At 54.9% G+C, this 56,626-nt stretch carries 52 protein-coding genes and 1 pseudogene (2 of these 53 only partly in view); 26 read left to right on the top strand and 27 right to left on the bottom strand.

From position 1 onward, the window contains the following. The 6 genes from ACG1VR_RS00700 to ACG1VR_RS00725 all read left to right on the top strand — a co-directional run. On the top strand, window positions 1–337 hold the 3' end of the coding sequence (locus ACG1VR_RS00700; protein ID WP_016538645.1) for a PTS mannitol transporter subunit IICBA. 1,583 nt of this gene lie to the left of the window's left edge; the window shows 337 of its 1,920 coding nt (coding positions 1,584–1,920); the start codon falls outside the window, past its left edge; it ends in the stop codon at window positions 335–337. 165 nt (window positions 338–502) lie between these two features. Then, window positions 503–1,651: a mannitol-1-phosphate 5-dehydrogenase gene (mtlD, locus tag ACG1VR_RS00705; RefSeq protein ID WP_395489938.1), complete on the top strand. Its 1,149-nt coding sequence runs from the start codon at window positions 503–505 to the stop codon at window positions 1,649–1,651. A gap of 45 nt (window positions 1,652–1,696) precedes the next feature. After that, window positions 1,697–2,236 (top strand): mannitol operon repressor MtlR, encoded by a 540-nt coding sequence (gene mtlR / locus ACG1VR_RS00710; protein WP_016538643.1) that lies wholly within the window; start codon window positions 1,697–1,699, stop codon window positions 2,234–2,236. A gap of 82 nt (window positions 2,237–2,318) precedes the next feature. After that, the gene (locus tag ACG1VR_RS00715) at window positions 2,319–2,681 is read left to right on the top strand and encodes a YibL family ribosome-associated protein (protein ID WP_016538642.1); all 363 of its coding nucleotides are present in this window, start codon (window positions 2,319–2,321) and stop codon (window positions 2,679–2,681) included. A gap of 221 nt (window positions 2,682–2,902) precedes the next feature. Next, on the top strand, window positions 2,903–5,947 hold the full coding sequence (locus tag ACG1VR_RS00720; protein ID WP_395489939.1) for an autotransporter outer membrane beta-barrel domain-containing protein: 3,045 nt from the start codon (window positions 2,903–2,905) through the stop codon (window positions 5,945–5,947). A gap of 194 nt (window positions 5,948–6,141) precedes the next feature. Then, window positions 6,142–6,387, top strand: a complete 246-nt coding sequence (locus tag ACG1VR_RS00725; RefSeq protein WP_016538640.1) for a DUF1471 domain-containing protein — start codon at window positions 6,142–6,144, stop codon at window positions 6,385–6,387. A gap of 49 nt (window positions 6,388–6,436) precedes the next feature. Here the strand turns inward: ACG1VR_RS00725 and ACG1VR_RS00730 are convergent, their stop codons facing one another. Continuing rightward, window positions 6,437–6,961, bottom strand: a complete 525-nt coding sequence (locus ACG1VR_RS00730) for a GNAT family N-acetyltransferase (protein WP_016538639.1) — start codon at window positions 6,959–6,961, stop codon at window positions 6,437–6,439. Window positions 6,962–7,048: 87 nt separating this feature from the next. After that, window positions 7,049–7,222 (bottom strand): DUF1127 domain-containing protein, encoded by a 174-nt coding sequence (locus ACG1VR_RS00735; RefSeq protein WP_016538638.1) that lies wholly within the window; start codon window positions 7,220–7,222, stop codon window positions 7,049–7,051. A 177-nt stretch (window positions 7,223–7,399) separates the two neighbouring features. Here ACG1VR_RS00735 and ACG1VR_RS00740 point away from each other — a divergent pair, with 177 nt between their 5' ends. After that, window positions 7,400–8,818: a PLP-dependent aminotransferase family protein gene (locus ACG1VR_RS00740; RefSeq protein ID WP_016538637.1), complete on the top strand. Its 1,419-nt coding sequence runs from the start codon at window positions 7,400–7,402 to the stop codon at window positions 8,816–8,818. A 172-nt stretch (window positions 8,819–8,990) separates the two neighbouring features. After that, window positions 8,991–10,628, top strand: coding sequence for an STY4199 family HEPN domain-containing protein (locus ACG1VR_RS00745; protein WP_395489940.1), 1,638 nt, complete (start codon window positions 8,991–8,993; stop codon window positions 10,626–10,628). 134 nt (window positions 10,629–10,762) lie between these two features. On the opposite strand, the gene ACG1VR_RS00750 is transcribed toward ACG1VR_RS00745, so the two are convergent. After that, window positions 10,763–11,695: an omptin family outer membrane protease gene (locus ACG1VR_RS00750; RefSeq protein WP_016538633.1), complete on the bottom strand. Its 933-nt coding sequence runs from the start codon at window positions 11,693–11,695 to the stop codon at window positions 10,763–10,765. An 848-nt stretch (window positions 11,696–12,543) separates the two neighbouring features. On the opposite strand from ACG1VR_RS00750, the gene ACG1VR_RS00755 reads away from it, so the two are divergent. Continuing rightward, on the top strand, window positions 12,544–13,437 hold the full coding sequence (locus ACG1VR_RS00755; RefSeq protein ID WP_395489941.1) for a Kdo hydroxylase family protein: 894 nt from the start codon (window positions 12,544–12,546) through the stop codon (window positions 13,435–13,437). A 60-nt stretch (window positions 13,438–13,497) separates the two neighbouring features. Here the strand turns inward: ACG1VR_RS00755 and gorA are convergent, their stop codons facing one another. Together gorA and ACG1VR_RS00765 are read right to left on the bottom strand one after the other, a co-directional pair. Beyond that, entirely contained in the window at window positions 13,498–14,850 is a 1,353-nt protein-coding gene (gene gorA, locus ACG1VR_RS00760) for a glutathione-disulfide reductase (protein WP_016538628.1), read from the bottom strand. An 86-nt stretch (window positions 14,851–14,936) separates the two neighbouring features. Continuing rightward, window positions 14,937–15,779, bottom strand: coding sequence for a 23S rRNA (adenine(2030)-N(6))-methyltransferase RlmJ (locus ACG1VR_RS00765; RefSeq protein ID WP_016538627.1), 843 nt, complete (start codon window positions 15,777–15,779; stop codon window positions 14,937–14,939). Window positions 15,780–15,974: 195 nt separating this feature from the next. Between ACG1VR_RS00765 and ACG1VR_RS00770 the strand changes: the two genes are divergently transcribed. From ACG1VR_RS00770 to ACG1VR_RS00785, 4 genes are all read left to right on the top strand, one after another. After that, window positions 15,975–17,246, top strand: a complete 1,272-nt coding sequence (locus ACG1VR_RS00770; protein ID WP_395489942.1) for a phosphatase PAP2 family protein — start codon at window positions 15,975–15,977, stop codon at window positions 17,244–17,246. A gap of 164 nt (window positions 17,247–17,410) precedes the next feature. Then, window positions 17,411–19,453 (top strand): oligopeptidase A, encoded by a 2,043-nt coding sequence (gene prlC / locus ACG1VR_RS00775; protein ID WP_016538624.1) that lies wholly within the window; start codon window positions 17,411–17,413, stop codon window positions 19,451–19,453. Between the two features lie 8 nt (window positions 19,454–19,461). After that, complete coding sequence (gene rsmJ, locus ACG1VR_RS00780; RefSeq protein ID WP_172568802.1) at window positions 19,462–20,214, top strand: 16S rRNA (guanine(1516)-N(2))-methyltransferase RsmJ; 753 nt, start codon at window positions 19,462–19,464, stop codon at window positions 20,212–20,214. A 122-nt stretch (window positions 20,215–20,336) separates the two neighbouring features. Beyond that, window positions 20,337–20,657: an endonuclease domain-containing protein gene (locus tag ACG1VR_RS00785; protein ID WP_395489943.1), complete on the top strand. Its 321-nt coding sequence runs from the start codon at window positions 20,337–20,339 to the stop codon at window positions 20,655–20,657. Window positions 20,658–20,847: 190 nt separating this feature from the next. Here ACG1VR_RS00785 and uspA read toward each other — a convergent pair whose 3' ends face one another. Next, complete coding sequence (gene uspA, locus ACG1VR_RS00790) at window positions 20,848–21,285, bottom strand: universal stress protein UspA (RefSeq protein ID WP_008458645.1); 438 nt, start codon at window positions 21,283–21,285, stop codon at window positions 20,848–20,850. Window positions 21,286–21,652: 367 nt separating this feature from the next. On the opposite strand from uspA, the gene uspB reads away from it, so the two are divergent. Further along, a complete protein-coding gene (gene uspB / locus ACG1VR_RS00795) occupies window positions 21,653–21,988 on the top strand; it encodes a universal stress protein UspB (RefSeq protein WP_016538621.1) in 336 nt (111 codons plus the stop codon). 78 nt (window positions 21,989–22,066) lie between these two features. Here uspB and pitA read toward each other — a convergent pair whose 3' ends face one another. Then, the gene (gene pitA, locus ACG1VR_RS00800) at window positions 22,067–23,563 is read right to left on the bottom strand and encodes an inorganic phosphate transporter PitA (RefSeq protein WP_395489945.1); all 1,497 of its coding nucleotides are present in this window, start codon (window positions 23,561–23,563) and stop codon (window positions 22,067–22,069) included. Between the two features lie 229 nt (window positions 23,564–23,792). Between pitA and ACG1VR_RS00805 the strand changes: the two genes are divergently transcribed. Then, a complete protein-coding gene (locus ACG1VR_RS00805) occupies window positions 23,793–24,986 on the top strand; it encodes an NAD(P)/FAD-dependent oxidoreductase (RefSeq protein WP_395489947.1) in 1,194 nt (397 codons plus the stop codon). 12 nt (window positions 24,987–24,998) lie between these two features. Here ACG1VR_RS00805 and licT read toward each other — a convergent pair whose 3' ends face one another. The 3 genes from licT to ACG1VR_RS00820 are packed head-to-tail and all read right to left on the bottom strand — an operon-like array spanning window position 24,999 to window position 29,140. Further along, window positions 24,999–25,838, bottom strand: a complete 840-nt coding sequence (licT, locus tag ACG1VR_RS00810; RefSeq protein ID WP_395489948.1) for a BglG family transcription antiterminator LicT — start codon at window positions 25,836–25,838, stop codon at window positions 24,999–25,001. Between the two features lie 21 nt (window positions 25,839–25,859). Further along, window positions 25,860–27,275 (bottom strand): glycoside hydrolase family 1 protein, encoded by a 1,416-nt coding sequence (locus ACG1VR_RS00815; protein ID WP_395489949.1) that lies wholly within the window; start codon window positions 27,273–27,275, stop codon window positions 25,860–25,862. Beyond that, on the bottom strand, window positions 27,272–29,140 hold the full coding sequence (locus tag ACG1VR_RS00820; RefSeq protein ID WP_395489951.1) for a beta-glucoside-specific PTS transporter subunit IIABC: 1,869 nt from the start codon (window positions 29,138–29,140) through the stop codon (window positions 27,272–27,274). Before ACG1VR_RS00820 ends, ACG1VR_RS00815 begins: the two co-directional genes overlap by 4 nt. Window positions 29,141–29,488: 348 nt before the next feature. On the opposite strand from ACG1VR_RS00820, the gene ACG1VR_RS00825 reads away from it, so the two are divergent. Both ACG1VR_RS00825 and ACG1VR_RS00830 read left to right on the top strand, forming a co-directional pair. Next, on the top strand, window positions 29,489–30,253 hold the full coding sequence (locus ACG1VR_RS00825; RefSeq protein ID WP_039898921.1) for a DeoR/GlpR family DNA-binding transcription regulator: 765 nt from the start codon (window positions 29,489–29,491) through the stop codon (window positions 30,251–30,253). 517 nt (window positions 30,254–30,770) lie between these two features. Further along, window positions 30,771–31,643: a hypothetical protein gene (locus ACG1VR_RS00830; RefSeq protein ID WP_395489952.1), complete on the top strand. Its 873-nt coding sequence runs from the start codon at window positions 30,771–30,773 to the stop codon at window positions 31,641–31,643. A gap of 79 nt (window positions 31,644–31,722) precedes the next feature. Here the strand turns inward: ACG1VR_RS00830 and ACG1VR_RS00835 are convergent, their stop codons facing one another. From ACG1VR_RS00835 to ACG1VR_RS00870, 8 genes are all read right to left on the bottom strand, one after another. After that, the gene (locus tag ACG1VR_RS00835) at window positions 31,723–32,523 is read right to left on the bottom strand and encodes an HAD family hydrolase (protein ID WP_395489953.1); all 801 of its coding nucleotides are present in this window, start codon (window positions 32,521–32,523) and stop codon (window positions 31,723–31,725) included. Window positions 32,524–32,556: 33 nt separating this feature from the next. Further along, the gene (locus ACG1VR_RS00840; protein WP_395489954.1) at window positions 32,557–33,075 is read right to left on the bottom strand and encodes a phosphoribosyltransferase; all 519 of its coding nucleotides are present in this window, start codon (window positions 33,073–33,075) and stop codon (window positions 32,557–32,559) included. 169 nt (window positions 33,076–33,244) lie between these two features. Further along, the gene (locus ACG1VR_RS00845) at window positions 33,245–34,048 is read right to left on the bottom strand and encodes an energy transducer TonB (protein WP_395489955.1); all 804 of its coding nucleotides are present in this window, start codon (window positions 34,046–34,048) and stop codon (window positions 33,245–33,247) included. A 145-nt stretch (window positions 34,049–34,193) separates the two neighbouring features. Further along, window positions 34,194–35,180, bottom strand: a complete 987-nt coding sequence (locus ACG1VR_RS00850; RefSeq protein WP_395489956.1) for a FecR domain-containing protein — start codon at window positions 35,178–35,180, stop codon at window positions 34,194–34,196. Next, the gene (locus tag ACG1VR_RS00855; RefSeq protein WP_395489957.1) at window positions 35,177–35,674 is read right to left on the bottom strand and encodes a sigma-70 family RNA polymerase sigma factor; all 498 of its coding nucleotides are present in this window, start codon (window positions 35,672–35,674) and stop codon (window positions 35,177–35,179) included. Before ACG1VR_RS00855 ends, ACG1VR_RS00850 begins: the two co-directional genes overlap by 4 nt. A 172-nt stretch (window positions 35,675–35,846) precedes the next feature. Then, window positions 35,847–38,414, bottom strand: coding sequence for a TonB-dependent hemoglobin/transferrin/lactoferrin family receptor (locus ACG1VR_RS00860; RefSeq protein ID WP_395489958.1), 2,568 nt, complete (start codon window positions 38,412–38,414; stop codon window positions 35,847–35,849). Window positions 38,415–38,590: 176 nt separating this feature from the next. After that, window positions 38,591–39,196, bottom strand: a complete 606-nt coding sequence (locus ACG1VR_RS00865; RefSeq protein WP_039898919.1) for an ATP-dependent Clp protease proteolytic subunit — start codon at window positions 39,194–39,196, stop codon at window positions 38,591–38,593. Further along, the gene (locus ACG1VR_RS00870; protein WP_395489959.1) at window positions 39,174–40,703 is read right to left on the bottom strand and encodes a PLP-dependent aminotransferase family protein; all 1,530 of its coding nucleotides are present in this window, start codon (window positions 40,701–40,703) and stop codon (window positions 39,174–39,176) included. The genes ACG1VR_RS00865 and ACG1VR_RS00870 overlap by 23 nt, the downstream gene beginning before the upstream one ends. A gap of 96 nt (window positions 40,704–40,799) precedes the next feature. Here ACG1VR_RS00870 and ACG1VR_RS00875 point away from each other — a divergent pair, with 96 nt between their 5' ends. Beyond that, complete coding sequence (locus ACG1VR_RS00875) at window positions 40,800–41,441, top strand: FMN-binding negative transcriptional regulator (protein ID WP_395489960.1); 642 nt, start codon at window positions 40,800–40,802, stop codon at window positions 41,439–41,441. A 7-nt stretch (window positions 41,442–41,448) separates the two neighbouring features. Here the strand turns inward: ACG1VR_RS00875 and ACG1VR_RS00880 are convergent, their stop codons facing one another. The 3 genes from ACG1VR_RS00880 to ACG1VR_RS00890 form a co-directional block, all read right to left on the bottom strand. Next, on the bottom strand, window positions 41,449–42,498 hold the full coding sequence (locus ACG1VR_RS00880; RefSeq protein WP_172568813.1) for an AI-2E family transporter: 1,050 nt from the start codon (window positions 42,496–42,498) through the stop codon (window positions 41,449–41,451). A gap of 131 nt (window positions 42,499–42,629) precedes the next feature. Continuing rightward, the gene (locus ACG1VR_RS00885; RefSeq protein ID WP_395489961.1) at window positions 42,630–43,187 is read right to left on the bottom strand and encodes a DcrB family lipoprotein; all 558 of its coding nucleotides are present in this window, start codon (window positions 43,185–43,187) and stop codon (window positions 42,630–42,632) included. Between the two features lie 72 nt (window positions 43,188–43,259). Next, window positions 43,260–43,925: a 7-cyano-7-deazaguanine/7-aminomethyl-7-deazaguanine transporter gene (locus ACG1VR_RS00890; protein ID WP_016538599.1), complete on the bottom strand. Its 666-nt coding sequence runs from the start codon at window positions 43,923–43,925 to the stop codon at window positions 43,260–43,262. Window positions 43,926–44,099: 174 nt separating this feature from the next. Here ACG1VR_RS00890 and tusA point away from each other — a divergent pair, with 174 nt between their 5' ends. Continuing rightward, the gene (tusA, locus tag ACG1VR_RS00895) at window positions 44,100–44,345 is read left to right on the top strand and encodes a sulfurtransferase TusA (protein ID WP_395489962.1); all 246 of its coding nucleotides are present in this window, start codon (window positions 44,100–44,102) and stop codon (window positions 44,343–44,345) included. A gap of 6 nt (window positions 44,346–44,351) precedes the next feature. On the opposite strand, the pseudogene ACG1VR_RS00900 reads toward tusA, so the two are convergent. Both ACG1VR_RS00900 and ACG1VR_RS00905 read right to left on the bottom strand, forming a co-directional pair. Beyond that, window positions 44,352–44,543, bottom strand: a pseudogene (locus ACG1VR_RS00900) (type II toxin-antitoxin system HigA family antitoxin); the annotation flags it as partial. Window positions 44,544–44,596: 53 nt separating this feature from the next. Next, complete coding sequence (locus ACG1VR_RS00905; RefSeq protein ID WP_395489963.1) at window positions 44,597–44,740, bottom strand: type II toxin-antitoxin system HigB family toxin; 144 nt, start codon at window positions 44,738–44,740, stop codon at window positions 44,597–44,599. Between the two features lie 129 nt (window positions 44,741–44,869). On the opposite strand from ACG1VR_RS00905, the gene ACG1VR_RS00910 reads away from it, so the two are divergent. Then, on the top strand, window positions 44,870–46,399 hold the full coding sequence (locus tag ACG1VR_RS00910) for an esterase/lipase family protein (RefSeq protein ID WP_395489964.1): 1,530 nt from the start codon (window positions 44,870–44,872) through the stop codon (window positions 46,397–46,399). Then, on the top strand, window positions 46,396–47,502 hold the full coding sequence (locus tag ACG1VR_RS00915) for a T6SS immunity protein Tli4 family protein (RefSeq protein WP_395489965.1): 1,107 nt from the start codon (window positions 46,396–46,398) through the stop codon (window positions 47,500–47,502). The genes ACG1VR_RS00910 and ACG1VR_RS00915 overlap by 4 nt, the downstream gene beginning before the upstream one ends. A 99-nt stretch (window positions 47,503–47,601) precedes the next feature. Here the strand turns inward: ACG1VR_RS00915 and zntA are convergent, their stop codons facing one another. Continuing rightward, window positions 47,602–49,815: a Zn(II)/Cd(II)/Pb(II) translocating P-type ATPase ZntA gene (gene zntA, locus ACG1VR_RS00920; protein WP_395489966.1), complete on the bottom strand. Its 2,214-nt coding sequence runs from the start codon at window positions 49,813–49,815 to the stop codon at window positions 47,602–47,604. 184 nt (window positions 49,816–49,999) lie between these two features. Here zntA and ACG1VR_RS00925 point away from each other — a divergent pair, with 184 nt between their 5' ends. The 3 genes from ACG1VR_RS00925 (at window position 50,000) to ACG1VR_RS00935 (ending at window position 53,706) form a co-directional block, all read left to right on the top strand. Beyond that, window positions 50,000–51,046, top strand: coding sequence for a LacI family DNA-binding transcriptional regulator (locus ACG1VR_RS00925; protein ID WP_395489967.1), 1,047 nt, complete (start codon window positions 50,000–50,002; stop codon window positions 51,044–51,046). Window positions 51,047–51,209: 163 nt separating this feature from the next. Beyond that, window positions 51,210–52,280: an SIS domain-containing protein gene (locus ACG1VR_RS00930; RefSeq protein ID WP_395489968.1), complete on the top strand. Its 1,071-nt coding sequence runs from the start codon at window positions 51,210–51,212 to the stop codon at window positions 52,278–52,280. Between the two features lie 55 nt (window positions 52,281–52,335). Then, window positions 52,336–53,706, top strand: a complete 1,371-nt coding sequence (locus tag ACG1VR_RS00935; protein ID WP_395489969.1) for a PTS transporter subunit EIIC — start codon at window positions 52,336–52,338, stop codon at window positions 53,704–53,706. Window positions 53,707–53,708: 2 nt separating this feature from the next. On the opposite strand, the gene ACG1VR_RS00940 is transcribed toward ACG1VR_RS00935, so the two are convergent. Next, complete coding sequence (locus ACG1VR_RS00940; RefSeq protein WP_016538591.1) at window positions 53,709–54,335, bottom strand: lysoplasmalogenase; 627 nt, start codon at window positions 54,333–54,335, stop codon at window positions 53,709–53,711. A gap of 122 nt (window positions 54,336–54,457) precedes the next feature. On the opposite strand from ACG1VR_RS00940, the gene ACG1VR_RS00945 reads away from it, so the two are divergent. Next, a complete protein-coding gene (locus ACG1VR_RS00945; RefSeq protein WP_172568820.1) occupies window positions 54,458–54,829 on the top strand; it encodes a DUF2500 domain-containing protein in 372 nt (123 codons plus the stop codon). On the opposite strand, the gene ACG1VR_RS00950 is transcribed toward ACG1VR_RS00945, so the two are convergent. Further along, window positions 54,817–55,086 (bottom strand): DUF1145 family protein, encoded by a 270-nt coding sequence (locus ACG1VR_RS00950; RefSeq protein ID WP_115586373.1) that lies wholly within the window; start codon window positions 55,084–55,086, stop codon window positions 54,817–54,819. The genes ACG1VR_RS00945 and ACG1VR_RS00950 overlap by 13 nt on opposite strands. A 5-nt stretch (window positions 55,087–55,091) precedes the next feature. Then, window positions 55,092–55,679: a 16S rRNA (guanine(966)-N(2))-methyltransferase gene (rsmD, locus tag ACG1VR_RS00955; protein WP_395489970.1), complete on the bottom strand. Its 588-nt coding sequence runs from the start codon at window positions 55,677–55,679 to the stop codon at window positions 55,092–55,094. A gap of 181 nt (window positions 55,680–55,860) precedes the next feature. On the opposite strand from rsmD, the gene ftsY reads away from it, so the two are divergent. Beyond that, window positions 55,861–56,626: the start of a signal recognition particle-docking protein FtsY gene (ftsY, locus tag ACG1VR_RS00960; RefSeq protein ID WP_395489971.1), read on the top strand. The gene runs 830 nt beyond the window's last position; 766 of the gene's 1,596 nt are visible here — the first part of the coding sequence; it begins with the start codon at window positions 55,861–55,863; its stop codon lies beyond the right edge, outside the window.

Genomic DNA, 56,626 nt, shown 5'->3' on the forward strand with positions numbered 1-56,626 from the left:
TGTTCAGCCGGAATACGTTGACGCGATGTTTGAGCGCGAAAAACTGACACCGACCTACCTGGGCGAAGGCATCGCGGTTCCTCACGGCACCGTAGAAGCTAAAGACCGCGTGCTGAAAACCGGCGTGGTGTTCTGCCAGTACCCTGAAGGCGTGCACTTCGGCGAAGAGCCGGAAGACATTGCCCGCCTGGTTATCGGCATTGCCGCCCGCAATAACGAGCACATTCAGGTTATTACCAGCCTGACCAACGCGCTGGATGATGAGTCGGTGATTGAACGCCTGGCGCACACCACCAGCGTCCAGGAAGTGCTGGATCTGCTGGCCGGTAAGAAATAAGGGCTTGCCCCTCACCCCGACCCTCTCCCCGGAGGGGCGAGGGGGGAACTACAGGGGCATAGAATTATCCCTCTCCCCTTTGGGGAGAGGGCTAGGGTGAGGGGATTCGTACACAGTATCCTTACCCCAGCCCTTACGGGTGAAATAATCAGGAAGGTTAACGCAATGAAAGCATTACATTTTGGTGCAGGTAATATCGGTCGTGGCTTTATTGGCAAATTGCTGGCGGATGCCGGCCTGAAATTGACCTTTGCCGACGTGAACCAGGTCGTGCTGGATGCCCTGAACGCGCGTCACAGCTATGAAGTTCACGTTGTGGGCGAGCAGCAGCAGGTTGATACCGTTTCCAACGTGAATGCCGTCAGCAGCATCGGCGACGAAGTCGTTGAGCTGATTTCTCAGGTTGATTTAGTGACCACCGCCGTCGGCCCGGTCGTGCTTGAGCGCATCGCGCCTACGCTGGCTAAAGGTCTGGAACTGCGCCGCGCTAACGGCAACGAAGCGCCGCTGAACATTATCGCCTGCGAAAACATGGTGCGCGGCACCAGCCAGCTCAAAGAGCATGTGAAGAAAGCCCTCTCCGCAGACGCATGGGCGTGGGTTGAGCAGCATGTAGGTTTTGTTGATTCCGCCGTTGACCGCATCGTTCCGCCGTCCGAGTCCGCCACTAACGACCCGCTGGAAGTGACCGTTGAAACCTTTAGCGAGTGGATTGTGGATAAAACTCAGTTCAAAGGTGAGCTACCGAACATTCCTGGCATGGAACTTACTGATAATCTTATGGCGTTTGTCGAGCGCAAGCTCTTCACGCTGAATACCGGGCATGCTATAACCGCGTACCTCGGTCAGCTGGCCGGGCACCAGACTATCCGCGATGCCATTCTTGATGAGAAAGTTCGCGCCGTAGTGAAAGGGGCGATGGAAGAGAGCGGCGCGGTGCTGATTAAGCGTTACGGCTTTGAGGCCGACAAGCACGCGGCGTATATCAAGAAAATCCTTGGTCGTTTCGAAAACCCTTATCTGAAAGACGATGTGGAACGCGTTGGCCGCCAGCCGCTGCGTAAACTCAGCGCCGGGGACCGCCTGGTGAAACCGCTGCTCGGCACCCTTGAGTACGGTTTAGGCCACGCCAACCTGATCAAAGGGATTGCGGCGGCGATGCACTACCACAGCGAGCAGGACCCGCAGGCTCAGGAGCTGAAGCAACTGCTGGCGGATAAAGGCCCGCAGGCGGCGCTGGCAGAAGTCTCTGGTCTGGATGCCAATAGCGAAGCCGTTACCGAGGCGGTGAAGGCGTATAACGCCATAGCGTAACCCTATGCAGGAGCGGTGGACGCCGCTCCTGAAACATTTTTAGTGATGCAGGCAAAAATGGAAGAAACCCAGGCCTTTGAAAACCGCGTGCTTGAGCGTCTTAATGCCGGCAAAACCGTCCGTAGCCTGCTGATTGCTGCCGTCGAATTATTGACCGAAGCGGTGAATATTCTGGTGCTCCAGGTGTTCCGTAAAGATGACTACGCGGTGAAATACGCGGTGGAACCGCTGCTGGATGGCGACGGGCCGCTGGGCGACCTGTCGGTGCGCCTGAAGCTTATCTACGGGCTGGGCGTGCTGAACCGCGCCGAGTATGAAGACTGCGAGCTGCTAATGGCTTTACGCGAAGAGCTTAATCACGACGGCAATGAGTACAGCTTTACCGACGACGAAATTCTTGGTCCGTTTGGCGAGCTGCACTGCGTAGCGGCGATGCCGCCGACGCCGACCTTTGTTGACGGCAGCGACCCGGAGCTGCTGGCGATGCAGCGGCAGCGCTACATGCAAATTGTCCGCTCCACGATGGTACTTTCCCTGACCGAGCTGATCTCGCGGATCAGCTTAAAAAAAGCTTTCAAGAAATAGCCCCGGCTTCAGTCCTCTTTCGCCCTCTTACGCCGAATGGTGTATCCTTGCCGCAAAGCAATTTATTCACGGTTAGTCAAAAATGAAAGAAATCGAAAAAGCAGAAATTAAACGTCTCAGCGATCGTCTGGACGCCATCCGTCACGAAATGCCAGAACTGCACCTGATCAACGAGGCGGAAAAATACGCCGAGCTGGATAAAGAGAAGCAGAAGCTGGAAATTGAAATTGCCCGCCTGCAGGCGGTGCGTAACCAGAAGCTGAGCAAAGAAGCCCAGAAACTGATGGCGATGCCGTTTAAACGCCCGATTACCAAGAAAGAGCAGGCCGACATGGGCAAGTTCAAGAAGAGCGTGCGTGGCCTGGTGATTGTTCATCCGATGACGGCCCTGGGCCGCGAGATGGAACTGACCGAAATGACCGGCTTCTCCCGCATCGATTTCTGATAGCGCTCTCTTTTCGGTGAAATAAACCGGAAAAATTTAGTAGAAAATTCTCACAAATTATCACCCGACTCTATATTTAAGAGCCGGGTGATGCTTCTTTGCGCCCCGAATAACGTTCAGGGTCATACAGGAAATATCCCCTTTTCTCTCATGACGTAATGGCAGGGACTGCCAACTCAACCTGCTGAAATTTGTTTATCTTTCTTGATGCGAGAGAAAACATGAAAATAAAAGCCCTCACTCTGGTTCCCGTTTGTTTTGCTGGTTTCACCGGCGCTGTTAGCGCGGCCTGTACCTCCGTTGCGCCTGCAAGCGGCACTTCCGTGACCTGTAGCGGCGCAAATACGCCCCCGGTTGTTGCCGTCACCGGCAGTAGCAATGTCACTCTCAATATCGATTCAACCGCTTCGGGCAGCTACACGCTGGGCACTTCGCCCACCCCATTTTCCGTCGACACTTCCAGCGCTATCACCAATAACGGTGCGTTAACTTTATCCGGAGACGGTACCGGGGTAGCTAACCGTGGCGCGCTGCTGATTGGCACCAATAACGACAATACCGTGACCAACGGGGCGGCGGGAAAGCTGACCACTACGGGCGCTTACAACGACGGTATGGCCGCTAACGGTAATAACAACACTTTGATTAATAACGGAACAATTACCACCAGCGGCAATAATTCCTACGGCATGACCGCCGCCTGGGGGCAAAGTAACCCCGGAGCTTCGGGGAATACGATTACCAACACCGGGACGGTAACGACCTCTGGCAACAACGCCAGGGCTATTTCATTGCTGGGCGGGAGCGGTACGGTTAATAACAGCGGGACGTTGACCACCACGGGCAGAGACGCGCCAACGGTATTTTTGCAGGGCAACAATGCCACGCTGAATAACAGCGGGCTGATTCAGTCAAAAGGAACGGCGTCCTCAAGCGGCAGCGTTGACGGCGTGGTGGCGAATACGCTCGGCAGCAGCTTTAACACCACCATTAATAACCTGGCGGGTGGGCAGATAATCAGTAATAACGGGATCGGTATTCGCTCCACCAACGGCAATATCACCATCACCAATGCCGGATTGATTCAGGGTGGAAGCGGGACGGCTATCCTGAGCGGCAACGGCAGCATTTCGCTGATCCTTCAGACCGGTTCGCAGATTGTCGGCCTGGCCGACGGCGGAAGGGGTAACAACTCCGTCACGCTGGAAGGGACCGGCACGGCGGATAGCGCCTTTACCAACTTTCAGACGCTGAATATGACGGGCAGCGACTGGACCTGGGCCGGAACCGGGGCATTCACTACGGCGTTAATCCAAAAAGGCACGCTCGACTTAACCGGAACGCTGGGCACCACCACCGCCTCGGTAACGGCAGCGGTGAGCAACGGAGCGACCTTGCAGGCCAACTCGGCCAACCTGCCGCTGTCGGTAAACAACAGCGGGCTGGTGCGCTTCCTGCAAAATAATCAGGGTGAATATTCGGGCGCTATCAGCGGCAGCGGAGCGGTGGAAAAAGCGGGAGGCGGCACCTTAGTACTCAATAGCGTTAACACTTATACCGGAGGCACCAACGTCAGCGCAGGAACGCTGCTGCTCGGAGATAGTGCTCATGCCTCCGCTTCGCTTGCCAGCGGCGCAACGGTTGCCTCCGGGGCTACGCTTGGCGGCTATGGTACGGTGAACGGCGACGTAACCAATAACGGCACGATAGCCGTGGCTAACGCGCTGCCATCGCAGGCCAGCGGCGCACTGGGCAACTTCCAGATTAACGGCAATCTGAGCAACGCCGGGTTAGTCCAGCTCGGCGGTAGCGGGGTGGGAAATAGTCTGACCGTCGCGGGTAATTACGTCGGGCAGAATGGCGTCCTTGCGCTAAATTCGGTGCTGGCGGGCGACGGAGCCGCATCCGACAAGCTTATCCTCAGCGGCGGTGGCGCTTCGGGCAGCAGCACGCTGCAAGTGACCAACAGCGGCGGCGTCGGGGCGCAAACCAATGCGGACGGGATCCAGGTTGTGCAGGCTATCAACGGCGCGACCAGCGCGGCAAACGCCTTCCACCTGTCCGGCGGAACCATCAGCGCCGGGGCGTATTCTTATTATCTTGCAAAGGGCGGGGTTTCGGATGGCAGCAGTAATAGCTGGTATCTGCGTAATACTGTTGTTGTTCAGCCCGTCGTGCCCGTTCCACCGGATGAAGGCACGCCAACGCCTCCGGAAACCGTGACCCCGATTACGCCGGGAGAAGGGACGCCTGACTCCATTATTGAGGCAGGAAAAGGAGATGAGACATCCGGCGGCGGCGAGACGCTAAATGTTTACCGGCCTGAAGTCCCGCTCTATGTCGAAGCGCCTGCGGTCGCGCGCCAGCTTAACCTACAACAAATCGACACCTTCCATGACCGACAGGGCGAGCAGAGCCTGCTCGGCGGCAATAATAAGGCCCCGGCCTTCTGGGCACGTAGCTGGGGCAGCCACGCGGATATTCGCCAAAGCGGCGACGTTAATCCTTCCTTCAATGGCACATTGTGGGGACTACAGCTCGGGCAGGATCTATACGCCAGCACCGAAGACGGCGGGGCCAGCAACCATGCGGGCGTATTGTTTGGCTTCTCAAGAGCCACCGGCGATGTAGGCGGTTTTGCGCTGGCAAAACAGGGCATGGGCGTAGGCAAGTTGCAGCTCAATAACTACAACTACGGCGGCTACTGGACGCGGGTCGCACCTTCCGGCTGGTATACCGACGCGGTGTTAATGGGCAGCGTGCTACGCCTGAACACCAGCTCTAACAATGGCGTGAGCGGCTCTGCCGACGGCAACGCCATCACCGGCTCGGTAGAAACGGGGCTGCCTTTCACGCTGAGTGAGGGCTTAACGCTTGAGCCTCAGGCGCAGCTGGTGTGGCAGAGAACCTCTCTGGACTCGTTGAACGACGGCGTGTCTGACGTCCGCTGGAATAATGGCAATGTCTGGCAGGGGCGGGTGGGGACGCGGCTGCAATGGGCGTTTGACGCAGGCGGCATTAGCTGGAAACCGTACCTGCGCCTTAACGTGTTGCGCTCGTTTGGCCAGGATGACAAAACAGACTTTGATGCCAGCACCACCCTGACGAATCAGGTTGGTCAAACCGCCGGGCAGGTCGGCGCCGGGCTGGTGGCGCAGGTGAGCCAGAACGGCAGCCTCTACGCCACTACAGGTTACCTCACCAATCTTGGCGGCGAGCATCAGCGCATTGTTACCGGTAATGTCGGCGTGCGCTGGAGCTGGTGATCCCGTCCATCATGGCCTTGCGGCGGTTCCCGGCGTGAGGCCATTTCCCGGTTAGCCTTAGTGATTAATTTTTTTCAGTAATTTTGAATAAGATAAGCGAATTGTTCCGCTAACAAACGAAGTTGCCCGGCGCTATTCTTATTTCATCGAAGGCAGTCAGCCTTCTCTGAAACCAAACATTAAGGGTGACCATCATGAAAAGCATCAAATATTTTGCCGTAGTTTTGACTCTCGCCGCTTCCTTCTCCGGTTTTGCCGCTGAAACTCAGCAGGCAGGCAGCCAGAAATTGGGTACCGTGTCCGCTAGCGGCGCTTCTAACCTGGATAGCCTACAACATCAGTTACAGCAAAAAGCCGAGCAGGCTGGCGCGAAATCTATCCGCATCATCTCTGCCGGTGGCGATAACAAACTGTATGGCGTTGCTGAAATCTACAACTAAGCCGTAAAGACAAATCACGCTGTATGGGCCGCCTTGCGCGGCCCGTGTTTTATCTGAATTCTCTCTCGAGCAGGCCAAAGATCCAGTCATCCTGCCAGCTTTCACCCAGCCAGTAATTCTCCCGCAGCGTGCCTTCAAGCTGAAATCCTGCTTTCTCCAGCACTTTTCTTGACGGGATATTTCCCGCCGTCACGGTCGCTATTAGCTTACGAATGCCGATTTCGGCGAATGCAAAAGCACAAACCTCATACAGCGATTCATATCCGTAGCCCTGCCCGTGAAATGCCGGGTCGAGTATAAAACCGACTTCCGCTATGCCGTCCTCGCGGCGAACAAACCCGGTAATGCCTATCGGCACGCCGGTTTTTTGGTGCCGCATGACCAGGCTGAGCCAGTGGCGGCTTTCCGGCAGCCACTCGGGCAGGCGTAAGTCGAAGACACGGCGAATTTCGGCCTCAGGGCGCGCTTCATCGATATAGCGCATGACGTCCGGGTGCTGTTGCAGGTAGCAGAAAAACGGCCAGTCCTGTTCGGTTACCTGGCTCAGGGTCAGGCGAGGGGTCAGAATGTGCATCGGGCTCCTTATTTTTTTATCGTCTTAGTAGCCTCTTTGATAGCAGTAAATAAAAAGCGGCGCCAGCCCTGAGGCACCGCTTAGTCTTCACTCCCAGCGCGATAAGTCATCCCTTGTTAACCCCATATCCCTGAGCTGCTCCGTGCTTAACTCGCGAAGGGCGCGTACCGTCTGGCGGCGCTGCCTGATACGGCGGAAATACTGGTAAAGCATAACCAGACCGTGAAACGGCCTGCGGTGGTGATTTTCATCAAAGCCCATGATGTTGCTCCTCGCTGTTGCTCCGGGAGCTATCATCCGCCAGCGGGCTAAAAGCAGACAGATTCAGAAATTACTTTTCTTTAACATACAGAAGCGCTAAAACAGCGGTTGAATGGCATTTTTTTGCACATTCTGTACTGATTTTTCCTTCTGTATGGTTCCGGGTGAGGATACAGCATGACGCGTTACCAACATCTTGCCACGCTGCTGGCGGAGCGTATTGAGCAGGGCTTATATCAAAGCGGTGAGCGCCTGCCTTCGGTTCGCAGCCTGAGCAGCGAACACGGCGTTAGTATCAGCACCGTCCAGCAGGCTTACCATATTCTGGAAGATCAGCAGTTGATTTCTCCCCAGCCGCGCTCCGGCTATTTTGTGGCACCGCGCAAAGCCGTGCCGCCGGTGCCACCCCTGACCCGCCCGGTGCAGCGCCCGGTAGAGGTCACGCAGTGGGATGCGGTGCTGGAACTGGTAAATTCCAGACAGGACTGCGAGCTGGTGGCTTTTGGCAGCGGTTCTCCGGACCTCACGCAGTCAACCATCAAGCCGTTGTGGCGGGAAATGGGGCGGCTGGCGCAGTACCAGGAAGCGGATATGCTGGCCTACGACGGCATGTACGGCGTAAAAGCGCTGCGGGAGCAGATTGCGCGCCTGATGCTGGACAGCAACTGCGTGATTAACGTCGACGATATTGTGGTCACTAACGGCTGCCATGAAGCGCTGTCGATTGCTATTCGCGCGGTATGCGAACCGGGAGATATTGTGGCGGTGGAGTCGCCTTCGTTTCACGGCACCATGCAGATGCTGCGCGGTTACGGTATTAAGGTGGTTGAAATCCCTACGGATTCTGTCACCGGGATCAGCGTAGAAGCACTGGAGTTGGCGCTGGAACAGTGGCCAATTAAGGCCGTATTTTTAGTCCCTAACTGCAATAACCCGCTCGGCTTTATCATGCCGGATGCCCGCAAAAGAGCGGTGCTTAACCTTGCCCAGCGTTTTGACATCGCGATTATTGAAGATGATGTGTATGGCGAGCTGGCCTATGAATACCCGCGCCCGATGACGATTAAATCCCTCGATGTGGATGGCCGCGTGCTGTTGTGCAGTTCGTTTTCCAAAACGCTTGCGCCAGGCCTGCGCGTGGGCTGGATAGTGCCGGGGCGCTACCTCGACCGGGCGCTGCATATGAAATACATCGGCACCGGCAGCAGCGCCACCTTTACGCAACAGGCGGTGGCGGCATTTATCCGCAACGGCCACTATCATCGCCACATCAGGCGTATGCGCCTGCACTACCAGCGCAATCTCGATCTGTTCACCTGCTGGGTGCGGCATTATTTCCCTTGCGGCATCTGCGTCAGCCGTCCTCAGGGCGGTTTTATTATGTGGATTGAGCTGCCGGAAAACGTGGATGCCGTGCGCCTCGGCAGGGCGCTGCGCGAGGAAAAAATTCATATCGCCATCGGCTCGCTGTTTTCCGCCTCCGGGAAGTATCGCAACTGCCTGCGGCTGAACTATGCTTTGCCGTTCAATCCCGCAACCGAAGCGGCGTTGAAAACGCTCGGAGAGATTGTGGGCTGTGCAATGGAAAATGCCTGAGTAAATTGCTCTTTTTATCGCCATTGATTGTCGTTTGCTTGTTCTACACTCGGCTCTAATGGCGAAGTTTGGCCTTAGCGTGAATAACCATAAAAAATAGCCGCCTGGGGCGGAAAAATGCAGTTTTTTCTGCGTTCGGCAACGCTATGCCGGACATCGACAAAGGACGATCATGAGCAGCGCAACATTGCAGATGCGGGAGCACTTTGAAACCTGCCTCGGGATTATTCGTCAGGCCTCGCTACAGATCCTGCCGTTACTGAACATTCGTGCCGCCGAAGGCAAAGATCCGCAATGGTTTTTTCAGCAACTGGAGCAGGCGCGAATGGCGCTTGGCAGTTGGGGTGCGGTGGCAAAAAGGCTTAATCTTAACGACTCTGAAATTTCTCAATTCACGCTGCTGCTGCGCCATCTGCAACAGCTGGTGCCGCAGTATGAGAGCGGGCAGGAAGTCACCCAGAATCAGCTTCTCGCCGCGCTGCGTTTTTGCAGCTACCTTGAGTACGTTCGCTTTAAACAGCCGCTGCTGGGCTATTCTACCGAGCTGTCTTCCGACGTAGACGGGCTACAGCAGGGCGCACAGCGCCAGATGCGCGGCATAGAACTGATTCTCAAAGGGCTGGTGAACCAGGCCTGGGGCAGCGAGGCGGAGCTGGTTAATCAGCTAAAATCGCAGTTTGGGGCCGATAAGGTTCGCCGCTGGCTGAAGCGGGGCGAGCGGGGTGATGTGCTTAGCGGCATGAAGTTTAGCGAGCTGGCGCTGCTGGTGGTGGATAAAAAAGAGTTTGCCCATCATTACGCCAAACTTTACCGGGGCGCGCCTCAGCTCGGTTTTCTTATCGACCAGCGCAAAACCCTGCAAATCTTCCTCGATGGCGTTCGCCAGATCCGTAACGACCTGATGCACAAACAGCCGCTGACCACCGTTCAGGTCGCGCTGCTGGACAACTATTACGGCGAAATTAGCTCTGCGGTGCAGAAAGCCTTTAGCGAGGGGCGCAGCAAAGTGAACCCGGCGGGGCTGCTTGAGGCCGATAATACCGCGCTACAGAGCTACCTCGAGCTGGCTCGTAAAAACCATTCCGCGCAGGGAGGGGACGCCGAAGAAATCAGGGATTCTATCGAGCGCTACGATCCTCGCGGCGTTAAAAAACAGCAGGATACGACCGGCGTTATTTCTACTGCGCTATGGTCCGTGGTCGGCGTAGCCGTTGTGGCTGTTGCGGTGCTTGGCCTGTATATGTTGAGTGAGATCTCCGGCAAGCCTGAAATTGCGGCGGCAGCGCCGGTAGTCAGCACTGTGGTTCAGGCTAAAGAGCGGCCGGAATACAATAGCCCGCGGGATATGCTGGCGAATATGGGCATCACCTGGGATGAAAATAATCTGCGGGCGGCCATCAACCGCAACGATACGCGTATTGTGCGGCTGTTTATGCAGGGTGGAATGAACTGGAAGGTCTATTTTGCCGAGCAGGCGCTGGCGGCAGATTACCGGGATGTGCTGACTATTTTGTTGCAATATCGCCCGCAAATGGATGAGGCGCGCCCGTGCCGCCGCCTGATTGGCTCTACAGAGCTGGGCATGAAAAATGGGCAAAAGCTCACTTCTCTAAGAAAGCAGTTTTTGGCCGTCTTCTGTAGTTCTGATGCGGCAGTTAAGCGCCAGAAAGAAGAAGTTGATCGTGCCCAAATACGCTTTGCAGCGCAAAAACAACGTGCCGCAGAAGCAAAAGCGCAGGGGCTGGACGCGGTCCCGGTAGACGAGCAGACGGTGAAAATCCAGCAGGCGATATACAACGCGATGCGCTAGCCGTGCAGAGCGGCCTGCGGGCTGCTCAAACTCTTCGTTAATCGTAATACCGCGCAGGAACGTGATTCAGTGTGCGAGATAATCAGGCGCTTATTAACAATAAGGGTCTGCTTGCGGCAGACCCTTATCGGCATTTAAAAGCGGTACTGAATACCTACGCCATAGGTATAGCTCTCGTTACTCAGGCCTGCTGCATCACCGCCCTGATACCAGCTTTCACCGGTTTTATTATCATAGGTCCTGGTTGATGCTTTGGCTTCTGCGAAACGCGTCCAGGTTAATTCAGTATAAATTCTGGCATTTGGCGTGACGTAATAACCGGCAGAAACGGTAGCCGAGTAATAATTAGAGTTGCTGCCTTTTTCGCTAAAGCTGAGCTGGCGCATATAATGCTCATCATTATCACGGGCATTAACCCACGGGCTAAATTTAAATTGTGTCGCTAAATCAAAATCCTGGTAACGGTAGCTGCCGGTCAGGCCGATATAGGGCAGGCTAAATTTCTGGCTGTAGCCAATGCCTGGTTTATTTTTCGGGAATTCGCCGATAAGCGCGCCATTAAAATAGTCATATGAGCCGCCTCTCGCCGTCCAGCTGTAGCGGGTTTCCTGGTAGCCGGTGGTGACCCCAAAATTATATGTTGGCTCTTTCAGAACCCAGCCCGTCAGGTTGAGATCGAACTGATTAGCGTAATTCAGGCTGGTGTCGGGGTGGGTAGATTTGTCACTCCAGTGGCTCTGGCCCGGGGTTTGCCAGTCGTAGTCCGACATATGTGAACCGCGAGAGGCCAGGGTCGTCCAGCCGTTAGCGTTGAGGGTAATATAGCGCTGTGCATCCCAGCTAATACCGCCCTTTATAATAGGGGTATTTTTAATTTTCCATTTCAACTCACTTAATTTACTTCCATGATCTTGATTATAAACAAGCTCTTTGGATTCCCCGTTCAATACTCCGGTAGAAATATCAGCGGTTACGGCATCTGGTGAAAAGTTAAAATTGCTCGAAGCGAACAGCGCCGGGCTAAACAGTAATGCGGCGGCCGCAGGCAGGTATTTTTGCTTGTGCATGATGTATCAGTCTGTTTTATATAAAATCATTGGTTTGGTGTTGCAAAAATAAACCCCGCGAAGCCGGGTTAGAGGCCTGTTGGGGCTTATCGTTGCGCGATAAATTATGTTGTTGAAACTTATTATTAGTTTGTCTTTCCCGGTGTGGCGGGGCGTATTCTAAGAGGAGTCTTTTAACAGGGAAAAGATTATTTTCATCTGGTGAATATTTGAGCGGTGAATTGTTTGATTTTAAAGATAATTAAAATTGTAGCTTTTTGTTACAAGGATATATCATAACTATTCATATGTATTTGTTGTGAATTTTCTGTAGCAGGCGCTGAACCTTTGAAGTTGAATGTCGATCAACGCTGATTCCAGGTTGCCGTTGTACGCTGCGTCGATAGATGACTAACGGACAATGTGGCTTGATGACGGCGGACACCCCTGGCCGGACATAACGGTTAATGCCCGAAATGAGGCCGCCGCCACGCAGCTGGAAAAGCTGAAGTTTCGCCTGAATACTTTTTTACAGATGCGTGATAATAATAAATGGCCTGAATAACAGGCCTTTATTATTTTTAGCATTATTTGATAATGAATTCTTAAATAATTTAAATCCTGTATTTCCCGGTGAAATATTCACTTAGCGTTACTTTATGATTTTGTGCGCTTTTATTGGGTGTTGGATGCGGTGTTTAGGTTTTGTTTAATATTGAAATTGGGTTGTTACTATACTGGCAGTATTCCCTGTTATGCCTGAATCTGCCCATCTGTGGCGGATTCATTCGCTTATATTTCTCAAATAAAACGTTCCGGATATTCACCTGCGAAATAAATACATCCGGATATTCCGCAAGGATATTGCTATGTCGGATATAAATATATCGCTTAATGCCGCCACTCATACTCACGCGCTTTCTCACTGGGGAGCCGACCAGCCCGACTCCGCCGTTAGCGAGCTCGAGCAGGGCAAAGTCATTTTCCTGCCGCAGCTGGCCTTCACGCTAACGGCGCATGAACAGGCGCTCCTTAACCCCGCCGTTGTTGACCCTAAGCGTAAGAACATCAGTTACCAACCGCTGAAGGATAAGTTAACCGGCGTCGCCGTGGCTGAGCAGGAACCCGCGGTACGGGCTTTATTACAGCGCCACTATCAATCCTGCCTCCAGTTGATCGGTTCTATTCTGCCGGAATATCAGCAGGCGCTGCATACGCCAACCAACAGCCTGCGGCTGCACCCGGTTACGCAATGGACGCGGAGCACTTCCTGGCGTAAAGATGACAGTCGCCTGCATGTGGATGCTTTCCCCTCCCGGCCTAACTACGGCGAGCGCATCCTGCGAATCTTTACCAACATCAATCCAACTGGCGAAGGCCGCAGCTGGCGCGTAGGTGAAGCATTCCCGACGCTGGCGGAGCGTTTTTTGCCGCGGCTGAAAAACTATTCCCCGGTAAGCAGCTGGCTGCAAAATGCTGTTGGGATCACCAAAAGCCGCCGCAGCCATTACGACCACCTGATGCTGCAAATGCACGATGCGATGAAAGCTGATGCTGATTACCAGAAACAGGGACCGCAGGTGGCCATTGAGTTCCCGGCTGGCAGCAGTTGGATCTGTTTCTCCGACCAGACGCCGCACGCGGCAATGGGCGGGCAGTTTATGCTGGAGCAGACGTTCTTGCTGCCGGTGGATTCGATGCAAAGCCCGCAGCACTCTCCCCTGAAGGTGCTGGAAGGCCTGCTGCGCAAGCCGCTCATTTAGCGAAAAAAAAGAAGCTCACCGGGGTGAGCTTCTTTCATCTTACTTCATGGCATTAAACCATTAACGCATTGTGACAAACTCTTCCGCCGCGGTCGGGTGGATAGCCACGGTGTTGTCGAAGTCTTTTTTGGTCGCACCCATTTTCAGCGCCACCGCAAAGCCCTGCAGGATTTCGTCCATGCCGAAGCCAATGCCGTGGATGCCGACGATTTTCTCTTCGGGGCCAGCGCAAACCAGCTTCATGCGGCACGGCTGGCGGTGAGAGGTCACGGCGGTGTACATCGCCGTGAAGGAAGATTTATACACCTTCACGTTGTCTTCGCCGTACTGCTCGCGAGCCTGCGGTTCGGTCAGGCCAACGGTGCCGATTGGCGGGTGGCTGAACACGACGGTTGGGATGTTGCTGTAGTCCAGGTGCTCGTCCGGTTTGTTGTTAAACAGGCGCTCGGACAGACGACGACCGGCCGCTACCGCAACGGGAGTCAGCTCAACGGCGCCGGTGTTATCGCCCACGGCGTAGATGCCAGCCACGTTGGTGTTCTGGAATTTATCGACCTTGATGTAGCCTTTTTCATCCAGCTCAACGCCGGTCACCTGCAGGTTGAAGTTGTCGTTAGCCGGTTCGCGGCCAATCGCCCAAATCAGGGTATCGACGGTTTCAGCGCGGCCATCTTCCAGCTCAAGCGTCAGGCTGCCGTCTGCGTTCTTCACTACCGCTTTCGGGATAGCGTTGGTGTGCAGCGTCGGGCCTTCTGTTTCAATAATTTCCAGCAGCGTTTCGACGATTAACGGGTCGAAAGTACGCAGCGGCGCATGCTTGCGCACGAACAGATGAGTTTCAGAACCCAGGGCATTAATCACGCCTGCGATTTCTACCGCGATGTAACCTGCGCCAACAACGGCAACACGCTTAGGCAGGCCCGGCAGCTCAAAGAAGCCGTCCGAGTCGATGCCGTATTCCGCACCCGGAATGTTCGGGTGGCTTGGGCGGCCGCCGGTGGCAATCAGAATATGGTCTGCGGTGATGGTTTCACCGTTCACTTCAACGGTGTGGGCATCCACAAACTTTGCAAAGCCGCGAATAACGTCAACTTTGTTTTTACCTAATACGTTGTCGTAAGAGGCGTGAATGCGGTCGATATATGCGGTACGGCTGGCAATAAGCTTGTCCCAGTCGAAGTGGTTCAGCGTGGTATCAAAGCCGTAATCCGGGCCGTAGTTGTGAATCGCCTCGGCGATTTGTGCCGCATGCCACATGACCTTTTTCGGTACACAACCCACGTTCACGCAGGTGCCGCCGAGATCTTTCGCCTCAATCAGTGCGCATTTCTTCCCATACATTGCCGCACGGTTAATCGAGGCGATACCGCCGCTGCCGCCGCCAATGGCGAGGTAGTCATAATGTTTGGTCATGATGTTTCCCTTTTGAGTCGAAAATAAGGCGCGATTGTAGCGCGCCGGGATAAAGGTTCTACCAATTACTGTGAAAGGGACGGCCGTTATTCCGGCACAACCCAGCTCAGCGTCGTCGAGCCAGTACCGGCAGGAACCAGCTTCTTGTGCAGCCACGGCAGCACGTTTGTCATCTGCTGCTCAAGCTTCCACGGCGGGTTGATAACAATCATGCCGGAGGCGGTCATGCCGCGCTGGTCGCTGTCCGGGCGCACCGCCAGCTCAATTTGCAGAATGCGGCGAATACCGGTCTCTTCCAGCTCGCGGAGCATGCGTTTAATTTGCTGACGCAGTACGACCGGATACCACAGCGCGTAGGTGCCGGTGGCAAAACGCTTGTAGCCTTCTGCAATGCCTTTTACCACGTCCTGGTAGTCGGTTTTAATCTCATACGGCGGGTCGATAAGGATCAGGCCACGGCGGGAAACCGGCGGCAGTTTCGCCTTCAACTGCTGGTAGCCGTCGGCACGCTCAACGCGGGCGCGGGCGTCTTTCTGGAACTCGGAGCGCAGCAGCGGGAAGTCAGACGGGTGCAGCTCGGTCAGCTGCAGGCTGTCCTGCTCGCGCAGCAGGTGGCGCGCAATTAGCGGGGAGCCAGGGTAATAGCGCAGGTTGCCGCTGCGGTTCAGGTGCTTCACCGCGCCAATATAGGCCTCAAGCTCGGCGGGCAAATCGTCCTGCTGCCAGATGCGGGAGATGCCTTCCAGATATTCTCCGGTGCGCTCCGCATGCTCGCTGCTCAGCTGGTAACGACCGGCGCCTGCGTGGGTGTCGAGATAGAGAAACGGTTTCTCCTTCTCTTTTAACGATTCAATAATCAGGCTTTGAACGGTGTGTTTCAGTACGTCGGCATGGTTACCGGCGTGGAAGCTGTGACGATAGCTGAGCATGGGGGCTGGAGTTCCGCAAATAAGAAAACAAATTTCCCACAGTTTACCGCAGATTGCGGCAGATTACCGCCCGGACGCGGCGCTGTTTCAATTGGGGCGAAAGCGTTTCAAAACATAAATGTGTCATAAAAGCGTCAAATTACCAGGATAGCGTCGCAGCCAGGCAAGGTAATCGTTTGAATAAAAGGAAAAATAATGAAACTCCGTCTCTCAATACTGGCTGCTGCGCTGGCCGTGGCCGTCCCCGCGCTGGCGAAGGATGTCTCTTTACCTCAGGCAGCGGCGATAGCCAATACCGTCACCCCGGCGAATAGCAGCCAGAGCTTTGACGAACTGGAAAGCCAGTCCCTCACGGCGCTGCGTGCCGCGCTGAAAGGCGATGCGGATAAGCTGACGCGCGACCAGCTGGATAAGGCTAAGCAAAGCAAGAAACTGGCGGATACCGCATGGCTGAAGGCCAGCGGTTATGACTTCCAGACTAAAGCGAACCAGAAAGCCGGTATTGAGCTGCTCTCCGCGTTCAGCAAGCTGCCGGACTCCGTGATTAAGCCAAACCTCGAAACCGTCACCAGCATTAACCTGAATGCCGTGCAGGCTTCCCGCCACCAGGCGCTGGCAGACGCAGAGGGTATTAACCATCTCTATTTTCTGAGCGACGCCATGGGGCCTCGCCTGGGCAAAGCTTTCCTGGCCGCCTACGATAAAGGCGAGCTGAGCAAGGCCGCAGCGCTGATTAAAGCCTCTGAAGTCAGCACCAGCGCGGCGAAGAAACACTTTAACAACCCGCGCCCGTTCCTGATCTCCGGCAACACCATTCATCTGGTGCCGGACGACGTGGTGATTAAAGATAACAAGCCGTACACCGCAGACGGCGGCTCGTTCCCGAGCGGCCACACCAATACCGGCTATACCGATGCGCTGCTGATGGCGCAGATGGTTCCTGAACGCTTCGACTCGCTGGTCGAACGTGGAGCGCGTTACGGCTACTCGCGCATCGTACTGGGCGTGCATTACCCGCTCGACGTAATGGGTTCCCGCATGGTGGCCCAGCGCAACGTGGCTAACTATCTGAACGACCCGAAATACCGCGCGCTGTTTAACGAAGCCCGTGTTCAACTGCGCACCGCGCTGGAGAAAGAGTGCGGCACTTCTTTGGCCGAATGTGCGAAATCTTCCGCTAAAGACGATCCTTACCGTGCGCCAGGGATGAAAGAACTTTATCGCTTCACCATGACTTACGACCTGCCGCAGCAGAAGGGCGAGAAGCAAACGCTTAAGGTGCCGCAGGGTGCCGAAGTGCTGCTGGAAGCCGCGCTGCCTAAGCTCTCCGCCGCCCAGCGCCGCGACCTGATGGTGAAAACCGCCTTGCCGGCCGGCTACCCGCTGTCCGGCACCACGCCTGACCAGCAGTTCTGGCAGCGCCTGAACCTGCCTGCCGCTTACGCAATGGCGCAGAAGGCTCACTAATTTCCTGCCCGGGGCAACCTTGTTGCCCCTTTTAAATCAGTAAACTGATACCGGTAATGCGCAACGCCCGGGATTGAAATTCGCTACACTTAACCCCATGCTAGATCCCATGCACAAAGCGCCGCTTGAGCGCTTCACTCTCCCTTTTAATCAGGAACGCGCTTATGACCAATCCATTGTTGACTCCTTTCGAGCTGCCGCCGTTTTCCTCCATCAAACCTGAGCACGTTGTCCCGGCCGTAAGCAAAGCGCTGGCCGACTGCCGTGCGGCGGTGGAAAGCGTGGTCGCCCAGGGCGCACCTTACAGCTGGCAGAGCCTGGTTCAGCCGCTGGCGGAAGTGGACGATCGTCTCGGGCGCCTGTTCTCGCCGGTCAGCCACCTGAACTCGGTACAGAACAGCCCGGAGCTGCGCGAAGCCTATGAAGAAACGCTGCCGCTGCTGTCCGAATACAGCACCTGGGTTGGGCAACACGAAGGGCTGTATAACGCCTACCGTGACCTGCGCGACGGCGAGAACTACGCGAAGCTGAGCCTTGCCGAGAAGAAAGCGGTGGATAACGCCCTGCGCGACTTCGAACTGTCCGGTATTGGCCTGCCGAAGGATAAGCAGCAGCGCTACGGCGAGATTTCTGCCCGCCTGTCCGAGCTGGGTTCTACCTACAGCAACAACGTGCTCGACGCCACCATGGGCTGGAGCAAGCTGATTACCGACGAAGCCGAGCTTGCGGGTATGCCGGAAAGCGCGCTTGCCGCCGCCCGCGCCCAGGCCGAAGCCAAAGAGCAGGACGGCTGGCTGCTGACGCTGGACATCCCAAGTTACCTGCCGGTGCTGACCTACTGCGATAACCGCGCGCTGCGCGAAGAGATGTACCGCGCTTATTCCACTCGTGCGTCTGACCAGGGGCCGAATGCCGGGAAGTGGGACAACACCCCGGTGATGGAAGAGATTCTGGCTCTGCGCCACGAACTGGCTCAGCTGCTGGGCTTTGGCAACTACGCTGAAAAATCTCTCGCCACCAAAATGGCGGAAAACCCGCAGCAGGTGCTGGAGTTCCTGTCTGACCTGGCAAAACGCGCCCGCCCGCAGGGTGAAGCCGAGCTGGCTCAGCTGCGTGCCTACGCTAAAGAGCATTACGGCGTTGAAGAGCTGGAGCCGTGGGACATCACCTGGTACAGCGAAAAACAGAAACAGCATCTTTACAGCATCAGCGACGAACAGCTGCGCCCGTACTTCCCGGAAGAGCGGGCGGTTAACGGCCTGTTCGAAGTGGTAAAACGCATCTACGGCATTACCGCCAAAGAGCGCAAAGATATCGACGTATGGCACCCGGACGTGCGCTTCTTCGAGCTGTATGACGAGCAGGGCGAACTGCGCGGTAGCTTCTATCTCGACCTGTACGCTCGCGAGCACAAACGCGGCGGGGCGTGGATGGATGACTGCGTAGGCCAGATGCGTCGCGCCGACGGTTCGCTGCAAAAGCCGGTCGCCTACCTGACCTGCAACTTCAACCGTCCGGTCAACGGCAAACCCGCGCTGTTTACCCACGACGAAGTGATCACCCTGTTCCATGAGTTCGGCCACGGTTTGCACCACATGCTGACCAAAGTCGAAACCGCAGGCGTGTCCGGCATCAACGGCGTGCCGTGGGATGCGGTCGAACTGCCGAGCCAGTTTATGGAAAACTGGTGCTGGGAGCCGGAGGCGCTGGCGTTTATCTCCGGTCATTACGAAACCGGTGAATCCCTGCCTGTAGAACTGCTGGAGAAAATGCTGGCAGCCAAAAACTACCAGGCCGCGCTGTTTATTCTGCGCCAGCTGGAGTTCGGGCTGTTCGACTTCCGACTGCATGCCGAATTTAACCCGGAGCAGGGCGCAAAAGTGCTGCAAACGCTGGCCGAAATTAAGAAACAGGTTGCCGTGGTGCCGGGGCCGAGCTGGGGCCGCTTCCCGCACGCCTTCAGCCACATCTTTGCCGGTGGATACGCTGCGGGCTATTACAGCTACCTGTGGGCGGACGTGCTGGCGGCGGATGCATACTCTCGTTTTGAAGAGGAAGGTATTTTCAACCGTCAGACCGGGCAGTCGTTCCTCGACAACATTCTGACCCGCGGCGGCTCAGAAGAGCCAATGGAGTTGTTCAAGCGCTTCCGTGGCCGTGAGCCTCAGCTGGATGCGATGCTGGATCACTACGGCATTCAGGGCTAATTCACCTCGTGAAAATTTGTTTACTGACTGAAGCAGGCGCCGACTCCGGCGCCTTAACTGTTTTGAGCGAGCGCTGGCAGCTAGAGCATGATGAAGACGCCCTGATGGCGCTGGTGTTGACGTCAGAGCATCTTGAACTGCGCAAACGCGATGAGCCAAAGCTGGGCGGAATTTTCGTTGATTTTGTTTCCGGGGCAATGGCGCACCGCCGTAAGTTTGGCGGCGGACGTGGCGAAGCGGTGGCAAAAGCCGTGGGCGTTAAAGGCAGCTATTTGCCGGATGTGGTTGATGCCACCGCCGGGCTGGGGCGAGATGCCTTCGTGCTGGCCTCGGTCGGCTGCCGCGTGCGCATGCTGGAGCGCAATCCGGTTGTTGCCGCGTTGCTGGACGACGGCCTGCGCCGCGGTTACCAGGATGCGGAGATCGGCGGCTGGTTACAGGAGCGGCTCCAGCTAATTCACGCATCCAGCCTGACGGCGTTAAGCGATATTACGCCGCGTCCGGACGTGGTTTACCTCGACCCGATGTTCCCACATAAGCAGAAAAGCGCGCTGGTAAAGAAAGAGATGCGCGTGTTTCAGTCTCTGGTGGGGCCGGACGAAGATGCGGACGGGCTGCTGGAGCCTGCGAGAATGCTGGCGAAGAAAAGGGTAGTGGTAAAGCGCCCGGATTACGCCCCGCCGCTTGCCGATGTCGCGACGCAGAATGCGGTGGTCACTAAAGGACACCGGTTTGATATTTATGCCGGGACGCCGGAGTAATCGGCAAAGCGCTGGAAAGTCCCTCGCAGAAAAGAATATTTCTACTCGCCCCTCCACGGCTGTATTGGCATCTTAGGCCAATGCAGCCAGTCAGACGAAATGCCCGCCAGCTAAGGCGCCAGATGACTCCCGAAGAGAACCTGCTGTGGTATCAACTCCGCAGCAGGCGCTTTGCCGCGTATAAGTTTCGTCGGCAGCATCCGCTTGGGCCTTATATCGTTGATTTTGCCTGCTGCGCTGCGCGTCTGGTGATAGAGCTGGACGGCGGGCAGCATGAGGCACAAAGAGGCTATGATGAGCGAAGAACGAAGTATCTTAATGAGCAAGGGTGGCGAGTGAGGCGGTTCTGGAATAATGAGTTGTGGGCTAATCAGGAAGGGGTGTTGATGGTGATTTTTCAGGATTTGAGTGAGCTGCGACCCTCACCCCGGCCCTCTCCCTGAAAGGGAGAGGGGGAAAACCGAAGCTTTATGCTCGATCCAGTTCCCTGGCCCTCTGGAAGAGGGAGAAAACCGAGGCTTTATGCTCGCTCCAGTCTCCTGGCCCTCTGGGAAGAGGGGGAAAACCGAAGCTTTATGCTCGTTCCGGTTCCCTCGCCCCTTTGGGGAGAGGGTTAGGGTGAGGGGAACAAACTTACTCGTCTTCTTCATCCCGCAGCGGAACAATCAGCATATCCACATGCACGGTATTAATCAGCTGGCGAGCGGAGGACATCAGCTTGCTCCAGAAGTCCTGATGATGGCCGCATACCACCAAATCCATATCGTATTTTTTAATCGCATCTACCAGCACCTGGCCGAGGTCGCCGCTGCCGCTCAGGGTTTCAGTGATTGGGTAGCCCGCGCCGGTAGAAAGCTCGGTTAGCGCGTGATGGGTTTCTTCGGAAATACGTTTCTGCATATCGCCCAGATTGACATCAATCAGCCCGGTATACAGATCGGAGTAATTTACATCGACATGAATCAGGGAAACCTTCGCGTTATATGGGCGCGCCATAGATACCGCTTTTTCCACCAGCACTTTGCTCTCCGGAGAGAGGTCTACCGCGATCAGAATGTGTTTGTAAGCCATAATGTTACTCCTTCCATAAGTTATCGATGACTCTCGCCGTCATCTTCTGAACCGCAGCGGCATGAGCTACGGTCACCCTACCTAAAGACTTAAATTGTAGATGGTATTTCTACCTTATAGTGAGCTATTCAGCCCGTCAATGCGCTACCCCGCAATTACATTCAAGCGAAAAATCATTATGGTGACTTTGATAAAGGTTAACGCGGTGGTAAAAAAATTAAGGGATCTCCTACACTATTAAATGAGCCGGGCGGGAAGAAAGCTGTGACCTGCGTCGGTTATTGCACGCTGGATTGTCTGACAGGGGTTTTCGGGGAGAGCGGTTGTCCCGGAGCAAGAGCTTCGAGGGCTTCGCCGGGAGGGGTACATGATCAGCACCGTCGCGCTGTTCTGGGCGCTTTGTGTAGTTTGTGTAGTAAATATGGCGCGTTATTACTCTTCGCTGCGTGCGTTATTGGTGGTGCTGCGCGGATGTGACCCACTGCTGTATCAATACGTCGACGGCGGCGGTTTTTTTACATCTCACGGCCAACCCAGTAAACAGGTTCGCCTGGTTCGTTATATTTACGGCCAGCGCTATCTGGACCATCATGATGAGGAGTTTATTCGCCGCTGCGAGCGCCTGCGTCGCCAGTTTATTCTGACGAGTTCGTTGTGCGGGCTGGTGGTGATTAGCCTCGTTGGGCTGATTATCTGGCACTAGGTTTTATCAGGGCAGGGTTATGAACAAGTATAAAAAAAGCGGGCCAGTTTCCTGACCCGCTTTTCTTTTGGCTGCCGCTTACACGAAGCGCAGCGCAATCCAGTACAGCCCGCCGGAAAGCAGAATCGAAGCCGGTAAGGTGAATATCCAGGCCATCAGGATATTGGTTACCGTCTTACGCTGCAGGCCGCCGCCGTCCACAATCATCGTCCCCGCTACGGAGGAAGAGAGAACGTGGGTGGTGGAAACCGGCATCCCGGTGTAGCTCGCCAGACCGATAGAAACGGCAGCCGTCATCTGCGCGGACATCCCTTGCGCATAGGTCATGCCTTTTTTACCGATTTTCTCGCCGATAGTGGTCGCAACGCGGCGCCAGCCGATCATCGTACCCAGGCCGAGGGCCAGAGCCACCGCGAGGATAATCCAGATAGGCGCGTACTCGATGGTGCTGAGCATATCGCCTTTCAGCTTTTTCAGCAGGCGCTGGTCGTCGGCGCTCACTTCCGGCAGCTTCGCCACTTTATCGGTGGTGTCGGAGATGCACAGCATGATGCGACGCAGCTGGCTACGTTGCTCGATGGTGAGCTTGTCGTAGCTTTCGATATCGGTCAGCATCAGCTTCGCACGGTCAAGCGCGTTAATCGCGTTCGCCGGGTGGCAGTGGAACTGAGCCGGTTCAGTTGAGCCTGCTTCCGGGGAAGGGAGCAGCTGTTCCGAGCCGGTGGCTTTCTTCAGCAGCTCAGGACGTTGCTGGAAGAAAGTCTCAACGTTGTTCACCGCATCACGGGTACGGGTGATTTCGTAGCCGGAAGCGTTCATGTTGACCACGAAGCCCGCCGGCGCAACGCCAATCAGCACCAGCATTATCAGACCAATGCCTTTCTGGCCGTCGTTAGCGCCGTGCGAGAAGCTCACGCCGATAGCGGACAGGATCAGGGCAATACGCGTCCAGAAAGGCGGCTTTTTCTTGCCATCTTGCTTTTCACGTTCGGCCGGAGTCAGGTGGATACGCTGTTTTTTCTTGGTGTTGCTCCAGTAACGGCGCAGCAGGAAAATCAACCCACCGGCAATCACCAGCCCGACAATCGGGGAAAGAATTAACGAAGCGAAGATACCGACAACTTTCGGGATATTCAACGCGTCGACTACCGAGGTACCGGTCATCAGCGCGTTGGTCAAACCGATACCGATAATGGCACCGATAAGCGTATGGGAGCTGGAGGCCGGCAGACCGAAATACCAGGTGCCGAGGTTCCAGATAATAGCGGCCAGTAACATAGAGAACACCATGGCGAGACCATGGGCCGACCCTACGTTTAACAGCAGATCCGTGGGTAGCATATGCACAATGGCATAGGCTACGCTCAGCCCACCGAGCAGAACGCCAAAGAAGTTAAATACCGCAGCCATTGCCACCGCAAGTTGCGATCGCATAGCGCGGGTATAAATCACCGTTGCTACTGCGTTGGCCGTATCGTGGAAACCATTAATGGCTTCGTAGAACAGCACAAATGCCAGAGCAAGCAAAAGTAAAAGCCCGGTATGAAGATCCAGGCCGGCAAACAAATGTAGCATAGACGTTACGCCATTTTGAGGACATGAACGCGGCGCATTATGTAAGACAACCTCAGCCGCGGCAAAGTGAAATCTGGACTTTTTTTGATATTAGTCGCCTTCGGGTCAGTTGGTGGAATGATTTACATTTTGTTTTTCAATCACCTGCAATTGTTAATGACGTTAAAGCTGGTGCGACCAGCCGCGTATCTTTACAATCCGTTGCCTTAAGCATAGTCGGGAGTCGGTCGTGGAAAAGTTTGATGCCATTATTATAGGTGCGGGTGCAGCGGGAATGTTTTGTGCGGCGATGGCCGGGCAGGCTGGCAGCCGCGTGTTGCTTATCGATAATGGCAAAAAGCCGGGCCGCAAAATCCTGATGTCCGGCGGCGGACGCTGCAACTTTACCAACCTTTATGTGGAGCCTGCGGCCTATCTCAGCCAGAACCCGCATTTCTGCAAGTCTGCGCTGGCGCGTTATACCCAGTGGGACTTTATCGACATGGTGGGCAAGCACGGCATCGCCTGGCACGAGAAAACTCTCGGCCAGCTGTTCTGCGACGACTCCGCGCAGCAAATTGTCGACATGCTGGTGGCCGAGTGCGAGAAGGGGAAGGTGACGATGCGCCTGCGCAGCGAAGTGCTGAGTATAGAGCGCGACGAGCAGGGTTATACCCTGGAGCTTAACGGCGACAGCGTATGGGCACCAAAATTGGTTATCGCCTCCGGCGGCCTGTCTATGCCTGGCCTGGGCGCGACGCCATTCGGCTATAAAGTGGCCGAGCAGTTTGGCCTGAAGGTGCTGCCAACCCGCGCCGGGCTGGTGCCGTTTACCCTGCATAAACCTCTGCTGGAGCAGCTTCAGGTGCTGTCCGGCGTCTCCGTGCCTTCGGTGATTACCGCCGAAAACGGGGTCAGCTTCCGCGAAAGCCTGCTTTTTACCCACCGCGGGCTGTCCGGCCCGGCGGTTTTACAGCTTTCCAGCTACTGGCAGCCGGGCGAGTTTGTCAGCGTGAATCTGCTGCCGGACACCGATCTGGACGGTTTTATCAACGAGCAGCGTAGCGCCCACCCGAACCAGAGCCTGAAAAATACCCTCTCCATGCTGCTGCCTAAGCGCCTGGTAGAATGCCTGCAACAGCTCCAGCAGATACCGGACGTCACGCTCAAACAGCTCAACGTTCGCCAGCAGAGCGAGCTGGTTGAAACTCTACAATCCTGGCGCGTGCAGCCCAACGGCACCGAAGGCTACCGCACGGCGGAAGTGACGCTCGGCGGCGTGGACACCAATGAGCTTTCTTCGCGCACCATGGAAGCCAAAAAAGCGCCGGGCCTGTACTTCATCGGCGAAGTGATGGACGTCAGCGGCTGGCTGGGTGGCTATAACTTCCAGTGGGCGTGGAGTTCGGCCTGGGCCTGCGCTCAGGCATTGGCCGGTGAATGATTGTTAACTCACTCAGTCATCTCTTTGGGTAATACGCGTCAGGTGAATCACCAGATACAGCAGTTCGTCGTTGGACATCTCCATTTCCAGCAGATTTTTAACGTAATCGCGGATGAGCAGCGCGCACCGGTAAATATGCGGATACTCTTTGATGACCTGCCCGAAGATAAAATCATCCTTTGAGACGACCTGCTGTTTTTCCACCATGCGCTGAATGAAGAACTGCATATGAAGCAGAAAGCGGGCGTAATTGAGTGATTCAGTGTCGATAGTGATGCGAAAGTGATACTGGATGATATTGAAAATATCCTTCAGCATTTTCACCGCCAGCAGCGTGTGCTCCATGTTTTGCACATCCGTCTGGCCGTTGACCAGATGAAAGGCGATATTGCCCGCTTCTTCTTCAGGAAGCTGGATATTCAGCCGCTGATTGATGAACGCCAGCGCCTGCGTTGCTACCGCGAATTCGCGGGGATAAAAGCGCTTCACCTCGAAAAGCAGTCGATTCTGGATAGTTATCCCGTTGTGATAACGCTCGATGGCAAAACTGATGTGATCGACCAGAGTGAAAAATATCTGCTCGTTGACCCGGCCTTTCAGCCCGGCATTTGCCAGGCTGAGGATCGTCTGCACAATCTCAATATGCGCTTCCGGCGTATCTTCAATCAGCCGCAGATATTCACGGCCTTTCTGATTATTTTGTACCGCATATATTTTCTCAATGCAGGCCGGGTCGAGAACGTCACCGACTTTGCTGCTAAAGCCAATACCTTTGCCCATGGCGATAACTTCGTGCTTATCGCCATCCGTTGTGAGCACCAGGCTATTGTTGAGGACCTTAATGACCTTCATTTTCTCAGCCAACCCTTTGCCTTAGCCGCGTAGCTCGCCGTTTGACGCAATTAAGCGCTGATACCAGGCGAAGCTGTTCTTTTTGATACGCCGCAGATCCATCAGGTCTTTTTCACCCCGATTAACGTAGATAAACCCGTAGCGCTTTGCATAGCCTTGATGTGTGCTGACTACATCAATAGCCGCCCATGGGCAGTATCCGAGCAGTTCGACGCCGTCGTTAATAGCCAATTGCATCTGCTCAACGTGCTGCCGCATAAATTCAATGCGATAGTTGTCATTAATTGTACCATCCGGCAGCAAAGTATCTGCCGCACCGATTCCATTCTCGGTTATCAGGATTGGCAGATGGTAGCGCTCGCAGGTTTTACGCAAAGTCAGGCGTAACCCGACCGGATCGATGACCCAGCCGTATTGGGTTTTATCCACAAAGGGGTTTTCCGCCGCCCGATAGACCCCCGGCTCACCCAGCATAATTTGCTGATCGCCCGCCCGTGCGCTGAGGTCTGAAGCATCGCCCCGGCTGGCGGCGATGGTTGCCGTTGAGTAATAGTTAATCGCCACATAGTCCGGTTTGCCCTCTAATAACAGGGCGGCATCTTCAGGTGCCATGACCGGGGCCAGGCCCCGATCCTCAAGATAGCGCCAGGCCAGCGCGTTATAGCGGCCGTGAACGGCTACATCCAGGAAGCTCCAGCAACGCAAGGTTTCCCAGTTATGGGCGGCGATGGCATCGAGCGGATGGCAGGTCTCCTGATACATCGACGTGGTGTTAATCGCCGGACCAATTTTCCCGCCAGCGCAAAGCTGGTGGCATAACGCCATCACCCGAGCCTGCGCCACCATCATGTGGTGATTTTGCTGATACAGCACCTGCTTTGACGGCAACTCTCCGCCCTTCGGCATCCCAATCGCACCGGGATGCAAAATCATCGTATTTTGCTCATTGATGGTCAGCCAGTATTTGATTTTGCTGCCAAAGGCCGTAAACAACACGGCGGCATACTTCACAAACGCATCAATTGTTGCCCTGTTCGACCAGCCGCCCTGCTGTTCAAGAATATATGGCAGATCAAAATGATAGAGAGTCACTATCGGCTCAATACCGTGATGAAGCAGCTCGTCGATCAACTGCTGGTAAAACGCCAGCCCGGCCTGATTTACCTCGCCGGTTCCGTCCGGCAGAATGCGCGTCCAGGCTACGGAGAACCGGTAGGCTTTCAGCCCCAGCTCGGCAAACAGGGCGATGTCCTCGCGAAATCGATGATAATGATCGCTGGCGACCGTGAAATCAGCGGCTTCTTCAGGATGCGTCAGCATATCCACGACCGACGGACTTTTACCGTCCTCGTTCCACGCCCCTTCGACCTGATAGGCCGACGTTGATGCGCCCCACAGGAAATCTTTTGGAAACCCTTCAAGCGTCTGGAAAATCATGCTTTATCCTTAGCTGTATTCAGCGTCATTATCTGCTCGCCAAAATGAACATTACCCGGTTGTCGGCATTCCAGCTGCGGATACTCGTCACTGTTTACCACCAGTACCGGCGTGATGATTTCGTAACCCAGCGCGACGATGGCGGCAATATCAAAACGCACCAGCTCATCACCCGCCCGCACTCGATCCCCAACCTGAAGCTCAGAGGTAAAATGCTCGCCGCCCAGATTGACGGTATCAATCCCGATGTGCATCAGGATCTCCACGCCATTGTCACCGCGGATACCTACGGCGTGCCGGGAAGGCAGGAATGTCACCACTTCACCATCAACCGGCGCACGCAGCAGGCCCTCATGCGGAATAATCGCGACACCTTTGCCCAGCAGGCCTTGTGAAAACACGTCGTCACTCACTTGATCCAACGTGACTAACTCACCGGCCAGCGGGCTGATTATCTGCGGTTGCGTAGCGGAAACTGGCGCGGCATCTTGCCCTTCTGGCGTCTCTTCAACCGGGTCTTCGAAGCCCAGAATCCAGGTAAGCGCAAATGTGACCACCATCGCGATGGCGCAGGTGATCAGCGCGTGGACGATATTCATCGGGTTTTCACCGATAAACGCCGGGAGCGCCGCCAGCCCAGGCGAGACAAACGCGTAACGCACCAGCCCGCTAAGCCCGGCATAAATACCGGCACAGCCGCCGCCGATCATCGCCGCAATCAGCGGCTTACGCAGTTTCAGCGTTACGCCATACAGCGAAGGCTCGGTTATTCCCAGCAGCGCTGTGAAACCGGCGGAAGAGGCCAGCTGGCGCAGATTTTTGTTCTTTGTGCGGAACGCAACGCACAGTGTCGCGGCCCCCTGCGCAATGTTCGAGGCCAGCATGCCGGGGCCATTAATCATCTCAAAACCATTTTTACCGAGCTGCCCGGTTGCTATCGGCGTCATAGCCCAGGCCGTACCGGTTATCACCAGGAACGGCTGTAATCCGCCCATTAACATTGGAATCAGCCAGCTCGCTTTGCCGTCTATTATCGCCGCTCCGCTGGCTACCACGTCATTCAGGAAGATGCCGAAAGGCCCAACCACAACCAGCGCCAGCGGCGCGGTTACCAGCAGGATAATCATTGGCTTAGTGAAGAATTTAATCATCGTCGGCGACACTTTCTCAGCGAAGCGTTCGACGTATGACATTAACCAGACGGTGAAGATAATCGGCAGCACGGAGCCAGCGTAATCGGCCAGACGAACGGGGATACCGATGAAATCAATCGCCGTCCCGGCCGCCATCATCTGAGCCAGATTAGGATGCAGCAGCGCCCCCGCGATGGTCATCGCCAGAATCGGGTTACATTCAAATTTGATGGACGCGCCGTAGGCCAGCAGCACCGGCAGGAAGAAAAATGCCGCATCAGAAATGGTATCCAGCAGGTGATAAGTCGGGCTGTCAGTCGCCATCACGCCAGTCAGTTTTAGAATAGCCAGCAGCGCTTTTATCATCCCCGCGCCGGTAATGGCCGGTATAACCGGCGTAAAGGTGGTTGAGATAACGCTGATAATTTGCGAAACAATCCCGCCTTTGGCCTTCTGTTTTTGCTGCCCGCCCGTTTGCGCGCCGGATTGCCCAATCTCTTTTTGCATCGCACGGAACGCTTGCTGGACGTTATTCCCGACCACAATCTGGAATTGGCCCCCACGATCTACAACGCTTATCACGCCCGGCAACGCTTCGATGGCTTTTGCGTTTACTTTCGCGTCGTCATTAAACTCCATCCGCAAGCGGGTGGCGCAATGCGTGAGTTTGCTGACGTTCTGCTTGCCTCCCGCCAGCGCTAAAATTTCAATACCAAGCTGTTTGTAATCCATCAGTTTTCCCCGGAAAAAAACAAAAAAAAAGACCAAAATGAAAATGCACCTCGCCCGCAGGAGAAGTGCATTCTTATTTTGGTCTTGCCTGCCTGAGCAGTGACACGCCTCAATAAAAATGCGTTGGTAGCCAGTCTTAACTTGCTACGCCGGAAAGTATCGCTATAGCCACACTGAATCAGCAATAGCGAAAATTATTATTTGTTATCTGCGTCACGAACGCTATTAAAAATAGAGACCATAGCTTGCCTGGCAGGTCACCGGCCCATTTGCGCCGAGGCTGCGCTCTTAGCCGGAGTGCCGGGTTATGATATGTTATGCCGTATTGCATCTATTTGAGGGCTAAACGTGACAGATTATGACGTATTGCCTGAACAGCGCCAGGCGATGATCCATCAGATCCTCACCGAGACGGGCAGGGTTATCGGCGCCGATGTGGCGCGAAAACTGGGCGTGTCTGAGCATACTATTCGCCGGGATTTACAGGAGCTTGCACGGCGCGGGCTGTGCAAAAAGGTCTACGGCGGGGCAATAAGCCAGTTCCAGCAGTCCGCCAGTTTTGAAACTCGCGTCGCGCAGGATGTGGTTGAGAAGTCGCAGGTTGCCCGCGCGTGTGCCCGGAGGATAAAGGCCAACACCTGCGTTTTCCTGGATGCTGGCTCAACGTATCTGGCGATGGTGGAGTTTATCCCCGAAGAGCTGGATCTCACTATCGTGACCAATTCCCCGCAGATTGCGGCCGCGCTCAGCGGGCGCACCAGGGGAGAGCTGATTTTGCTGGGCGGGAAAGTTAACCCGCTGACCGGCAGTACGCTCGGTTCCGACACGGTGAATCAAATTCGCGGCATGGTTTTCGACCAGACGTTTATCGGCGTATGCGGGCTGGATCCGCAGGCTGGCCTGAGCGCGGTTTATTACGAAGATGCCTGTTTTAAACGAGAAGTACTCGGGCAGAGCAACGAAGTTATCGCGGCGGTGACCGCCAATAAGATGTCGCAGGTGGCGCGCTACAAGGTCGCGCCCTGCGAAGACATTGATGTTGCGGTAGTCAGCTCAGAGACCAAAATCGCTGATTTCAGCGGCGTAAACATGCTCATTGAAGTGGCAGGATAATCAACAAGGCGGCGCTGATGCCGCCTTTTTTATCGTTATTAAACATGGGAATAGTGAATAGTCTCAAGCGAATGCTTGTCGGCAGCACCGTAAGAGAAGAATGACAAGATTGAATGAAGCAACATGGCACCCGTGCCGTTTTTGGTAAAGTCATTTGATGATCCTTTCTGACAGACGCGGAAAATAATAATTTATCGCAACCACAGGAATATTCTTAAGGTGTTGTGACTTGTTTTATCTTAAGTATTTAAAGAAATACTTTTTGTTAATAAATAGCTCCTGTGGTTGTTTATGAGTTATCATTTTTTCGTTTTCATTACCTTTTTTATACTTTTATTTGAGGCGTAAACCGGAAAGAATAACAATAATGTAGAAGGTCTTTTTTTGTTAAATATACTATTTTGATATGAATCAAGCATAAGATGTAAATGTAAAAAACAAATGGTTCTCTTAAATTTCAGGCGTAATCTTTAAGCACTTTATGGGTTTTCTGACCGTTAGTTATTAAGAGCATAATATGATGAAGATTAAGTCAATAATTCCGCTTGTTTTTATTTATTTTTGTGGCGTAGCTTATGCCGGGCAGGGTGAAGATATTGCCAGTAAGCTAAATGCTCGCAACGATAATGTGGTTGAGAAATGTGGTGAGAATAATAATCCGGCCTATGAGTGCTCGGGCGTCGTTCTCCACGGGGCTGGTAACACAGACTCTCGTTTCCCGTGGGCACCGCCAACAGATAACAGCATGTCTTACTCTTATATCAGGGCCGATGTTTTTAATAGAATATATTCCAGCTATGATTACGGCATCATTCTTTTGCCGCAGGCTGAAGTGCCTGCTGATAAATACAAGCCAAAATATTCATGTTCATTCCCGATTAACGGTACGACAAATGACAGGGAAGACGATGGTTGTGGAGAATATGCTAATGATCCCAGCTCAGCAAGCTGCCAGTCACAAGGGCTTACTAATACACAAAAATGGTTGGATGCGTATTCTAAAAATGCTGGGTTAGCATTTTGTGGATGGGATTTAAGAAATGGCAATTCGGACGTGGCGTTCAAGTCAATGATCGATGTGAGCACTATTCTTATCAATAAAGGCTTTACCTCAAATAATGAAATTGTGCTTCCCTCCTGGGGAGATGAACCCGTAAAAAATCTACCGATAGAGGCTATTTTCTCTTCTAAGCAATCAGGTGCAAGTAAATTAAATATTAGGCGTAATCTTCTGAAGGCTCAGGAAGCTCAGCTGGAGTATTATGCGTTAGTGAAAAAATGGATTCCAATTATTGATATGGAGGAAACCAAGTTTGAAACGAATAAATATAAATACCACTTTAGCTATCAGGAAAGTGAACAAGCTGTTCCCCCTGAAGGTTTTAAATAATCATCGATAGTTGAATTTGTAATATATTTAACCCTTTCGGGAGGATCCTGAAAGGGTTTCTTGTGTATCATTTATTTCTTCAGCTTTGCAGCGCCAGCATGCGCCTGATGGTGTGCTGAACCGCGCTTTCATCGTTGCTGCCGGTAATAAACTTCGCCGCCGACTTCGTTTCTTCAAAAGCATTTCGCATCGCAAAGCTGTATTCCGCCTGTGCCAGCAGCTCAAGGTCGTTATAGCCGTCGCCGAACGCCATCGTTTCGTGCGGGCCAACGTTAAGTAACTGCTGAAGTTTTTGCACCGTCGTTCCTTTATGCACGCCAAAGTCGGCAATATCTATCCACGCGGCTTCGGACACCACAATATAAACCTGCTGCTCAAAAGGCACCAGGTGCGGCCGGGTCTGAGGGCAGTTTCCTGCTTCATCAAAGACGCTAATCTTCACAAAATCACAGTCCAGGTCGGCCAGCGAGTCCACCTGAATAAGGCTGGCGTAAGACTTACGAATTTTATCTTTAAGCGGCTGGGGAACATCTTTGCGGATAATAGCGCCTTCGTTGCTACAGGCGATAATGACGTGGCTGGCGCTCACCTCTTCCAGCGTTTTAATAATGCGTAAGCCCAGTTCATTGCGGATTAGCGATTCAAAAACATATTCGCCGTTATATTTAATCCGGGTGGCGCTGTCGCCAATAATCCACAGGTTATTGCCGTAGTCGGCAAAGAGTTCTTCAACGCGCTGGCACTGTTTGCCGGTACAGGCAGCAAAATGAACGCCTTTTTCGGCCATTAAGCCGTGAATTTCAGCAAATAGCGCTCTGTCGTAATCGCCGTGGCTATTAAGGAAGGTGCCGTCGAGATCCGTGATTATCAGCTTTAGCATTTATTCACCCATCGGTAAGTGTAATCGGAAGGTTTATATTTTTAGTTTTGAGACGAACGGCAGGTTTCGATATTTGTTTTGCCACGGCATACCGTAGCCAATAAGCAGGTCGTCATTGTCCATAATCCAGGCATAGAACTGCTCGACGGGGATCTCCACACGCCCAGGTTTGACGAATAAAGTGGCCACTGACAAAGACTTAGGTGAATACTGATGCGTTAAATGTTCAACCAGTCTTTTCATCGTGCCGCCGGACTCGATGGCGTCATCGACTAAAATAACGTCCTTGCCGTTAATGCCGATATTATCGTGGAAAACAATGGTTGAACTGTTATTTCTGTCACCGGGCGTATGCGGGCATGAAATGTAGTCCATTGAAATATCAAAGGTTAACTGCCTGACCAGATCAGCGGTGAATAAGATCCCGCCGGGAACAACCGTTATCACTACCGCCTCGTGATAACGGCTATTAAGCTGCCTGGCGACCTTGGTTACGCCATCGGCAATGGTCGATTCATTCATCACTGTCTGCCCTACATGGTTATGACTCACCGTTGTATCCTCGTTAATGTATGTTTGCTCGTTGTTGCTCGATTAACATAAATTTTAATGCTCACTTGTGCAACGTTAACGCGAGTGAAGGCGGTTTTTTTGTGATCTGTGTAGATCACCAGGAGGGGGAAAACTCAATGCTGCACAATCGAGCATTGAGCGGAGGATCTTACTGGCGAAGATCGAAGCGGATCGGAAGCGTCAGGGTGACCCGATCTTTGCCGGGGGCAACTTCCTCGCCCGGCGGGGGGAGCGGGGCGGATCGAGAGGGTAACGCCAGGGCTTCACGGTCAAGGGCGGGCACGCCGCTGCTCTTTTCCACCGCAACACTCACCACCTGCCCCTGGCGGTTCAGCGTCAGGGTCAGGTAAACCACGCCTTCAGCCTGCTGGCGCAATGCCTGGGCCGGGTAACGTTTGTAGTGGTCCAGGCGCTGGCGTAGCAGGCTTACCCAGTTAACTTCCCCGAGGCTGGGGGCGCTCACCGCGCTGCTTCCTGCGGCTCCGGCGTTCTGCTGCGGCTGACTCGCAGGCGCGGTGGTGACCGGTGCGGGCGGCGTGGGCGCTGGCGGCAGTATTTTCTCCGGCGGTTTGGCTACCTGAGGCCTGGGTTTGCTTTTATGCCGTACCTTTTTCGCCGCTATTATCTCCGGGTTGGGCGCTACGACGCTTTTGCTTACCGGCTCCTCTTCGGGCCGCGGCTCTTCTTCCTGCGCGCTGGACTGCCGCTGCTTTATCGTATCCGGCTGTTCTTCGGGTGTTGCCGTTGAAGCAGGCTGGGTATTGGGGAGCAGCATCAGCGCTACCGGAGGATAGGCCGTGGCGGGCTGCATCTGCGTTGAACGGTAGCCGAGCCAAAAGAGAAGCCCGGCGTGCAGCAGCAGAGCCAACAGCAGCCCGCTTCCCCAGCGGGAAGAGCGGCCGCCGTCCGGCCAGTCGTGGAGAGTGCGTTTTATCGGCAGGGCAAAAGGCATGACAAAAATACTCCGCAGGCCAGACTCTGGCCGCTTATCGTCGATTCAGTACGGATAAAAAGGAGGACACGGCAGATCTGAAAAAGGGCAGAGGAAAATCAATAACGGCATAATCAGCATGGATTATTAATCTATTAAGTATTATTCACTGGTGAGAAAGGCTTACCCAGTAGCGCGACAGAGTATTTACCCTGACGGGCAGTACGGCAGGCAGCGCCGCAAGGATTTGGTCAGTATCCGCCAGTGGAAAGACCCCTGAGAGCCGTAGCCCTGCGATATCCTCGTCGCAGCGCAGAATGCCTGAGCGATAGCGATTCACCTCCCGTAAAAATTCACCCAGCGGCATATTATCGGCCAGCAATTTACCGTGAACCCAGCCCGGCTCTCGCTCGCCTTTGCGAATTCCGCCAGATTGGTCTCTGGCCAGCCAGGCACCCTGGCCCGCGATGAGCCGAGGGCCTGCCTGCATATTATCTTTCGGGTACAGCCGTACCGCGCCCTCGTAGACGGCCACCCTGGTTTGCTCTTTTTCCAGCTTCACGCGGAAATGCGTGCCGAGGGCCAGTACTTTGCCGTGGGGCGTGTTCACACTAAAAGGACGAGGGGAAGCAGCCAGCTTCTCCTGCTTGCCTGTGGTGATTAGCAGGTCGCCTCTGAGTAACTCTATCTGGCGTTCTTGCCCGGTGTAATGCACGTTTAGCGCGGTTTGCGTGTCGAGCAACAGCTGGCTGCCTTCGCTAAGTTCGACTCGACGCTGCTCGCCCGTTGCCGTGTGGTAATCGGCGGTCAACATTTCCCAACTTTGCTGCTGCCGTCCCCACTCAAGGGAACCGCCAACCAACAGCAGGGCAGCAAGCCCCTTCAGCAGCGTGCGCCTGCTGCCTGCGTTCAGCGCGGAAAGGCTTTGCTGTGCCAGCTTGCCGTCCACCTGCTTAAACCCGGCGCAAACCGACTCAATATGCCGCCAGGCTCGTTCATTATCGGCACTTTGTGTCAGCCAGTGCTGCCAGTTAAGCCTGTCCTGCTCGCTGGCATCGTCAGACATCAGCTGCGTAAGCCAGTACGCGGCGGCGTGGGCGCTGTCCAGGTTCAGTTCCTGCCCCTGGCTGTCGACAAGCGGGCGCGGTTTCATGAGCTGAGGGCAAAAAAGCAGTGCAGGTTAGCGCGCTGCAAATACTGTTTCACCGAGCTGCTGGAAACGCTCAGGCGTTTGGCGATGTCGCAATAGCGCATGCCCTGCAAATGCGCGAGCAGAAAAGCCTCCCGGACGTGCGGCGGCAGCCCGTCGAGGGCGCTATCAATTTTTTCCAGCGTCTCGAGGATGAGCAGGCTGGTTTCCGGGTCGGGGTGCTCTTGTTCGGGCTGCGTTGCCAGGGCTTCGAGCCACGCTTCTTCCAGATTTTTGCGCCGGTAATGGTTGGCAACCAGGCGTCGTGCCACGGTCGCCAGGAAGGGGCGAGGCTGGCGAATGGCTTCCAGGTCAGGGCTGACCAGGATATTGATAAAGGTGTCCTGGGTGAGATCCTGCGCGTGCTCCGGGCAGCCGACTTTATTGCGTAGCCAGTGATACAGCCAGCGCTGATGGTCGCAATAGAGCTGCTGCGCTACCTGTTGGGCACTCTGCATTTATTCCACTCACCATTGATCTTTATCAGGGCGTGATAATTGTTGAAATGATAATCATTATTATTTGCGTTTTCGTCTTTTTGTGTCAATAGATGACGAAGTATTAATGCAATTTTGCGGGCGGGAACGAAGGAAGACCGGCAGTGCTGCGATGAGCGCTGCCGGTGAAGGGTCAGAATTTCTGTGAAATGCTGAGTTTAAAGTTGCGGCCGATCCCGGAGACGGACTCGCCCAGGTACGGGTAGTAGTCGGTATTGAACAGGTTATCGACGGCGATACGGGCTTCCATCCCTTTAATCTGCTCCGGCTGCCAGGTGGCAAACAGCCCCTGTAACGCATAGCCGCTGGTCTTAGGTAGCGCCCAGACTCCGGCTAACGGGTCGCCGTCCTGCGGGGAGCGATCCTGCTTGCGAACCAGGTCCGTTGTCCAGCCAAAGGCCATATTCCACTCCGGCACTTTTACGCCCACAAGGGTGTGCGCGGTGGTCGGCGGGATTTCTGCCAGCCAGGTTTTTTCACCCCATGGATCGCGCGGAGAAGCATCACGCTGGCCGCGAATGGTGGAGAAAGAGAAGCTGCCGAACAGGCGTTTGCTGTCGTAAAACGATTCGATTTCCAGCCCCTGAATGGTGTAGCCCGGCAGGTTGCGGTAGTTTGACAGCGGCGTGCCGCAGTTTGCGTTTCCTTTAACAGACTGCGCCTGGCACAGGACCCCACGGCGGTAGAAGATTTCATCTTTGCCGCGGTTGCGGAACACCGTGGTGCGGATTTGCACGCTGTCATCGTCAGCCAGCACGTTGTCGAAGTTAAGGATCATCCCGGTTCGGATGCTGTTTATCTTCTCGACGCTCAGGTCGCGGCTGGTGCTGGGCACGTTAGACTGTGCATATTGCACGGTGTACTGCTCGTCAATCGTCGGCGCGCGCCAGGTGCGGGTGATATCGGCAAACAGCGACACATTCGGCGTCGCTTTCCAGACTACGCCAAGCGCTGGCGTAAAGCCGTGATAGCTTTTGGTGCTGTAGTCGTGGCCGTATTTAGGATTGCTGTTGTTATACATCGGGGCAATATTCGGCTGCCCGGTGTTGCTCACGCTGTCGTAACGCACGCCCGGCGTAACGGTGACGCTGCCGAGCGTCATGCTGTCCTGAAGGTAAAGGCCGCGCGTTTGCTGCTCTCCGGCGGACATATAGTAGGGCTGGAAATAGCCGTAGTTATAGGCCGGATTCTTCTTGTAGCTCGGGTAGTACATTAACGTGTCGCGCTTATTTTTATGCCAGCTTGCGCCCACTTCCAGCAGGTGGTCCACCGGCCCTGTGCTGAAGCGGCTTTTATTGCTTATCTCCACCAGGTTGTCTTTATAGTCCACCCAACTTTCATTCCCCAGCGTACCCAGATAGCTGGCCGTAGAGGCGCTGTTCGGGCGGGTGTCGTGCTGTTTGGTATTGGAGTAAGCGTAGTTGAGCGTGAGGTCTATCCACGGATTATCCGCCGGAGCCAGGTTCCATTTGACCGAGTAGTTTTCATCGGTTTGATTGCGGTAAACCAGCTTGCGACGCCACGCTTCATTGAGCCCGTATTTGTCGATATCCGCCTGGCTGGGGGCCGCAATATCATCGCGTTTTGCCGCGAACGGCTGCCAGCCGTCGGACGCTGAGCGCATAGCCGAGAGGGTCAGAGTTTGCGAGTCGGTCAGATAGAGGTTGGTTTTTGCAAGCCAGGTGCCCTGGCGATTGGCGGAGTAGTCAAAATGCGTGCCGTCGGGCCGGGTAATATTGCCGCCGTCGCGTTTGTTGACGTACAGCAGGCCATCGGCAAATCCTTCGGGCGTTCTGCCGTACAGCGCGCCGCTGTAAATGTTCTGGTTATCATTGGTGTGGTAGCTGTATTTCATCATGCCGCCAAAATCTTCACCGGGCAGCAGCAGGTCGGCCGCGTCTTTGGTGACTATCTTGATGCTGCCGCCAAAGCCGCCGTTGCCGTTAGCCAGGTTGAACGGGCCTTTATCGACATCTATTTGTTTAATCAGCTCGGGTTCGATAAAGACCGAGCCCTGGCGGTATTTCTCAAAGCCTTTCGGCGCGCCGTCCAGCGTGACTTTGATGTCCTCCATCCCGCCCATGCCCCAGATGTTCAGGCTCTGGCCGCCGGGGCGAGGAGAACCGGCGGAAGAAACGCCGGGGAGCTTATCCAGCAGTTCGGCCACGTTGTCGGCCTGAATACGCTCGATGTTTTCTTTCTTCAGCGTTGAGCGCCCGGCAACCACGCTGTCCTGCTGGCCGCTGACTACGGAGAGCTCCGGGATGATAATCGGCGCGGCATGTGTCTGCGCCACGCTAACGTTTATCAGCCGGTAGCCATTCCCCTCGCGCACGGCCCGCAGCCCGCTTCCCGCCAGCAGGCGGTCAAACGCATTTTCGACCGAATAGTTGCCTTGCAGACCCTGGCTGGTTTTATTGTTGGTTTGCTCAGGCGTGAAAACGAGCATTACGTTGGCGTCGTTTGCCAGAGTCTGGAGCGCGCCGCTAAGCGGCCCGGCAGGCACGGCGAAGGAGATGGTTACCGCTCCGGCTGGCTGCTGTGCCGCCCAGGATGCCGCTGGCAGGCTGGTGGTCAAGATAAGCAGGCCGGAGAGGGCCGCTCCCAAAGCAAGGTAGGGGCGACGAAGCCGGAACTTCTGCGCCGCAGGCGGTGTGGCCCCGGAAATGGCCGTAGCCTTTCCGTTATATTTTGTGGTCATGATGTATCCCTGAAGGTGAATAACGATAAACACTGCATCAGAGAGGTCACGCGAGACGGGAAATCAGGCAGAAAAAAGTTGTTATCCGATGAGATTAATTCTTATCTTCACGCCAGCCGCCGTTTCTGGGTTGATGCTGGCGGGAGTGAACCGCCGGGGAGGCGGTTCACTATGGGCTAGTCGATATTCAGTTCCGCGAAACTGGTGATGATTTTGCCGACGATGCCGTAATCAATGGCCTCTTTCGGCGACATCCAGTAGTTGCGGTCGGTGTCCTGCTTGACCTTCTCCAGCGGCTGGCCGGTGGCATCGGAGATCATTTTGTTCACCCGCTCGTGCATGCGAATAATCTCTTTGGCCTCAATCTCAATATCCGTCGCCTGGCCGCGCACGCCGCCCAGCGGCTGGTGGATCATAAAGCGGGTGTTTGGCAGCGAATAGCGGTGCTTTTTGTCCGCCGCGAGGAAGATGGTGATCCCGGCGCTGGCAACCCAGCCGGTGCCGATGATATGCACCTCAGGCTTGATGAACTTAATCACGTCGTGAATGGTGTCCGCCGCCTCAACGTGGCCGCCCTGGCTATTCAGGTAAAGTTTAATCGGCTTGTCGTTAATGCTTTGCAGCAGCAACAGCTGGGAAACGACTTCTTTAGTGATGGCCTGGGTTATCTCGCCCGAAATAATAATCGAACGTGAATCCAGCATCTTTTGCTGCATTAACCCTGACACATTGGACGGGGCGGTTTTCTCTTCAGAATCATCATTTTCTAAAAATGTTAGCATAATCAGGCTCCTGCCGGTTTTGTGGCGTAATCAGGGATGCACTGAAGCATAGCACCTCATTCAGCCGCTGCACGGCGCGGACTATCTCTTCGTCGCTGTAGCCTCCCAGCCCAAGCAGGATGCCGGATTTACGGTTTTCAGGGGTGAACATATGCGACACCGCACGTACCGCAACCCCGGCCTGCATTGCCCGGTCAACAATCAGATGGTCGTCCAGCCCGTCGCGCAGCCACAGCACCATGTGCATACCCTGATCGCAGGGCTGTAACCATGCCACCTCCGGCGCGATATATTCGTTGACCGCGGCCATCAGCACCCGGCGTTTTTCGGCGTAAACGCCGCGCATTTTTCGCAGATGGCGGTCGAGATGGCCTTCCGAAATGAAACTTGCCAGCACGTATTGATCGGCTCCCGGCGGCTGCCTGTCCGTCAGGATACGTGCTCCACAAAAGGCCGGAACCAGCTGCTTCGGCACCACCGCGTAGCCGAGGCGCAGGGACGGGAACAGAATTTTGCTGAAGGTGCCGAGGTAGATAACGTTATCCGGCCCCAGCCCCTGTAGCGCCGGAAAAGGGTGGCCCGCATAGCGCATCTCGCTGTCGTAATCATCCTCGATTATCCAGGCCTGATTAGCCTGCGCCCATTCCAGCAGCGCGGCACGGCGCGACATGCTGAGCGGCATGCCAAGAGGGTACTGATGCGAAGGCGTCACAAAGGCGGCTTTGGCGTGGGGAGCCAGCTTTATCCCTGATTCAACGTCCATGCCCTCTTCATCGACCGCAACCCTGACCATTTTTCGGTCGCGGAACATGGTCTCAAACAGCGAAGTCGCGCCCGGATAACCCGGCTCCTCCATCCAGACCGTGTCTCCGGCGTCCAGCAGGATTTGCAGCGTGAGGTACAGGCCGTGCTGGTTCCCGGAGGTAATAATCACCTGATCAGCACTACAGCGTACCGAGCGGGACTTGCGAACGTACTCGCATATTGCTTCCCGCAGCACCAGCGCGCCTTGCGGGTCGCCATAGCCTGAAGGTGCGCCGGGGCCGCGAGCGCGCAGCCGGTTGCCGAGCCTGCGCCATATGTCGTCCGGGGCGGTATCGCCGGTTGGCACCGAAACAGCAAAAGGTTCAGGAGCGAGCGTTTTCATCTGGTCGCCAACTTTGGCAAAAGCCCGTGCCTGAGCGGACAGCGGGATTTTTGCCCCGGCTGTCTCCTTGAGGGCGGGGTGAGGGCCTTCCGGGGCATAAGCAACGCGGGTGCCGGAGCCGTGTTTTGATTCTAAAAAGCCTTCGGCAACCAGCTGTTCGAAGGCCTCCAGCACGGTGCCGCGTGCAAGGCTTAACGCGCCCGCCAGAACGCGGGTGGAGGGGAGCTGGTCGCCGCTTTTCAGCTCGCCTTTATGAATGGCGTTTTTTAGCGCCTTCGCAAGCTGGAGGCTAAGCTGCCCGGCCTGGCGGTCAAGTTCGCCAATGGCGGGGATTTCGGTGGCTCTGGCTTTGCGTGACATGGAATGTGGCCCGGCATTATTAGCTGAATCTGGTTCTTCATCATAAACCACTTTAGCCATAAGCTGGGGTAAATCACCGCGGGTTCAGGAGTTAAAATGTATCTTCCTCGTCATTTCCAGGAGCAGGAGCGCCCGGCGCTTTACGATCTCATTCGGGCTAATCCGCTGGGGCTGCTGGCGGCTCAGGTTGAAGGCTCGCTGGAGGCCTTTGATATTCCCTTTGAGCTTTGCCTGAACCCGGACGGCGGAACAACGCTGCGCGCCCATATCGCCCGGGCCAACCCGCTATGGCGCAACCTCCAGCCAGAGCAAGAAGTGCTGGTGGTGTTTCGCGGGGCGCAGGGCTACATCTCGCCGGGCTGGTACCCGGGCAAGCAGGAGCACCATAAAGAGGTGCCGACATGGAATTATCAGGTGGTGCAGGCGCGCGGCAGGATAACCGTGCGGGATGAGGCTGATTTTGTGTTACAGCAAATAGCCAGCCTGACACGCCAGCAGGAAGCGCAGATGGAAATCCCCTGGCAGATTAGCGACGCGCCGCCGGAATTTATTGAGGCGATGGTTAAGGCCGTGGTCGGGCTGGAGATTGCCGTGAGCGAGCTAACCGGCAAGACCAAGCTCGGCCAGAATAAGAAACTGGCTGACCAGGCCGGAGCGGCGCAAGGGCTGATGGCAAAAGGCGAGCTGGCCATAGGCGAGGCCATGTTGGCCAGCATCGCAAAAAGGCGTTCGGAATAGGCCTCTGTTACCCCGGCAGCCGGCTTTTTGGCCTGCCGGGGCCGAGCAGAATGGCGAGCTTCGCGCCGCCCTGGGTAGACTCCATCAGGATTTTACACACGCTGGTGAGCGGCACCGAAAGCAGCATTCCTACCGGGCCGAGCAGCCAGCCCCAGAACAGCAGCGAGAGAAACACGATAAAGGTGGACATGCCCAGCCCGCGTCCCATCATGCGCGGCTCGAGAATGTTGCCCAGCACCATGTGTACCACCAGGAACAGCGCGCCCACCATCAGCATTTCATAAGTGCCGTTAAGCAAGAAGGCCTGAATCATCGGCGGAATAGCGGATATAACCGAGCCGATATTGGGAATGTAGTTGAGCAGAAAACCCAGCACGCCCCACATTAGCGCGAACTGCACGCCCATCAGCTTCAGCCCCAGCCAGACGATTATCCCGGTCAGCAGGCTGATAAAGGTTTTCAGCGCCAGGTAATGGGTCACGCCCTTCAGCGCGCGGTGCATTCCGGCGATATGGATCTTCGGGTTAGCCAGCGCAAAGCGCAGCTTATAAGGTACGTGGCGCACCTCAAACAGCATAAAAATCACCGTCATTGCCAGTAGCAGAATGCTGGCCATCGCCCCGGAAAGCCCGGCCATTAAGGCGGTGGCGAAGGTCATCAGCTTGTCGGAGTCCAGCTTTTGCAGCAGGCGCTCCGGCGACAGCGGCAGGTGGAGGAACGGCATAGCGTGCTCGACTTCTCGTACCTTCTGGGTCAGCAGCTTATTGAACTGCGGCAACTGTTCCATAAAGTCATTCATCGAGGTTGCCAGCACGCCAACCAGCAGCGTGAGCGCAATGATCATCACCAGCACCACGATGGAAATGGCCAGCGGGCGGCTAAAACCCCGGCGCATAAACCAGGTGACCAGCGGGTTGAGAACGATGGCAAAAAACAGCGCCAGCAGCAGTTGGACGATGATGTCGGCGGCGGCGTGAATACCGGCGAGAATAATCACCAGAGCGGAGAGTTTGAGCAGAATGTGTAGCCCGGTTTTATCGAGTTGTGGGGCGGTCATTGAGACGTCCAGTCAGGAAAAGATGCTTTTAGTGTAGTGCTTCCCCGGAACCGGGGGGTGGCGGTCAGTCTGAAAATGCAGGTAAAAAAAGGCCCCGCAGGTTGCGAGGCCGTTTATTCATCCACCAGATATTACTTGATGGTGATGGTATTAATGATGTTTTCCGCGCTGGTCTGGGCGAGCTGCTGGTTGTCCGCAGGCAGCGTTATCTGCATGGTCAGCAGTTTATCGTCGATTTTCCCAATAATGATTGAGGACCAGGCGGTCTGCCCTTTAGCGGAGATAACGCTGTCCAGCTGCTGCAATTCGTGGCCTTTAATCTCAATCGATTTGTTGGTCACAACCTGAAGCTGCGGGTCGCGCGCGCGCTGCTGATCTTCCAGGCGTTTTGCCAGCGCGGCCAGGTCGTCGGTGGTGTTATCCCCGACAATGACGATAATCGCTTTCTGGCCGGTGGCGTCAGAGTAAACGTGCATGTTATTGGACTGAGTGCCCACTTTGCCGCTCTGGTCGGTCATATCCGCAGGCAGAGCAAAGCTCAGCTTACCGTCCAGCAGCTCTACCGGCTGGCCGCTGGCGCTGCTTGCTGCCGGACTACCGGCGGTGGCGGTTTTGCTGTCGTTGTTGTCACAGGCGGCAAGACCCACTACCAGCAGGCCAATACCGACATATTTTACCAGGTTGCGCATCGCGTTATTCCTTTCCGTTAGCAAGCCAAAAGGCTAATTCTTGCATCTTAACACAAGAAATTCTGGCCGCCCTCAACCAGGCTGTAGCGCGGAGATTTCGGATTTATCTGCGAGGCGTTTCAACAACATGTTCAGCAGTACGCCGTACATCGGCAGGAAGAAAATCAGGCTGATAAGGACTTTGAAGCAGTAATCGACCACGGCGATTTCTACCCAGTGCTGGGCCATAAACGCGTCCGGGCTGCGCCAGAAGGCGATAAAGAAGAACGACAACGTATCGCTAACGTTACCGAACAGCGTTGAAGCGGTAGGCGCAAGCCACCAACAGCGGTTCTGGCGCAGGCGGTTAAAGACGTGTACGTCGAGGATCTGGCCGAGTGCGTAGGCCATAAAGCTGGCAATCGCGATGCGGGCGACGAACAGATTAAAATGGGTTAACGCTTCGAATCCCTGCCAGCTGCCCATATAAAACAGGGCGGAAATGCCGTAGGAGATAACCAGCGCCGGGATCATCACGGCGAAAATAATGCGACGTGCCAGCGGCGCGCCAAAAATGCGTACCGTCAGGTCGGTTGCCAGGAAGATAAACGGGAAGCTGAACGCGCCCCAGGTGGTATGAAAGCCGAATACCGACACCGGAAGCTGTACCAGATAGTTGCTGGACGTTATCACCAGCAAATGGAATAGCGATAGCCAAAACAGCGCATTAGTGCGCTGACGAGTGCTGAACTGCATCATGTTGTAGCCTTTTTAGTAGTGGGGTGAGGGAACCCAGTCAAAAATGTAAAGCGCGGGGATGATACTGCTTTGGCTTTTCATTGCAATGGTTAATTTTAACGCAATCGTTCACGCGGCTTGCGCCAGATTTTACCCGGCGTAAACTAGCGCGATTTTTCACGACTTGAGACTGCTATGACCGATTTGTTCGCAACCCCCGATCATACGCTGGATGCCCGTGGGCTGCGCTGCCCGGAGCCGGTGATGATGGTGCGCAAAACCGTGCGCAACATGCCCGTAGGCGAAACTCTGCTGGTGATTGCCGACGACCCGGCAACCACGCGTGACATCCCCGGCTTCTGCCGTTTTATGGAGCACGAGTTGGTCGCCAGCGAAACCGACGCTCTGCCTTACCGCTATTTGCTGCGTAAGAGCCACTGATATCCCTCAGAAAAAGAGGGCAGGTGATATGCCAAAGCGCCGGGAAAGCCGACGGATGTGTTCGGTGGTTAGCTGCCGTTCGCCTTTCAGTATTCGGGACACCATTGATTTACTGCCAATCTCCTGCTGAAAGTCACTCTGTTTTAGCTGGTGGTGCTCCATCAAGGTTTTCAGCATGGCCACGCCTGCGGGGATTGCCAGCCCCACCTCTTCAGCAATTCTTTCTTCTCTCCACGGTGTGTTTCAGCAAATCACATATATTCGCTGTGCGTGATGATATGGCGAACGTAGAACTTCTGGCGGGTAAAAAATATATGCGTAATAAGCCTGATTTTATTTCTGGCGATATTTTGTACTTCCTCACAATATGCAGTGTACCCTACGTTCTGGGTCAAATAATGCGCTTATAGTACATGGGATTATGCACCCCAAATCGCCTCTGTAGAGGTAATTTGTGTTAAGTATGGCTCAGAGTATGATGGGGATGGTACGGTTTCCAACGGAGAATAACTGGAGCTTAATGCATGGATGACAACGAAAACCGCTCTTACCATCGTCCCATCTGGGATGAAAACGGACGAGTTAATTACGATCTCACTTACCATCCCAAAGAAAAAAATCACATGGCGGTTTGCCTTATACCGCCGGTAAAAGTGATCCCGGTGATTTTTATTCCGGGGGTGATGGGGTCAAACCTGAAGAATGACGATGGTGAGGTCTGGCAGTTCAGTGCTTCATCGCTTAAAAAGTGGCCGCTGGCTAACGCGAAGAAAAGAAAGCAACTCCTGGATCAGAAGACCACGATGGTTGATGACAGCGGAGAGATTGTCAATGACCGGGCTGATGGCAATAAATTCCCTTCGCGACGGGAGCGGGGGTGGGGAAGTGCGTTTTACAAAAGCTACGGAGAAGCGCTTGACCGGCTGCAGTACCTGCTCAGTGACGACGATATTCTGACGGAGAATTACTTCCGTGAAGCGCAGCAGCAGACGGCACGGCAGCGTTTTACCGGCGTCAGGATTGGTGACGAACCGGTGGAACAAGTGCTGACGGAAGCAGAAACGGCACACGGCCACAGGTTTTTATATCCGCTGCACGTTTTTGGTTACAACTGGCTGCAGTCTAATGCGGATTCGGCAGAGAAACTGGGGGCGTATATCCGTAAGGTGCTGGGGGATTATCACGGGCGCCTGGCGGTGAACAAAGTCATTCTGGTCACCCACTCAATGGGGGGGCTGGTTGCCCGACACTACTCAGAAAACATAAAGGGTCAGAGCAACATTCTGGGGATTGTGCACGGCGTGATGCCGGATCTCGGCTCGCCGGCGGCGTACCGGCGCATGAAAACCGGTGAGCGGGGCATTATAGGGATGATAATTGGGGATAATGCAGAAAAGCTGATGCCGGTGTTGGCTCAGTCCCCCGGTCCGTTACAGCTGCTACCGGGCGTGGCTTATGGACCGGGCTGGCTAAAAATTGAGGGCAGCAGTCGCCAAGTGTCCCTGCCGGTGAGCGACCCGTATGAGGAAATTTACCTGAATAAAACGGCCTGGTGGCGGCTGTGTGAGCAGGATTTACTGCTGGGGGATACCGGCAGTGAGTGGGAAGCTTATCAGGATCGGATAAAGGTAGATGTTAAAAAATTCATCGACAAGTTGAACGGTAAATACCATCCCCAGACCTGGTTGTTTTACGGTGCCAGTGCCGATCATAAATCTGATGCATTCCTGACGTGGAAAGTGCGTCATTTTCTGCCGCAAGTGCCGGCAAGGGGGTATTCGGTGCCGTCGTCGCCGACGTACCGGCACGATGCAGATAAAACCTTCGAGCTGATCTCTGCCGGAACCCCCGGCGACGGCACGGTACCTCTCACTGCCATCCGGACCACCTCACCCCGAATTCGAGGGGTACTGGCAACCGATGTTGACCATGAAGGGGCCTATGCTGTTGACCCCGTGGACCGCTCCCGTTCAATTTACAGCGACCTGTCTGATGCCCTTGTGTTCACCGTCCGCTCTGTGGTGAAAATCGCGCAACAGGTGCCAGCCCCATGAAAAAAATCTCTCTTCAACTGCTTATTCCGCTGGTGATACTGCTGCTGGCAGCAGGATATTATCTTCACAACTATGTGACGTTTGTGCACACGCCGCCAGCGTTAACGGACAAGGAAAAACGTATGGTCGATACCCTGTTTGCCACCACCAAAGCCCAGTGCGTGGGGCGTTATGTCTTTGAGGTTCCGGCCTCTTTTGAAAACACCCTGACGGACCGGGCGCAGATTAATGAGGTGAGTATCAGCAGCAAACGGCTCTACCGGCCACCGTTTGAGCAGCGTATCCGGCTGCGGGAGGAGGCACTGAAAAACAGCCATACTGTTGACGCTATCGATGGACCTTTCCTCAAGCAGGTATACCGCCTGAGCGAGAATGCGGTGATATTTGATCGCAATAAAAATGGAAGTGCAGCGGGGTTTGGGCGCATTCTGGAAGGGCATCTGTATATTGACGGGGTAGCGTTCATACTGACCTCCGAAATAAGGGATGTATCGGATCCTAAATATAAGCAGGACAGGATTAGTTATTTGAACGGAGGCATGAAGGAAAGCCAGCTTAACACCAAGCCACAAAAACTGGCGGAACTACAGGATTTAATGTCCCGCCTGCGTGGGCGAAAAGATGATGAGATCCCGACGCAGCCGGGAACCTGTATTTCGGAAGGGTTTATCCGCGAGGGAAATGGGAAACCAAAAGAAGATATTACTTTTATTTATCCGCATAATTCAGTCTTTTCCCTGTCGGTTTCCACCAATACCTATCTTGGCGACCCAGCGAGCATGCTGGAGCGGAGTAATGAAATTCAGCCCTACCTGACGGGGATCAATGCGCGGACTTTACGCAAAGACAAAACGCAGATAGCCGGCTTTGAAGCTGACGAATGGCTTAATACTGCCCCGTCAGATAAATTTCCTGATAATCCCTCCGCACAGCTGCTTTTTAACGTCATAGCTAATGAAAAAATAGTGGATACCCGCCATCCAATTATTGACCTTACGTTAAGCAATCATGCTCTTCCACCGCCAGCGTACAGCGATGCCGAACTGGTGGAAATATGGGATCGCATCACGCGCTCTTTCCGTGTCAGGGACAACGCGTTCTGAGCGAGGTGTTAGCCGGATTAAACGGAGCGCAGTTGCTTATTGTACAGGGGCACTCTTGCCCCTGCTCGTCGAGTAACAATCCGCGAGATGCCTCGATATCTATTTCTTACGCAGTAGCCGGATGGCGTTAGCGGTGACCAGCGCGGTTGCGCCGGAGTCGGCCAGTACCGCCAGCCAAAGGCCGGTGAGGCCGAACAGTGTAGTGACGAGGAAAATCCCCTTCAGGCCCAGCGCTATCGTCACGTTCTGGCGAATGTTGTTGTGGGTTGCTCTGGCGAGCTTCACCATTCCGGCAAGTTCGGTCAGGCGATTGTGGGTTAATGCCGCATCTGCGGTTTCCAGCGCCACGTCGGTGCCGCTGCCCATCGCGATGCCGATAGTCGCCGCTTTCATCGCCGGGGCATCGTTAATGCCGTCGCCAACCATTGCCAGCGGCGCTGCCGCATTCAGCTTGTTCACCGCCGCTACTTTATCCGCCGGTAGCAGGCTGGCGCGGTAGTCGATGCCCAATTCTCCGGCAATGGCCGCCGCCGCTCGTGGGTTATCGCCCGTCAGCATTACGCCCTGAATCCCCAGTTCACGCAGAGCCGCAACCGCCTCGCGGGCGTCGCCGCGCAGCGTATCCCGCATGGCTATTGTGCCGAGTAATTGCCCGGCGCGCAGCACGACGATCACCGTCTGGCCCTGTTCTTCCTGCTGAGCAATGCTTTGCTGCCATGTGTCATTCAGTTCGCCAGCGGTTAGTTTAGACGGAGAGCTGAGCAGCACGGTTTCACCGCTGATATTGGCTTCCACGCCAACGCCCGCCAGCGCACGGTGATTTTGCGCTACCGGCAGCGAGAGGTTCCGCTGCTGAGCGGCGTTCACAATCGCCTGTGCCAGCGGATGAGTTGAGCCTTGCTCTACCGCTGCGGCCAGCGCCAGCAAAGCGTTTTCCTCAATATCTCCATTAACCCTAACACCCGTAACCTGCGGTTTGCCCGCGGTCAGCGTGCCGGTTTTGTCGAACGCCACCTGCTGTACCTGGCCGAGCCTTTCCAGCGCGGCACCGCCCTTAATCAGCGCCCCACGGCGAGCGGCGGCTGCCAGGCCGGAGGTAATGGCCGCAGGTGTAGAAATGACCAGCGCGCAAGGGCAGCCAATCAGCAGCAGCGTCAGGCCTTTATAAATCCACGGCTCCCAGCCCTGGCCGAATAACAGCGGCGGAATGACCGCGGTCAGCAGCGCGAGCAGCATGATTATCGGCGTATAAATACGGCTGAAGCGGTCGATAAAGCGTTCAATTGGCGCACGGCGTTCATCCGCCTCTTCAATCAGGCGCAGGATGCGGTCGATGGCGCTGTCGCCCGGTTCGGAAAGCACTTCCAGCTGTACCAGACGGTCAACGCTGGTGCTGCCGGCCGCGACCTTTTCTCCGCTTTGGCGTTCGACCGGCACAGACTCGCCGGTGAGGGCGCTTTCGTCGAAGCTGGCAAATTCGCTCAGCAACCGACCATCGGCAGGAAGGCGCCCGCCCGCTGCAACTTCAATAATGTCTCCCGGGCGCAGGTCGGCCTGGGCGACGGTTTCGCGCTCGCCGTCCCGGAGGCGAATAGCGACGTCCGGCTTTAACGCCATTAAGGCGCTGACTCCCCTGCGTGCGCGGCTGGCGGCGTAAGATTCAAGACGCTCGCCAATCAGGAACAGCAGCAGCACCATCGCCGCTTCGGCGGTGGCACCGATAAACAGGGCGCCAATTGCCGCGACGCTCATCAGCGTTTCGATGGCGAACCAGTTGCCGCTGCGCATCAGGCGCACGGCCTGGCGGGCAATCGGCCACAGGCCTACCAGCGTTGTGGCAACAAAGGCCAGATTGCCAAGCGGGTGATTAACCTGCTCCAGCCCCCAGCTAATGACCATCAGGACGATAAGCAGGATCAGCGGCAGGTTCTCGCGCCATCCAGCGCTTTTTTCCTGCTTCGGCGCATTGGCGTCGCTCAGAGTGTAACCGGCGGCTCTTACCGCCTTTTCTACATCCGCGCGGATATCCCGCTCCGCGTTGACCAGCAATTTTTCGGTGGTGAACAGCACCTGTACCTGCCGTACATCGCTAATCTGCTTCACGGCATTTTCGACTTTGCGGGCGCATGCCGCGCAGTCCATACCCTCAACGTGCCAGCCGTAGCGGCTGCCGCCGTCGGCGATTTCTGGCTCAGGTACTGCGGAAGAACAGGTTTCATCTGCGCAGCAGGAGGGGCCTTCCGCCTGCAGCGGGCTAAGTTTGGCTAGCGCAAACTGCGGTGGTTTTTTGCCGTCTTGAGGTGTGTTGAGCATGGCGCCCTCCGGTAATGATAATTTTCTCATTACCGATGTTACACTCTGGAGCCAACTCCAGAGTCAAGAGGGATTTTTGCCGCGGGCGGTTAATTGCACCCGGACGGCACTTTTCGGGATTGCTCTTTGCTTCCCTCTGGCGCTTCCCCTAGTATTAAGCGCAGGTCGGGATGAGAATGTAATAATGAAAAAACCGCTGACAATCAAAGATATTGCCGAGCTGGCGCAGGTTTCCATCGCCACGGTCTCGAGGGTGCTGAATAACAATAGCTGGGTGGCGGATAAAACCCGCAGCCGGGTGGAAAAAGTTATCCAGGAGCATAACTTCAGCCCTAATTTGCTGGCGCGAGGGATGATTTCGAAGAAAACCCAGACTCTGGCTATCGTGGTTTCGGACATCAGCAACCCTTATTTTGTTACGCTGGTGGCGCAGATTGAGCACGAAAGTTTGCGGCTGGGTTATAAGGTCACGCTCTACGATACTCAGTCGGCGAATAAAAGCTCCCGCGAGGCACCGGTGGTGCCAGAAGAGCATATTTTCAATTCCATTACCGACAGCCAGATTGACGGCGTTATCATTCTGGGTGGCAACATTGACTACAACGATATCTCGGCAACTTATATGCAGGAGCTGAAAAAGCTGATTGCCACCGTGCCGGTAGTGGTGGTTGGCCGCAGGCTCCCGGGCGTCGAGTACGCCTGCGTTGAGCGCGATCAGGCCGGGTGCGTCAGGCTGGCGACCCGGCATCTCATTTCTAAAGGCTACCGGCATATTGGTTTTATTGGCGGCTCGAAAAATGTTTATATTACCCGCGAGCGTGAAGCCGTATTCAGAGAAGAGCTGGAGCAGGCCGGTTTACCGGTTAATACAAGTTCAATCGTGCTTAATAATTTCTATTTACAGCACGGCTATGAAGCCATTGAGAAATTAATTTCCGGGAATGAAAAGCTGCCTGATGCCATTGTCGCGATTAACGATCATGTCGCTAAAGGTGCGATCCGGGCATTAAAAGATAAAAATATATCGGTGCCTGAAAATATCGCCATTGTCAGCTGTGAATATTTTCCGGGTAGCGAATATTTTATTCCCCGCATCACCACGGTTGACCATCAAAATGCGCTGATCGGTAAAGAGGTAATGGCACGTTTAATGGCAATTCTTAATCAGGATAATGTTGTAAGCGTGTCGGAAAAAACGCCTCTTATGCTGGTAAAAGGCGAATCCTGTTAATTTTCAACGGCGGAAGCATATTACCTTGCCTCCGCCTGTAGCCGCCCTTCACTCCATTTTTTGATCCCGCTAGCAATTGCACGATCTGGCGTTGACAAGCCTCGTCTGACTCCTCTAGCCTAAAACCTGAAAACGTTTTCAGGTTTTGATTACAGGAGAGCCGATGAAACCGACAATGATGACCTACATCCACGAGGAACAGGCGACGCTTAGCGCCATGATTGCCCGCTATCCGTCCGACCTGCCGGTGCTTAACGGGCAAAAAAACTGGCTGGTGCTGGCGACCGGTTCCAGCATTAACGCCATCAAAAGCGCCAAATATTACGTGGAGAAGCTGGCGGATGTGCGCATTACGGTGGAGGAGCCTTTTCATTTCCAGCATTACGAAAAATTTGCCGAAACTACGGACCTGGTGATTGGCGTTTCCCAGAGCGGGGAGAGCACTTCCACCATCAACGCTATCCAACATATTCGCCGGTCACATGAGGTAAAAACCCTCGGCATAACCAGCAAAATGGGCAGCGAACTGGCGCGTACCGTTGATCATGTTGTCGATATCGAAATTGGCGAAGAGCGGGTGGGCTATGTCACTAAAGGCTACGTTGCCACCATTTTGAAATTTATGCTGCTGGGCATTTTTTCCGCCCGCCGAAGCGGCAAACTGAGCGCGGAGCAGGAAGCCGTCGAACTGGCGAAACTGGAAAAAGCGGTTAAGGCGATTCCGGCGGTTATCTCCGCTACAGAATCTTTCTTTAGCAAATGGCAGGATGAGCTGGTCGCTTCGCCGCGATTTACCGCGATTGGCTTTGGGCCAGGCGTTGGCGTGATTAAAGAGATGGAGACCAAATTTGCCGAGACTATTCGCGTGCCTTCTCAGGGCGTAGAGCTGGAAACCTTTATGCACGGGCCTTATTTCGAGGTAAACGGCAATCACCGCATGTTCTTTATTGATACGCCGGGCATAGCGCGTGAAAGGTTATTATTGCTGAAAGCCTATGAGCAAAAATATACCGACTATGTGTACACAGTTAAATTAGGTGAAGACAACGATCCCCGCACGCTTAGCGTCAATGCTGAGGTTGATGAATTTATTGCGCCGCTGATCTTAGTGATCCCATTCCAGATCCTGGCTCATCATATTGCCGAGGCGAAAGGGAATAACCTTCCACAACGCATTTTCACCGATTTTGGCGTTGCGGTAAAAAGTAAAACCAAACCGGGCGATTACGCCTGATACGGGCTGTACCCTACATAAAATAATTTCCATACCTTGCTACTGAGGAATGACTATGGCTACCTTCGCTCAACTTGCCCGGCAGATAATTAAGCACGTCGGTGAAGCAGAAAATATAGAGCATCTTACCCACTGCGCCACGCGTCTGCGTTTTACTATTAAAGACAAAACTAAGATTAATAAAGACGAGCTTTATAAATTACCGGAGGTAGTCAAGCTGATTGAAAACCCGGGGCAGTTTCAGATTGTCATCGGGCCGAAGGTTGAAAAAGTATTTCTGGAGATAACGGCGCAGCTTGGTGAGCAAAACCAGGACGAGGCGGCAGCGCCGAAGGGCTCGGTTATCAACCGCCTGCTGGCTACGCTGTCGGCCATTTTTACCCCGTACATCGGCGTGCTGGCGGGCGTTGGGGTGGTGAAAGGGATAGTGGTGCTGCTGCAAACCATGAGCCTGGTGGGCACTCATTCCTATATTTTCACCGTGTTTAATGCGCTTTCCAGCGGCGTATTTGTGATGCTGCCGCTGTTTATCGCCGTTACCGCAGCAGAGCGGTTTAAAACCAATAAATTCAGCGCGCTGGCGCTAACGGCGGCGATGATATTCCCGCTGACGGATGCCAGCGTACCCGGCGCGTTTCACGTAATGGGTCTGGCGCTGAACGTTAAAATCTACGGCGGAGCGGTTATTCCGGCGGTGTTTGCCGTGCTGTTCCAGAGCTACGTGGAACGCTGGCTGAAGAAGGTCATTCCTGAGATTGCGGCGCTGGTATTTGTTCCCTGCCTGTCGCTGATTATCAGCGGGTTTGTGGTGTTTACCGTGATAGGCCCGGTGGCGGATTACGTGGGCGTGGGCATCGCGAACGGTTATGCGTGGCTGTACAACCTCAGCCCGGTTATCTCCGGGGCATTACTGGCCGGGATTGGGCAGCTGTTCGTGGTATTCGGCGTGCACTGGGGCATCATCCCGCTGGCGCTTATCAATATTCAGGTCAACGGTTACGACACCATTATGGCGATGTTTATGTCGGCGGTGATGGGGCAATTTGGCGCGGTATTCGGCGCGATATTTATCGCCCGTAACCTCAAAGATAAGCAGATTGCTATCTCTGCTTCACTCTCCGCCTTCTTCGGCATTACCGAGCCTGCTTTGTACGGCGTGAACCTCAAATACCGCATGCTGTTTGTGTTTGGCTGCATTGGGGCGGCGCTTGGAGGCGGCATTACCGGGCTGCTGGGGGTAAAAACCTACAGCTTCCTGCCGGTGCTCAACGTGTTCGAGCTGGGGTTATTCAGCGGGCCTGATTCGAAGATGATTTATGAAGTCTTTGCCATCGCGGTGGCGTTCACGGTGCCTGCGGTATTGACCATTATCTACGGTAAAACCCGCAGGCTGGAACCCGCCTCTCTCGTAGAAGAGAGGCGCTAAGCTCAGATATAAAGGGCACGAACAATCATAAAGTGCCCGGCAAAATAGCAGGCGGCGGCGATTGCGCTGTCGCCTCTGAAGCGATGACGATAGTGGCTAACCAGCCAGACAATATTGCCGAGCAGCAGCAGGCTGGCACCAATAAACCCGGAGAAACTGTTAGCGGTCGGGCGGAAGAAGTACAGCTCGGCGGCCAGCCATACCATCACCAGCGTCATGCCGATAAAGGTCAGGATCGGCATGCGCAGTGTTTCCAGCCGGGTCCAGATAGTGGCGACCAGCAGCGCGCCGATAATCAGCAGCGCCAGAGGCAGCGGCCAGAAGATAGCGAAGGTCATCTGGCTGGCGAAATAGATGGTGTACAGCAGGTGCGAAAGGAAGAAAGCGCCAACGGCGTACAGCAGGCGCTGGGTCGGCAACAGCGTTAACGCATCGCCCACCAGGGTTGCCAGCAAACCGGCGACAATCAGGTAGCCGGAGGCTTCAAACATCGGCGCTTGCCAGGCAAGCAAAAGCAGGAGCAGTAGGGTAACAGGCTTGAAAACCCAGCGCTGCCAGGCGGGGCCTCGCCAGGAGGCGTCGATATAAATCCAACCTGATAAAGCAACTGCAATAAATGACCAAAGCATGATATGTCCTTATTTTAATTGTCAGGCGTCACTGTGCTCAGTCTAGTGGTTAAGCGGCGCAGATGACAACGCCGTCGCGCCAGGGTTATGCTTAAAAGTGCCTGACAACTTGAGACAAAGCCATGAGCAAACCGCCCGTTTTCATCATAGCGATCATCGTGTTAATCGTGGTCGCAGCTTCCTTCCGCTACCTGCATCAGCGACGCCAGAATATGGAAAACGATGCGGCCCCGTTGAGCGTGAAAAAGGTGGTGGTGGCAACGAAGCGAGAAAAGCCTCTCAATGACCGGCGCTCGCGCCAGAGGGAAGTGATCCCCGCCGAGGACTCAATGCGTTACGAAATTTGGTTCGCGCCACAGAGCGGCGGCATGGAGATGAAAATGCGCGTTACCGCGGCGGAATACAATCAGGTGACGGTGGGAGACAAAGGGCAGCTAAGCTATAAGGGGACGCGCTTTGTCAGCTTCGCCCCCGAAGCGCCTCACTTGCCCTGACGCAGCTTCTTCTGCCAGACCAGCAGTTCAAACACGCCAAACACGAAGATTTTAATTTGCTCGATGCGAGGCAGCGCCGGGCCGTCTTTAGGCTGGGTCGCCTTCAGCAGGCTGAGCTGCAGGCCATGCATTATCACCATAAATATCAGCGCGACGTTCACAAAGATGTTGAGCGGGCGCGGGTATGGATGAAACAGGTTGAAAATCAGAAAGCCCCACACGCACAGCATCAGCAGGCGGCCAAAGTTAATCAGAATCGGCATTATGCGGCTCCTTGAGCTTCACGAATAAACAGACGGTAGGCAACCTGGCCGGCCACCTTTTCACGGTGCAGCGCCCAGTTTTTTGGCACTACGGGTAGACCATTTTCCACTTCACTTTCAACGTAGATAAGCGCTTCGTCCGCCAGCCAGCTGTTTTTCTCCAGCAGGGCGAGGGTTTCGTCCAGTAGCCCCTTGCGGAACGGCGGGTCAACAAACACCACGTTATGCGGCGTACCCGGCTGCGCCAGCACGTTGAGCGTATTGGCGTTCAGCACTTTGCCGTTATTGGCTTTTAAGGTCGCCAGGTTCTTTTGCAACTGCTGGGAGACGGCGCGATCCATTTCAATCAACGTGGCGCTGGCGGCATAGCGCGATAGCGCCTCCAGGCCAAGTGCGCCGCTACCGGCAAAACAGTCGAGGCAATGTGAGTCCACCATTGAAGGCGCCAGCCAGTTAAACAGCGTTTCGCGTACCCGGTCGGTAGTCGGACGCAGGCCCGGGCTGTCGGGAACCGGGAGTTTTCGGCCACGCCATTGGCCGCCGATTATGCGGATCTGGCCGGAGCCAGCGGATTGGGGTTTCTTCATTGCTCTCACTGCGATGCTAAATTTTGCGGCTATTCTAGCGGCGCATGTCCGGCCAGGAAACCTTATTCCACCGGAGTGATGCCGCGCCGGGAAAGTGGTAGACTAGCCCACTATTTTTTATGCCCGTGGCAAGCAGAATCGGGTCTGTGCCATGAGTTAACAGCGAGGAGTGTAGTCGCAAATGGCGAAAGAGAAAAAACGTGGCTTTTTTTCCTGGCTGGGATTTGGCCAGAAAGATCAACAACCGGAAGCAGAAACAGAAAAAAAAGTAGCAGAAGAACAACCGGTTACTGAACAGGCTGCACAACAGGAAGCGCCTCAACAGCCCCAGGCTGCTGAACAAGAAACTCAGGATTTAGTTAGTGAGCACTCACTGGAGGAGTCCCAAAAATTTGCCCGGGAGGTGGTTGAAGTTAATCAGCTGCTGGTGGAAGAAGATGCCGCCGTTGCCGAGCCGGAAATCATCCCTGAACCGGAAGTCGCCCCCGAGCCTGAGGCCGTTGTTGAACCCGAGGTGGTTGTAGAGCCGGAAGTGATTGCCGAGCCAGAGCCGGAAATCATCGAACCTGTGGTGGCTGCCGTTGAGCCAGAAGTTATCGAGCAGCCGGTCGCTGCCGTAGAGCACGAAGTTCTGCCGCTGCCGGAAGACGTTACTGAAAGCGCGGTACAGCCGGACGAATGGCAGGCCGAGCAGGACGAAATCATTGAAGAAGAAGTGGCCGAAGCAAAAGCTTTATTCGCCGAAGCACAGCTCGTAGAGCCAGAGGCCGAGCCTGAAACCGTTGATGAAGCCGAACCGGAAGCGGTTGAAGAAGTGGTTCCGGCAGCGGTCCAGCAGGAACAAGAGAAGCCAACCAAAGAAGGTTTCTTTGCGCGCCTGAAGCGCAGCCTGGTCAAAACCAAACAAAACCTCGGTTCCGGATTTATCAGTCTGTTCCGCGGCAAAA

This window comes from Cedecea davisae (assembly GCF_044095835.1).
Classification (GTDB): domain Bacteria; phylum Pseudomonadota; class Gammaproteobacteria; order Enterobacterales; family Enterobacteriaceae; genus Cedecea; species Cedecea davisae.

Bases quoted from the DNA above. Each gene is read 5' to 3' on its own strand.
- mtlD (WP_395489938.1), top strand. From the start codon at position 503: ATGAAAGCATTACATTTTGGTGCAGGTAATATCGGTCGTGGCTTTATT.
- mtlR (WP_016538643.1), top strand. From the start codon at position 1,697: ATGCAGGCAAAAATGGAAGAAACCCAGGCCTTTGAAAACCGCGTGCTT.
- ACG1VR_RS00715 (WP_016538642.1), top strand. From the start codon at position 2,319: ATGAAAGAAATCGAAAAAGCAGAAATTAAACGTCTCAGCGATCGTCTG.
- ACG1VR_RS00720 (WP_395489939.1), top strand. From the start codon at position 2,903: ATGAAAATAAAAGCCCTCACTCTGGTTCCCGTTTGTTTTGCTGGTTTC.
- ACG1VR_RS00725 (WP_016538640.1), top strand. From the start codon at position 6,142: ATGAAAAGCATCAAATATTTTGCCGTAGTTTTGACTCTCGCCGCTTCC.
- ACG1VR_RS00730 (WP_016538639.1), bottom strand. From the start codon at position 6,961: ATGCACATTCTGACCCCTCGCCTGACCCTGAGCCAGGTAACCGAACAG.
- ACG1VR_RS00735 (WP_016538638.1), bottom strand. From the start codon at position 7,222: ATGGGCTTTGATGAAAATCACCACCGCAGGCCGTTTCACGGTCTGGTT.
- ACG1VR_RS00740 (WP_016538637.1), top strand. From the start codon at position 7,400: ATGACGCGTTACCAACATCTTGCCACGCTGCTGGCGGAGCGTATTGAG.
- ACG1VR_RS00745 (WP_395489940.1), top strand. From the start codon at position 8,991: ATGAGCAGCGCAACATTGCAGATGCGGGAGCACTTTGAAACCTGCCTC.
- ACG1VR_RS00750 (WP_016538633.1), bottom strand. From the start codon at position 11,695: ATGCACAAGCAAAAATACCTGCCTGCGGCCGCCGCATTACTGTTTAGC.
- ACG1VR_RS00755 (WP_395489941.1), top strand. From the start codon at position 12,544: ATGTCGGATATAAATATATCGCTTAATGCCGCCACTCATACTCACGCG.
- gorA (WP_016538628.1), bottom strand. From the start codon at position 14,850: ATGACCAAACATTATGACTACCTCGCCATTGGCGGCGGCAGCGGCGGT.
- ACG1VR_RS00765 (WP_016538627.1), bottom strand. From the start codon at position 15,779: ATGCTCAGCTATCGTCACAGCTTCCACGCCGGTAACCATGCCGACGTA.
- ACG1VR_RS00770 (WP_395489942.1), top strand. From the start codon at position 15,975: ATGAAACTCCGTCTCTCAATACTGGCTGCTGCGCTGGCCGTGGCCGTC.
- prlC (WP_016538624.1), top strand. From the start codon at position 17,411: ATGACCAATCCATTGTTGACTCCTTTCGAGCTGCCGCCGTTTTCCTCC.
- ACG1VR_RS00785 (WP_395489943.1), top strand. From the start codon at position 20,337: ATGACTCCCGAAGAGAACCTGCTGTGGTATCAACTCCGCAGCAGGCGC.
- uspA (WP_008458645.1), bottom strand. From the start codon at position 21,285: ATGGCTTACAAACACATTCTGATCGCGGTAGACCTCTCTCCGGAGAGC.
- uspB (WP_016538621.1), top strand. From the start codon at position 21,653: ATGATCAGCACCGTCGCGCTGTTCTGGGCGCTTTGTGTAGTTTGTGTA.
- pitA (WP_395489945.1), bottom strand. From the start codon at position 23,563: ATGCTACATTTGTTTGCCGGCCTGGATCTTCATACCGGGCTTTTACTT.
- licT (WP_395489948.1), bottom strand. From the start codon at position 25,838: ATGAAGGTCATTAAGGTCCTCAACAATAGCCTGGTGCTCACAACGGAT.
- ACG1VR_RS00815 (WP_395489949.1), bottom strand. From the start codon at position 27,275: ATGATTTTCCAGACGCTTGAAGGGTTTCCAAAAGATTTCCTGTGGGGC.
- ACG1VR_RS00820 (WP_395489951.1), bottom strand. From the start codon at position 29,140: ATGGATTACAAACAGCTTGGTATTGAAATTTTAGCGCTGGCGGGAGGC.
- ACG1VR_RS00830 (WP_395489952.1), top strand. From the start codon at position 30,771: ATGATGAAGATTAAGTCAATAATTCCGCTTGTTTTTATTTATTTTTGT.
- ACG1VR_RS00835 (WP_395489953.1), bottom strand. From the start codon at position 32,523: ATGCTAAAGCTGATAATCACGGATCTCGACGGCACCTTCCTTAATAGC.
- ACG1VR_RS00845 (WP_395489955.1), bottom strand. From the start codon at position 34,048: ATGCCTTTTGCCCTGCCGATAAAACGCACTCTCCACGACTGGCCGGAC.
- ACG1VR_RS00850 (WP_395489956.1), bottom strand. From the start codon at position 35,180: ATGAAACCGCGCCCGCTTGTCGACAGCCAGGGGCAGGAACTGAACCTG.
- ACG1VR_RS00855 (WP_395489957.1), bottom strand. From the start codon at position 35,674: ATGCAGAGTGCCCAACAGGTAGCGCAGCAGCTCTATTGCGACCATCAG.
- ACG1VR_RS00860 (WP_395489958.1), bottom strand. From the start codon at position 38,414: ATGACCACAAAATATAACGGAAAGGCTACGGCCATTTCCGGGGCCACA.
- ACG1VR_RS00865 (WP_039898919.1), bottom strand. From the start codon at position 39,196: ATGCTAACATTTTTAGAAAATGATGATTCTGAAGAGAAAACCGCCCCG.
- ACG1VR_RS00870 (WP_395489959.1), bottom strand. From the start codon at position 40,703: ATGTCACGCAAAGCCAGAGCCACCGAAATCCCCGCCATTGGCGAACTT.
- ACG1VR_RS00875 (WP_395489960.1), top strand. From the start codon at position 40,800: ATGTATCTTCCTCGTCATTTCCAGGAGCAGGAGCGCCCGGCGCTTTAC.
- ACG1VR_RS00880 (WP_172568813.1), bottom strand. From the start codon at position 42,498: ATGACCGCCCCACAACTCGATAAAACCGGGCTACACATTCTGCTCAAA.
- ACG1VR_RS00885 (WP_395489961.1), bottom strand. From the start codon at position 43,187: ATGCGCAACCTGGTAAAATATGTCGGTATTGGCCTGCTGGTAGTGGGT.
- ACG1VR_RS00890 (WP_016538599.1), bottom strand. From the start codon at position 43,925: ATGATGCAGTTCAGCACTCGTCAGCGCACTAATGCGCTGTTTTGGCTA.
- tusA (WP_395489962.1), top strand. From the start codon at position 44,100: ATGACCGATTTGTTCGCAACCCCCGATCATACGCTGGATGCCCGTGGG.
- ACG1VR_RS00910 (WP_395489964.1), top strand. From the start codon at position 44,870: ATGGATGACAACGAAAACCGCTCTTACCATCGTCCCATCTGGGATGAA.
- ACG1VR_RS00915 (WP_395489965.1), top strand. From the start codon at position 46,396: ATGAAAAAAATCTCTCTTCAACTGCTTATTCCGCTGGTGATACTGCTG.
- zntA (WP_395489966.1), bottom strand. From the start codon at position 49,815: ATGCTCAACACACCTCAAGACGGCAAAAAACCACCGCAGTTTGCGCTA.
- ACG1VR_RS00925 (WP_395489967.1), top strand. From the start codon at position 50,000: ATGAAAAAACCGCTGACAATCAAAGATATTGCCGAGCTGGCGCAGGTT.
- ACG1VR_RS00930 (WP_395489968.1), top strand. From the start codon at position 51,210: ATGAAACCGACAATGATGACCTACATCCACGAGGAACAGGCGACGCTT.
- ACG1VR_RS00935 (WP_395489969.1), top strand. From the start codon at position 52,336: ATGGCTACCTTCGCTCAACTTGCCCGGCAGATAATTAAGCACGTCGGT.
- ACG1VR_RS00940 (WP_016538591.1), bottom strand. From the start codon at position 54,335: ATGCTTTGGTCATTTATTGCAGTTGCTTTATCAGGTTGGATTTATATC.
- ACG1VR_RS00945 (WP_172568820.1), top strand. From the start codon at position 54,458: ATGAGCAAACCGCCCGTTTTCATCATAGCGATCATCGTGTTAATCGTG.
- rsmD (WP_395489970.1), bottom strand. From the start codon at position 55,679: ATGAAGAAACCCCAATCCGCTGGCTCCGGCCAGATCCGCATAATCGGC.